At 72.5% G+C, this 57,671-nt stretch carries 24 protein-coding genes and 1 pseudogene (1 of these 25 only partly in view); 4 read left to right on the top strand and 21 right to left on the bottom strand.

The window, feature by feature from the left end; all coding sequences use genetic code 11:
• Nucleotides 1–511, top strand: partial view of a phosphatase PAP2 family protein gene (locus ABZZ79_RS07140; RefSeq protein ID WP_356687337.1) — the 3' portion only. The gene continues 11 nt to the left of window position 1, outside the view; only the last 511 of its 522 coding nucleotides appear in the window; its start codon lies beyond the left edge, outside the window; it ends in the stop codon at nt 509–511.
• A 44-nt stretch (nt 512–555) separates the two neighbouring features.
• Here the strand turns inward: ABZZ79_RS07140 and ABZZ79_RS07135 are convergent.
• The 21 genes and pseudogenes from ABZZ79_RS07135 to ABZZ79_RS07035 form a co-directional block, all read right to left on the bottom strand.
• A pseudogene (locus ABZZ79_RS07135) lies at nt 556–732 on the bottom strand (transposase family protein); the annotation flags it as partial.
• Between the two features lie 440 nt (nt 733–1,172).
• A complete protein-coding gene (locus tag ABZZ79_RS07130) occupies nt 1,173–1,802 on the bottom strand; it encodes an LUD domain-containing protein (RefSeq protein ID WP_356687335.1) in 630 nt (209 codons plus the stop codon).
• Nucleotides 1,799–3,337 carry a lactate utilization protein B gene (locus ABZZ79_RS07125; RefSeq protein WP_356687333.1) on the bottom strand — a complete coding sequence of 513 codons (1,539 nt, stop codon included), beginning with the start codon at nt 3,335–3,337 and terminating at the stop codon, nt 1,799–1,801. Before ABZZ79_RS07125 ends, ABZZ79_RS07130 begins: the two co-directional genes overlap by 4 nt.
• A complete protein-coding gene (locus ABZZ79_RS07120) occupies nt 3,334–4,101 on the bottom strand; it encodes a (Fe-S)-binding protein (RefSeq protein WP_356687331.1) in 768 nt (255 codons plus the stop codon). Before ABZZ79_RS07120 ends, ABZZ79_RS07125 begins: the two co-directional genes overlap by 4 nt.
• Before the next feature lie 116 nt (nt 4,102–4,217).
• Entirely contained in the window at nt 4,218–4,961 is a 744-nt protein-coding gene (locus ABZZ79_RS07115; protein WP_356687329.1) for an FCD domain-containing protein, read from the bottom strand.
• A gap of 310 nt (nt 4,962–5,271) precedes the next feature.
• The gene (locus tag ABZZ79_RS07110; RefSeq protein WP_356687687.1) at nt 5,272–5,970 is read right to left on the bottom strand and encodes a GntR family transcriptional regulator; all 699 of its coding nucleotides are present in this window, start codon (nt 5,968–5,970) and stop codon (nt 5,272–5,274) included.
• Nucleotides 5,971–6,158: 188 nt separating this feature from the next.
• Nucleotides 6,159–7,010, bottom strand: coding sequence for a fumarylacetoacetate hydrolase family protein (locus ABZZ79_RS07105; RefSeq protein ID WP_356687327.1), 852 nt, complete (start codon nt 7,008–7,010; stop codon nt 6,159–6,161).
• A 61-nt stretch (nt 7,011–7,071) separates the two neighbouring features.
• Complete coding sequence (locus ABZZ79_RS07100; protein WP_356687325.1) at nt 7,072–7,932, bottom strand: amidohydrolase family protein; 861 nt, start codon at nt 7,930–7,932, stop codon at nt 7,072–7,074.
• Nucleotides 7,929–8,975: an aldo/keto reductase gene (locus ABZZ79_RS07095; protein ID WP_356687323.1), complete on the bottom strand. Its 1,047-nt coding sequence runs from the start codon at nt 8,973–8,975 to the stop codon at nt 7,929–7,931. Before ABZZ79_RS07095 ends, ABZZ79_RS07100 begins: the two co-directional genes overlap by 4 nt.
• Nucleotides 8,972–9,730 (bottom strand): SDR family oxidoreductase, encoded by a 759-nt coding sequence (locus tag ABZZ79_RS07090; RefSeq protein ID WP_356687321.1) that lies wholly within the window; start codon nt 9,728–9,730, stop codon nt 8,972–8,974. The genes ABZZ79_RS07095 and ABZZ79_RS07090 overlap by 4 nt, the downstream gene beginning before the upstream one ends.
• Nucleotides 9,727–11,091, bottom strand: a complete 1,365-nt coding sequence (locus tag ABZZ79_RS07085) for an enolase C-terminal domain-like protein (protein WP_356687685.1) — start codon at nt 11,089–11,091, stop codon at nt 9,727–9,729. Before ABZZ79_RS07085 ends, ABZZ79_RS07090 begins: the two co-directional genes overlap by 4 nt.
• A 61-nt stretch (nt 11,092–11,152) precedes the next feature.
• Complete coding sequence (locus ABZZ79_RS07080) at nt 11,153–11,476, bottom strand: L-rhamnose mutarotase (protein WP_356687319.1); 324 nt, start codon at nt 11,474–11,476, stop codon at nt 11,153–11,155.
• Nucleotides 11,473–13,020 (bottom strand): sugar ABC transporter ATP-binding protein, encoded by a 1,548-nt coding sequence (locus ABZZ79_RS07075; protein ID WP_356687317.1) that lies wholly within the window; start codon nt 13,018–13,020, stop codon nt 11,473–11,475. The genes ABZZ79_RS07080 and ABZZ79_RS07075 overlap by 4 nt, the downstream gene beginning before the upstream one ends.
• Nucleotides 13,017–14,093 (bottom strand): ABC transporter permease, encoded by a 1,077-nt coding sequence (locus tag ABZZ79_RS07070; protein ID WP_356687315.1) that lies wholly within the window; start codon nt 14,091–14,093, stop codon nt 13,017–13,019. The genes ABZZ79_RS07075 and ABZZ79_RS07070 overlap by 4 nt, the downstream gene beginning before the upstream one ends.
• Nucleotides 14,090–15,172: an ABC transporter permease gene (locus ABZZ79_RS07065; RefSeq protein ID WP_356687313.1), complete on the bottom strand. Its 1,083-nt coding sequence runs from the start codon at nt 15,170–15,172 to the stop codon at nt 14,090–14,092. Before ABZZ79_RS07065 ends, ABZZ79_RS07070 begins: the two co-directional genes overlap by 4 nt.
• A complete protein-coding gene (locus ABZZ79_RS07060; protein ID WP_356687311.1) occupies nt 15,169–16,257 on the bottom strand; it encodes a mandelate racemase/muconate lactonizing enzyme family protein in 1,089 nt (362 codons plus the stop codon). Before ABZZ79_RS07060 ends, ABZZ79_RS07065 begins: the two co-directional genes overlap by 4 nt.
• A 38-nt stretch (nt 16,258–16,295) precedes the next feature.
• Complete coding sequence (locus ABZZ79_RS07055; RefSeq protein ID WP_356687309.1) at nt 16,296–17,390, bottom strand: substrate-binding domain-containing protein; 1,095 nt, start codon at nt 17,388–17,390, stop codon at nt 16,296–16,298.
• 249 nt (nt 17,391–17,639) lie between these two features.
• A complete protein-coding gene (locus ABZZ79_RS07050; RefSeq protein WP_356687307.1) occupies nt 17,640–18,023 on the bottom strand; it encodes a glycoside hydrolase N-terminal domain-containing protein in 384 nt (127 codons plus the stop codon).
• A gap of 121 nt (nt 18,024–18,144) precedes the next feature.
• Nucleotides 18,145–18,813, bottom strand: coding sequence for a 4'-phosphopantetheinyl transferase superfamily protein (locus ABZZ79_RS07045; protein WP_356687305.1), 669 nt, complete (start codon nt 18,811–18,813; stop codon nt 18,145–18,147).
• Nucleotides 18,810–19,736: a metallophosphoesterase gene (locus ABZZ79_RS07040; protein WP_356687303.1), complete on the bottom strand. Its 927-nt coding sequence runs from the start codon at nt 19,734–19,736 to the stop codon at nt 18,810–18,812. The genes ABZZ79_RS07045 and ABZZ79_RS07040 overlap by 4 nt, the downstream gene beginning before the upstream one ends.
• 9 nt (nt 19,737–19,745) lie before the next feature.
• On the bottom strand, nt 19,746–20,516 hold the full coding sequence (locus ABZZ79_RS07035) for an alpha/beta fold hydrolase (protein ID WP_356687301.1): 771 nt from the start codon (nt 20,514–20,516) through the stop codon (nt 19,746–19,748).
• Between the two features lie 338 nt (nt 20,517–20,854).
• On the opposite strand from ABZZ79_RS07035, the gene ABZZ79_RS07030 reads away from it, so the two are divergent.
• From ABZZ79_RS07030 to ABZZ79_RS07020, 3 genes are all read left to right on the top strand, one after another.
• Nucleotides 20,855–37,720 carry a type I polyketide synthase gene (locus tag ABZZ79_RS07030; RefSeq protein WP_356687299.1) on the top strand — a complete coding sequence of 5,622 codons (16,866 nt, stop codon included), beginning with the start codon at nt 20,855–20,857 and terminating at the stop codon, nt 37,718–37,720.
• 188 nt (nt 37,721–37,908) lie between these two features.
• Entirely contained in the window at nt 37,909–53,505 is a 15,597-nt protein-coding gene (locus ABZZ79_RS07025; RefSeq protein ID WP_356687297.1) for a type I polyketide synthase, read from the top strand.
• 278 nt (nt 53,506–53,783) lie between these two features.
• The coding region (locus tag ABZZ79_RS07020) for a type I polyketide synthase (RefSeq protein ID WP_356687295.1) at nt 53,784–57,671 on the top strand (3,888 nt) is incomplete at its 3' end.

Here is a 57,671-nt window from a genome sequence, read left to right as displayed (position 1 = left end):
GCTGACACAGCGTGCGGCCTCCCGCACTCCGCCCAACGTCGGCAAGCTGCTCTCCTGGGTGGAGGAAACCGCCGAGAGTGCAAAGCTGTGGTGCGGCGCCGCCGCCACCATGGCCTGGGCGGGCGGGTGGCGCGGCCGCAGGGCGGCGATGGCCGGCCTGTCCGCCCTGGCGGTTGCCCAGCTCATCTCGAACGGTATGGGCAAGCAACTGGCCCAGCGGCCCCGGCCCCCGAAGGAGTGGTTCCCCCACGACGAGGTCGACGACCGTCCCGATTCCTCCTCCTTCCCTTCAGGACATACCGCCGCCGCGGTGGCCTTCACCGCTGCCGTCGCACCCGCCTGGCCGGCCGTCGGCGCCGCGTGCGCACTACCCGCCGCCATGGTGGTGCTTGAGCGGGTGCAGAGCGGCGCTCACTATGCAAGCGATGTAGCCACCGGCGCCGCCATCGGTCTGGCCAGTGCCTGGCTCACCCGCCGCGCGCCGAGCCTGATCACGCGCCACTGGCCCTGATGGCGCGGGTGACAGTGCGCGCCGAGTCCCCCATCGTGTCGGCCGAGGGCGAAGGCCGGGTCGTTCTCGCGCAGCGTCTTCAGCAGACCCGGGGCCCGGTCGGCGAGCAGGTTCGTCACGGTGGTGACGTAGGCGTGCGCGGTGCCGACGCATATGCCGAAACCGGCCGCGATCCTCGTGAGGCTGTCGTGGCGGCGCAGGTGCACCAGAGCGACAAGTGAGGCGGCGCCGTCACCGTCCTTGCCCACGGTGACCCACAAGTGGCTGTTCGGGTACCAGGAGTTGAGGGCATCAGTGCAGGTGGCGTCCGCCACACAATGCCCCTCACCTGACATCGCGGCGGCGCGTCAGGTCCGCCGCCTGTGCTGGCTCTCCGAGTCCTGCCGGTCGGGCCGCACGTCCCCCGGCAGGGCTGCCGCCGGCACTCATCCCAGGATCGTGACGACACCAGAGGTTTCGTCGCAAAGCGTCAACCCATCGCGGTGAACGGCGAATTCTCGACCGAGTACACCTCGAACGTGGGTGTCCCGTCGATATTCGAGAGAGGAGAACCCTGTGCGATCGCTGGTGCCTCCGTGACCAGGAGCGGGGCGATGCGCCTGGTCCCCGGTTCACCGTTCCCCTCCGGGCTTCTCCCCGACGCACGGCGCGGTCGTCCTGGTCATACGTCCGTGCGCACGATCACCACCAGAGTGCGCGGGCCGTGTACGCCCTCCACACGCTCCAGTTCGATGTCCGATGTCGCCGACGGCCCGCTGATCAGCGTCGTCGGCCGTTCGGGGACGAGTCGGGTCAGCGCCTCGGGGACACCTACGGTTACCGAGGAGAGGTCGACCACGCAGAGGTGCACGTCGGGAACGAGGGACAGCGCGCGGCGGCCCTGGTCGGCCGAGCCGTCGAGGAAGATCGTCCCGGTCTCGGCGCAGCTCACCGCCGAGGCCGTCACCACCGCGTCGAGCGTGGCCAGGCTCTGCGCGGGCACGTCGGCGCGGTCCTCCACGACGGTGCCGGCCCAGCCTGCGAGCCAGGACCGGTCGAGGCCGGCGGGCACCCCGATCCGGCGGGCGCCGAGACCGTCGAGAACATCCGCGAGGACCCGCGCCGCATCGCCGGCCGTACAGGTCCTCACCTGCGCCTTGTAGTCGACCAGCCGGTCCGTGAACAGCTCGAGCCGCTCGGCGTCCGAGAGGCTGCGACCCCGCCGGTAGGCACGTTCCACCGTGACGGGCGGTCGCGGGGCGAGCGCCAGCGCGTCTCGTACGCGGCCGAGGACGATCTCGCGTGCGGTCATCGGTTCTCCTCGTGGACGTCGTCGCTGCCTCTTGGGGCGGCGTCGGCGAGGACGCGCCGACCTTCCTCGGAGGCGTACCAGTCGCGGAAGGTCTGCCGGGGCGGTGCGGGGGTGTCGCGGCTTTCGCTCCACCCTTGCAGGGGTGGCGGGAGGTGGGTGATCTTCCCGTCCCGCCCGGCGGCGATCCGGCCGAGCCGGGCGGCCTTCTGTGCGGCCGTGTACAGCTTCGGCCGGCCCATGACGGCGGCCGCGGCCTTCATGGCGAGCTGTTCGGCGCTCCGGCCGGTCTGCTCGGTGTTCTGGTGGCGCAGCTCCACCAGCAGCGACGGGATGTCGATCTTCACGGGGCAGGCGTCGTAGCAGGCACCGCAGAGGGTGGAGGCGTAGGGCAGTGAGGAGTTGGGGTCGTTCTTCGCGGCGTGCATGCCGGCGAGCTGCGGAGTGAGCACGGCGCCGATCGGGCCGGGGTAGGTCGAGCCGTAGGCATGGCCGCCGACCTGCTCGTACACCGGGCAGACATTCAGGCAGGCCGAGCAGCGGATGCAGCTCAGGGCCTCGCGGCCGACGGCGTCGGCGAGGGCGGCGGTGCGTCCGTTGTCCAGCAGCACCAGGTGGAACTCCTGAGGGCCGTCGCCGGGCGTCACGCCGGTCCACAGGGAGGTGTAGGGATTCATCCGCTCGCCGGTGGAGGAACGCGGCAGCAGCTGGAAGAAGACCTCCAGGTCGGCGTAGCGCGGCAGGACCTTCTCGATGCCCATGACGGTGATCAGGGTGCGCGGCAGCGTCAGACACATCCGGCCGTTCCCCTCGGACTCGACGACGGAGAGGGTGCCGGTCTCGGCGATGCCGAAGTTGGCCCCGGAGACGGCGACCGGGACGGTCATGAACTTCGCGCGCAGATAGGCGCGGGCGGCGGCGGCCAGTTCCGAGGGCACGGAGGTCAGGTCCGGGTCGACGCCCGGGATCGCCTTGAGGAAGATCCGTCGGATCTCCTCCCGGTTGCGGTGGATCGCCGGCACCAGGATGTGGGAGGGCCGGTCATCCGCGAGCTGCACGATCAGTTCGGCGAGATCGGTCTCGTGGGCGGTGACCCCGTGGCTCTCCAGGTGCTCGTTGAGGCCGATCTCCTGCGTCGCCATCGACTTGACCTTGATGACCTCGTCGCTGCCGGTGGCGGCGACGAGCCCGGCGACGATGGCGTTCGCCTCCGCCGCGTCCCGGGCCCAGTGCACCGTGCCGCCGGCCTCGGTGACCTTCGCCTCCAGTTGCTCGAGCAGTTCGGGCAGCCGGTTCATGGTGTCGGCCTTGATCGCGGCTCCGGCGGAACGCAACTCCTCCCAGTCGGGCACCTCCGTGGTGACGGCCAGGCGCTTGGCGCGGATGGTGCGCGTCGCCTTTCGGAGGTTGGAGCGGAGCTGACCGTTGTCCAGCGCGGTCGCGGCCGCCTCCGGGAACGCTCGCTCGCCTCTCAGGTTGCCCTCGCCGTGCGGGGAACGGGGCGGCGCGGCGGGCATGCCGAGGAAGGTGCTGTTCATCGAGCGGCCTCCGTCACAGGGTGCGGCGCGGTGCGGGTGGCGGCGAGGATCTGGGCGAGGTGGAGCGTGCGGGGCCCGGACCGGATGCGCGACAGGCCGCCGCCGATGTGCATCAGACACGAGGAGTCACCGGCGGTGCACACGGCGGCTCCCGTGGACGTCACATGCCTCAGCTTGTCGGCGAGCATGGCCGAGGAGGTACCGGCGTTCTTGACGGCGAAGGTGCCGCCGAAGCCGCAGCAGGTGTCCGCCTCCGGCAGCTCGACCAGGTCGATCCCCTCGACGGCCCGCAGCAGCCGCAGCGGTTTGTCGCCCACGTGGAGCATCCGCAGCGAGTGGCAGGTCGGGTGGTACGTGACACGGTGCGGGAAGTACGCGCCGACATCGACGGTCCCGACGACGTCGACCAAGAACTCGGAGAGCTCGTACGTCTTGACCTTCACCGCGGCGACACCAGCGCGCAGGGCGGGGTCGCCGTACCGCTCGGCGACGATCTCGTGCTGGTGACGCACGCATCCCGCGCACGAGCCGGACGGCATGACGACGGCATCGATGGCCCGGTCGCCGAACTGATCGACGAAGTTCCGCACGAGGGGCACCGGCTCGCGCTGGTAGCCGGTGTTCACATGCATCTGGCCGCAGCAGGTCTGGCCGGGCGGGAAGACCAGCTCGTGGCCGAGGCGGCTGAGCAGCAGCGCCGTCGCCTTCACCGCGTCGGGGAACAGGGTGTCTCCCAAACACGTGGCGAAGAGTCCGATGCGCATGAGGGACCTCCACGGTCGAAGTATGGTCCGACCTTAGTCGCGGCCGAACCGTGGACAAAGAACTGACCGCATTGTGGTCGGACCTTAAGTGCCCGACGCTGCGCCTGACGAGGCAGTCAGTCCGCGGATGCGTCGGCCTCCCGCTTGCCGACGACCGCGCCGTGGAACCCGCGGATGTGTCGCTCGACCAGGTCTGCCGCCGCGGCACCCTCACCGGCCCGCAGCAGGCGGAGCAACTCGCCATGTTCGGCGTTCAGCCCCTCCGCGGTCACAGCCCAGTCCTCGGCCGCTTCCTCCGCCTGAAGGATCAACGTGCGCACGGACTCCCGGACGGCGGAGGTCAGGGTCGAGACGAGGTGGTTGCCAGAGCTACGGGCGATCAGCACATGGAAGGCGGTGTCCAGGTCGTTGTACGCGACGACGTTCGGTCCCGCCTCCCGCATCCGGTCGAGCAACGCCTCCGCCTCGGCCAGGTCGTCCTCCGACGCCGACCGTGAGGCCGCCTCGAAACTGGACCGCTCCAACACGACACGGGCCTCAAGCACATCCTCAAGGTCGTAGCTGCCGAGGGCGAGGTGAAGTCGCAGCACCCGGCCGAGCGCATCGTCCGGATTACGCACGATCCGCGCACCCGCGTCAGGACCGCGCCCCACATTCGCCACCAGCGCACCGATGGTCTCAAGGACCCGCAGGGCCTCACGCAGCGCGGACCGGCTGACGCCCAACGCCAGGGCCAACTCACGCTCGGGCGGCAGGTGGTCACCCGCCTTCAGCTCGCCGGCGAACACCTGCTGCTCGATGCTCTCCAGCACGAGTTCATGCGTCCGCGACTGCCGCACGGGTCGCCACTGGGCCGTCACGGGCGCCTCCCTGTCGATCAGCGGGCACGAACAGACCGCGCCCCGATCCCGCCATCGTAACTATGGTCCGACCTCAGTCATCGGAGTGCGACATCTGGTGAGCTCCACCCCGAGTTGAGCTGTGCCGTAGAACGGTGGCCGACATCGGCATCGACCTCTCCGCACAGTGGTTGAGGCGAGGCGAGGCGAGGCGAGGCGAGGCGAGGCGGGGGCCGGTGGGCCCCTCCGGAACCGCGACCCGGATTCACCGCGCTGCCCGCGACACGGCAATGACCGTCCCGCGCGAGAACCGTGGCCGCTCGGCGGGCGGTCAGCCCTTCAGATCCTGGGTGAGCTGTCTCTGAAGACTGTGGGTCAGGTGGTCCGCCATGGCTTCGGCGGCGCGATCGGCCTTGCCCCGCAGGACCGCGCGGAGGATGCGGTCGTGCTCCTCAAGCGTCGGGTCCTCCGTGGCATTGGCGCTTGTCAGCCGGAAGATGTGCAGATGCGAGTGGAGCCGCTCCACCGCGTCGGCGAGCAGGGGACGGTGCGAGGCGAGCGCGATCGCGTCGTGGAACCGCTGGTCCAGCGCGGCGAAGTCCCGATAGTCCGCATAGCGTCCGGTGGGCCCGGGGTGCGCCCGCATCTCCTCCACTATGCGCTCGATGGCGTCGAGTTGGTCCTCGTTGGCATTGACCGCGGCAAGCGCCGCCGCCCTCGGCTCAAGGAGGAGGCGCATCTCGAAGAGCTCTTCGAGGCCCTTGCGGGTCAGCAACTCGGTCGCCCGGTATCCCGAGAGCGACCGCTTCACCACCAGGCCGTCGGCCTCCAGCCGGGCCAGCGCCTCGCGTACTGGCGTGGGCGATACGCCGAGGGTGCGCGACAGGGCCTCGATGCCGACCCGGGCACCCGGGGCGATGCCGTGGTCCATGACCATGGCCTTGATGTCCTCGTAGACACTGTCTGAGAGGGCCTGCCGTGCGGGGGGCGCTTCCTGCGGCTTCCCCTCCGGCTGCCCAGCCCCCTCCATGGCCCCCTCCGCGGCCCCGCTCGTGGCCGCGGAGTCGTTCTGCGGGGGCATCCGTTCTCCTGCAGCTCGGGCCTTTTCGGGACGTCGGTAGTTTAGCGAGACGGCACCGGGGCTGTGACTCCCCTCCGATGCCACGCGGTCCGCGACGCCGGGGGGCCGGGTCGGATCCCGCCGGACGCCCGACATCGTCAGGCCTGCCCGAACGTCTGGCGCTGCGAGCCGAGACCGTCGATCTCAAGTTCCACGACGTCCCCCGCGCGGAGGTACGGGGTGCCGGGGAGCCCCAGTGCGACCCCCGCCGGAGTGCCGGTGTTCACGACGTCACCGGGTTCGAGGACCATGTACTGGCTGAGGTACCAGACGATGTGGGCGACGCCGAAGATCATGTTCTTAGTGGTGCCGTCCTGGCGCCGAACGCCGTTGACGCTCAGACGCAGCCCCAGGCCCTGCGGGTCGTCGACCTGGTCGCGGGTGACCAGCCACGGGCCCATCGGGTTGAACGTCTCGCAGGACTTGCCCAGGTCCCACTGCGGGGAGAGCTCCAGCTGGAAGGCGCGTTCCGAGACGTCGTTGCTGATCGTGTAGCCCGCGACGGCGGCGAGGGCGTCGTCGGGACCGTCGAGGTATCGTGCCCGCTTGCCGATGACCACGGCCAGCTCCACCTCCCAGTCGGTCTTCTCCGATTCCCGCGGGACGAGGACGGTGTCGTACGGCCCCACGACGGTGTCGGGCGCCTTCATGAAGACGACGGGCCGTTCGGGGATCCTCGCGCCCGTCTCCTCGGCGTGGTCGCGGTAGTTGAGCCCGATGCAGACGACTTTGCCGGGCCGGGCGACCGGTGCGCCGACGCGCAGCCCCTCGCCGTCGAACGGCGGCAGCTCGCCGGCGGCCAGCGCGTGCGCGGCGCGCGCGAGTCCGTCGGAGGCCAGGAACGCGCCGTCGATGTCGGTGGTCAGCGGCGAGATGTCGTACAGTCGGCCGTCGTCCGCGAGGACCGCGGGGCGTTCGGCGCCGATGGGGCCGAGGCGCATGAGCTTCATGGGGTGGTTCCTTTCTCGGGTCGCGCTCCTGTCGAGCGCCCTGATGATGGGTGGAGGGCCGCTACGGCAGGGTCAGTCGATAGACGGTCAGGGCCGTGTCCCCGAGGACGCGGGCCTGTTCGTGAGGGTCGAGTCGGGTGGTCAGCCGGCGTGTGGTGTCCAGCACCGTGGCGTAGTCGGCGGCCAGGGTGCACACGGGCCAGTCCGATCCGAACATCACGCGTTCCGGGCCGAAGGCATCGAGGACCGTGTCGGCGTACGGGCGGAGGTCCTCGACAGACCAGTGCGGCCAGTCGGCCTCGGTCACCAGGCCCGACAACTTGCAGTAGACGTTCGGTTCGGCGGCGAGGTCGCGGAGGTCGGTGGCCCACGGTTCGAGTTCCGCCGTCGCGACGGCCGGCTTGCCGGCGTGGTCGAGGACGAAGGTGAGGCCGGGCAGACGGCGGGCCGCGGCGGTGGCCGACGGCAGTTGGTGCGGCAGGACGACCAAGTCGTAGGCGAGACCCGCGTCGGCGACGGCGGCCAGGCCCCGCAGGACGTCCTCACGGAGCAGCCATCGGGAATCGGACTCGGCCTGGACCTGGTGTCGCAGGCCCACGAGACGTTCGCCTCCGGGCATCCCGCGCAGTTCCGCGAGGGTGTCCGCGATGTCGGGGGCGGTCAGGTCGGTCCAGCCGACCACTCCGGCGACGAGTGGGTCCGACGCGGCCTGGGCCAGCATCTCCGGCGTCTCCTCGGGGACCGTCACGGTCTGCACGAGGACGCTCGCGCGGACTCCGGCCCGCTCGGCCAGCGGACGCAGATCCCGAAGCGAGAAGTCGCGGCGGAGCGGTGCGAGGGCGGGTCCTGTGATCCAGGTCTGGTCGCGTACGGCCAGGTCCCACACGTGGTGGTGCGCGTCGACGACGATCGGTGCGGTCATGCCCTGCCCCCTTCGCGCGGTGTGCCGCCGGTCCGGTCGGACGGCGGGGCCGACGGCACCGGGACGTCCGCGGGGAGCAGCCCGGCGGTGCGGAGATCGCTCCACAGTTCGTCCGGGACGGGTCGGTGGAACTGTGCGACCGCGTCCTCCACCTCCGCCGCGCTGCGCAGGCCGAGCAGTACGGAGGCGACCGCGGGGTGGCCGAGGGGGAAGCGTGCCGCCGCGGCCCGCAGCGGCACGCCGTGGTCCGCGCAGACCCGTTGTATCGCCAGCGCGCGCTCCAGCACGTCCGGGTCGGCCTGCCGGTACCCGTAGGTGGCACCGGGCCCCGGAGCCGCGAGGAGGCCCGAGTTGAAGACGCCGCCGGCCACCACCGAGACGCCTCGCTCGGCGGCGAGCGGCAGGAGCTCGTCGAGACCGCTCTGTTCGAGGAGGGTGTAGCAGCCGGCGAGCAGGACGACGTCGATGTCGGTGTCCCGCACGAAGCGCGCCGGCAGAGCCGGCTGGTTCATGCCCACTCCGATGGCCTTCACGACGCCTTCCGCGCGGAGGCGTTCGAGGGCGGGGTAGGCCTCGTCGAGAGCCTGCGGTCCGTGGTCGTCGGGGTCATGGAGGTAGACGATGTCGATGTGGTCCAGGCCGAGCCGGTGCAGGCTGTCGTCCAGGCTGCGGCGCACGCCGTCGGCGGTGAAGTCCCAGACACGCCGGTGGGTGGTGGGCACGGCGAAGCCGTTGGCGAGGTCGTCCCCGGAGCGGTCGGCGAGGGGTTGGAGGCGGCGGCCGACCTTGGTGGAGAGGGTGTACTCGCTCCGCGGGCGGGCGCGCAGCGAAGCGCCGAGGCGACGCTCGGAAAGCCCGAGGCCGTAGTGCGGGGCCGTGTCGAAGGAGCGAATGCCCTTGTCCCAGGCCGTGTCGAGGGCGGCGGCGGCCTGCTCCTCGGTCGTCTCGGTGAAGAGGTTGCCGAGGGCCGCGGCGCCGAAGGCGAGGGTCGATGTCCAGGTGGCGCCGCCGCCCAGCGGCGCTCTCCTCAGCGGCCCGTTCATGCGCCGACCGGCCTCAGTCGCAGCCCGGCCATCCCGCCGTCGACGGCGAGCGCGGTTCCGGTGACGGAGCCGGCCGCCGGCCCGGCGAGGTACACGATCGCCGCGGCGACCTCCTCGGCGGTGACGAGGCGTCCGTGCGGCTGGCGGGCGCCGAGCGCTGCCCGTTCCGCGGCCGGGTCCTCGGCTGCGTCGAGCAGCCTGCCCACCCAGGGGGTGTCGACCGTACCCGGGTTGACGCAGTTGACGCGTACGCCTTCCCGGACGTGGTCGGCGGCCATGGCCAGGGTGAGGGAGAGGACGGCTCCCTTGGTCGCGGAGTAGAGGGCGCGCTGGGGAAGCCCGGCCGTCGCCGCGATCGAGCAGGTGTTGACGATCGCGGCGTGTGACGAGCGGCGCAGGTGGGGGAGTGCGGCGCGGGTGACGCGTACGACGCCGAGGACGTTGATGTCGAACACCTTGCGCCACTGCTCGTCCGGGTTGTCCGCGACGGTGCCGGTGGCGCCGATGCCCGCATTGTTGACGAGGATGTCGATCCCGTTGAGGGCGGCCGCCGCCTCCTCCACCGCCGCCCTGACGGACGCGTCGTCTCCGACGTCGGCCTTCAGACCTGTCAGCGGCGGCAGGCAGCCGGACGGGTCGAGGTCGAGGGCGGCGACACGGGCCCCCCGCTCGGCAAGCAGCCGGGAGGTGGCAAGGCCGATGCCCGAGGCGCCGCCCGTGACGACGGCGCGCAGCCCGGTGAGTTCTGCCGTCATGCGGCCACCTCTTCCGCGGTCGGGTCGACGCCACCGGGCCGCGCTGCGAGGTCCGTGGCCCAGAACTCCCCGTGCGGGTAGGCGTACGTCGTGAGGGAGCGGGTGAGCATCGTGGCGCTGAACCCGGGTGCGGTCGGCGCGGTGTAGTGGCCGTTCCGGATGACGACGGGGTCGACGAAGTGCTCGTGGAGATGATCGACGTACTCGATGACGCGGTCCTCTGTGGTGCCGGACAGGGCCACGTAGTCGAACATCGACAGGTGCTGGACCAGTTCGCACAGTCCGACGCCGCCGGCGTGGGGGCACACGGGGACGCCGAACTTCGCCGCGAGCAGCAGGATCGCCAGGTTCTCGTTGACGCCGCCCACGCGGGCGGCGTCGAGCTGGAGTACGTCGATGGCGCCGGCCTGGAGCAGCTGCTTGAAGACGATGCGGTTCTGTACGTGCTCGCCGGTGGCGACCTTGACGGGTGCCACCGCGGTGCGGATGGCGGCGTGGCCGAGGATGTCGTCAGGGCTGGTGGGCTCCTCGATCCAGTACGGGTCGAACTCGGCGAGCGCGTTGGTCCATCGGACGGCCTCGTCGACGTTCCAGCGCTGGTTGGCGTCGATGGCCATGCGGACCCCGGGTCCGATCGCCGCCCGGGCGGCGCGGCAGCGCCGGATGTCTTCGTCCAGGTCGGCGCCGACCTTCAGCTTGATCTGTGCGAAGCCGTCGGCGACCGCTGACTTGGCGAGCCGGGTGAGTTTCTCCTCCGAGTAGCCCAGCCAGCCGGGGGAGGTCGTGTAGGCCGGGTATCCGGTGGCGAAGAGCTGTCGCCGGCGTGCCTGTCGTCCGTCCCGGCCGTGCCGCAGCAGGGCGAGCGCGTCCTGCTCGCTGAGGGCGTCGGCGATGTACCGGAAGTCGACCTGGCCGACGAGCCATTCGGGTTCCGCGTCGGCGAGCAGCTGCCACAGCGGCTTGCCCTGTCGCTTGGCCGCCAGGTCCCAGACGGCGTTGACGACGGCCCCGACGGCCATGTGCATGACGCCCTTCTCGGGGCCGAGCCAGCGCAGTTGGCTGTCACCTGTCAGGTCGCGGCTGACGGCGCCGGGGTCGGCGCACAGCTCGTCGACGGTACGGCCGACGATGTGCGGGCGGAGCGCTTCGATCGCCGTGACCTGCACCTCGTTGCCACGACCGATGGTGAAGACGAAGCCGTGGCCTGCCAGGTCGTCGGCGGCGTCGGTGCGCAGGATCAGATACGCGGCGGAGTAGTCGGGGTCGGGGTTCATCGCGTCGGAACCGTCCAGCTCCCGGGAGGTCGGGAAGCGGATGTCGTAGGTGTCCAGGGCGACGACCCGCGCGGCGGTGGTGTCGATGGGCAAGGGGGTTCCTTGTCGGTAGGGCGTACGTGGGGCGAGGCAGACCGGGCCCTGGTGGTCACTCCATGAGGAACACCTGCTCCAGCGATGCCCACCTGTCCTCCGGGCCCGCCTCCTTGACGCGTTCCTGGCAAGAGTCGGTGAGGTGCCACCAGGCCTGCGTCGCCTCGTCATCGGCAAGTCGTGCAAGGTCGGCGACCAGATCGTCGCCGTGGTACTCGAAGTAGGCGAACAGCAGGTCGCCGTAGAGGTGGATCGAGTAGTTCGCGATGTGGCGGGACCGCAGTCGGTCGAGCACCGGCCGCGGGACGTCGCGGTGCAGCTCGCGGTACTCGTCGGCTTTGTCCGGGCGGACCCGGATCACCTGGGCCACGCGCCTCATCGGGCGCTCTCCCGGGGGGTCACGGCCGAGCTCGCCCGGTGGTGGATGACGCGGATGATGCGGCCGCTCATCCGGTCGTAGTCGCGGTCGTTGTCGACCTCGCCGCGGATGCGGTGGTCGGCCATCACGAGGACCCGGTCGGCCAGGGTGATCATCTCGGCGAGGTCGCTGGTGATGAGGAGGATGGGCAGGCCCTGTCGGGCCAGTTCCCACAGGAGTTCGTGGAAGGCGTGCTTGGTGCGGACGTCGACGCCCACGGTCGGTTCGTCGACGATGAGCAGGCGGGTGTCGGTGGCGAGCCACTTCGCCAGGCTCACCTTCTGCTGGTTTCCGCCGGAGAGTTCTCCGGCGTTCTGCCCGAGCCCGGAGACGCGGATACCGAGGCGGTCGACGAGGTCCTGCGCCGTGTCCCGTTCTTGGCGGGCGGAGACGAATCCGAGGACCTTGGCGAGCTTCCGCCACACCGTCACGGTGATGTTCCGGTGGATGGGCTGTTCGAGGAAGACGCCTTCCTCCTTGCGGTTCTCGGTCAGGTAGCCGATGCCGTACTCGTGGAGTGCCTGGCGCGGCGAACTGATCCGGGCCGGCCTTCCGTGTACCCGGATCTCGCCTCCGGTCACCCGGTCGAGACCGAGCACCGCCTTGACGAGTTCGCTGCGCCCGGCGCCGACCAGACCGTACAGACCGACGATCTCGCCGGGGCGCACGTCGAGGGAGATGTTCTCGTGTCCGTCGGCCGTGGAGAGCCGGTCGAGTGACAGCACCGGCGCGGCGGTGGTGTCGACGGGGCGGGGCTCCATGGCGGTCGCGGCGTGGGCACGGCCCACCATCAGGGAGACGACGTCGTCGTGGCTGTGGTCGGCCAGGGGCGAGGATTCGAGCACGGACTTCCCGTCGCGGAGCACGGTGACGGTGTCGCAGATGGCGAAGACCTCTTCGAGCTTGTGGCTGACGAAGACGACGCAGGTGCCTCGGGCCTTCAGCCGTCGGACGACCTCGAAGAGCCTCTCCGCTTCTTCGGGGGACAGGGACGCGGTCGGCTCGTCGAGGAGCAGTACCTTGCTCTCGGTGTAGAGGGCCTTGGCGATCTCGACCAACTGCTGCTGTGCCACCGACAGTTCACGGACCGGCCGGTGGGGATCGATGTCCAGGCCCAGCTCCGCGAGGCAGGCGCGCGCGGGAGCCGTCATGGCGTCCCGGTCGACGAGACCGCGGCGGGCGGGGGGAGCCTGGAGTGTGATGTTCTCCGCCACCGAGAAGGCGGGGATGAGGTTGCGTTCCTGATGGACGACGCCGATCCCGGTCCGGGCGGCCTCCAGCGGAGAGCGCAGGTGCACCTCGTCGCCGAGCCAGGTCAGGCGCCCGCCGTCGGGCGTGTGCACGCCGGTCAGAACCTTGATCAGGGTGGACTTGCCGGCGCCGTTCTCGCCGAGCAGGGCGTGCACGGAGCCCGCCGTGAGGCGCAGTCCGACGCAGTCCAGGGCCCGTATGCCGGGGAAGACCTTGACGATCTCCGTGCAGTCGAGAAGGACGGTGCTGCTCATCGGGCGCCTCCCGCGTTCGGCAGGGCGGTGTCCGTCGGCCGGCCGGCGTCCACCGGGGCGGTCAGCGGACGTCCCTGCGCCTTGCCCTTCTTCTCCAGGCGGCTCTGGTGCACGCGGCCGCCGACCACGGTGCCCAGGACGACCACCCCGATAAGGAAGTTGACCCAGCTGGGGTCGAGTGAGAACTGGGCGCGGGCCGCGTCGATGAGCCGCATCACGAAGGCCGCGAGGACCGTGCCGAAGACGGCCACGGCACCTCCGGTGAGGGCGACGCCACCGATGATCGGTGCCGCGAAGCTCGGCAGCAGCCAGTCGCCGCCGACGCTGCGGTTGACGCCCGGCAGCGAGGCTGTCGCGACCACGGCGGCCACGCCGACGAGGAGGCCCGAGACGGTGTGGGCGAGCACGATCTGGCGGTTGGTGGAGATGCCGGAAAGGCGGGCTGCGAGCGGGTTGCCACCTGCCGCCAGCAGACGGCGGCCCGCGGTGGTGCGGTACATGAACGCGGCGAGCAGGGCGGCCGTGGCGAGCGCGACGAGGAACACCAGGGGGATGTTCAGCGGGGCCGCCCGGCCGAGGTCCCGGAGGGTCTCGGAGTAGCCGTCGATGGTGCGGGTGCCCGAGAGACGGTGCTGCGCCCCGAGCAGGATCGTCATCGTGCCGAGGGTGACGATGAAGCCGTTGATCTGGGTCGCCACGATGAACAGGCCCGTCACCAGGCCGACCAGGGTCGCCGTGGCCACGCCCGCCAGCACGGCGAGCGGCGCAGGAACGCCGCTGTCGGCCATCAGGACGCCCATCAGACAGGCGCTGAAGCCGCCGAGGGCGCCGACCGCGAGATTGAGCTGCCCGACGCAGAGGGCGACCATCTGGGCGAGGCCGATGAGGATGGGTGTGGCCAGGTACTGGAGGAAGGTGCGCACGGAGGGACCGCTGAAGAACGTGCCCGACGAGGTGACGCCCAGGGCGATGTACCCGACCAGGGCGACGACGAGGAGCGTCATCGTCGTCGAGCGGGTGAATGTGCGCAGCACCGAGCCGGCCCTCGCGCTCCGGTCGTTGAGCGTGATCATGTGGAGCGCACCACCTTGCGATAGGACACGACGGTACGGACGCGGTCGGCCGACAGGGCGAACAGCAGCACGCAGCCGAGGTAGATGTTCAGGCTCTCGAGGCCGACGCCCAGCAGGTCGAGACCCTTGCGGATGACGCCGACGAGGGACGTGCCGAGCAGGGCGCCGATCACGGAGACGACACCGCCGGTGAGCAGGGTCCCGCCGAGCACCGCGCCGAGGAACGAGGGGAGCATGAAGTCGTCGCCGATGGACGCGCGGAACGTTCCGGTGCCGACGGCGGCCATGAATCCGGCGAGCGCGGCAAGCAGGCCCGACAGGGCGTGCGCGAGGATGACGCGGCGGCCCGTGGGGATGCCGGACAGTTCGGCCGCCGCCTGGTTCGCGCCGGTGAGGAGCAGTTCCCGTCCGACCCGGGTGCAGGTGTAAAGGAAGCCCAGGGCGAGCAGCGCCAGCAGGGTGAACTGGATCATCTGCGGTACGGCGGCCGATCCGCATACGGGGCCGAGGCAGATGTCGGCCAGCGAGGAGGACCGCAGTTCGGCGAGGCCGGCCGGCCGGGTGGTGAAGGCGGCGTTCTCGGTGAGCGCCGAGTACAGCAGGGACACCAGTCCGAGGAGCGCGAAGTCCATGGCCAGGGTCACCACGAACGAACTCACGCCGGTACGGGCGATGATCCAGCCGGTCACCCCGCCGATCGCCGCGCCGGCGCACAGGCAGAGTAGGAGCCCGAGCGGCAGCGGCAGGCCCAGCCGGTCGTAGCCGAATCCCGCGAACATCGCGCCGAAGGCGGCCATCCGGCCGACGGCCAGGTTCATGTGCCCGATGGACAGGACCACCATCTGCGCGAGAGCCACGACGGTGAGGGTCGCGATGTCGCGGAGCAGCGGGAACAGCACGAGCCGCTCGTCGAAGAAGGCGGGGCGCAGGAAGCCGAAGACGGCGCACAGGGCGACGATGAGCACGAGCAGTCCGAGCCGCTGGTTCACCCAGAACGGCGTCTTGTGCGTCTTGCGGGGGGTGGTCGGCGGTGCGGCGGTTTCCGAGGGGGCCTCGGGGGGTGAGACGGGTGCGGTCACGACACCCTCCGGTCGTCGATGGCGTCCATGTCCCAGTCGATGCCGATGCCTGGCTCGTCGGGGGCGACGGCCATGCCGTCGCGTACCGTCATCTCGCTCCGGGTCACCGCGCGCAGCTGCGGGATGTGCTCGACGAACTTCCCGTTGGGGACGGCGGCGACGAGGCTGACGTGGAGTTCCATCAGGAAGTGCGGGCAGACCATCACGTTGTGGGCCTCCGCCAGGTGGGCGACCTTCAGCCAGGGGGTGATGCCGCCGACGCGTGCGGCGTCCACCTGCACGATGGACGCGGCGCCCGCCTCCAGGTAGTTGCGGAACTGCGTGATCGAGTACATCGACTCGCCGACGGCCACGGGGATGTTCGTCGCCCTGGCCAGCCGGGCGTGGCCGCTGAGGTCGTCGGCCGGCATGGGCTCCTCGAGCCAGTACGGGTCGTAGGGCTCCAGGGCGGCCGCCAGTTGGAGAGCCGAGGAGATCGTCTGCGACTGGTTGGCGTCGGTCATGATATGGAGCGACGGACCGACGGCCTCGCGGACGGCGCGCAGCCGCTCGGCGTCCTCGTTCAGGTGCGGCTTGCCCACCTTGATCTTGACGCCGGCCCAGCCGGCCTCCTTCGCCACGAGCGCCGACTTGACCAGTTCGTCGGTGCCGAGGTGGAGCCAGCCGCCCTCGGTGTCGTACACCGGGACCTCGCGACGGTGACCGCCGGCCAGCCGCCACAGCGGTTCGCCCGCACGCTTGCAGCGCAGGTCCCACAGGGCGGTGTCCACAGCGGCGAGGGCGAGGGAGGTGATGGCGCCGGTGGTGGTCGCCCGGGTGGTGGCGAACAGGCGCTGCCACAGCGCCTCGATGTTGCGTGCGTCCTCGCCGACGAGGAGGGGCAGCAGATGGTCCTGGAGCAGGGAGAGGACGGAGGTTCCCCCGGTACCGATCGTGTAGGCGTAGCCGGTTCCCCGGAGGCCGTCCGTCGTGGCGAGCTCGACCAAAATCGTCTCCTGCTTGACGAAGGCCTGCACCGCGTCGGTGCGGTCCGTCTCCACCGCGATGCCGGCCAGCAGGGCCGTGGCGGTCGTGATGATGCTCATCGTGCGAGGTCCGATTTCTGTAGTGCCGGACGGCCGTGTCAGTTGCAGGCGAGGAGCTCGTCGGCGAACTGCTTCTTGAGCTGTTCGGTCTTCGCCTTCCGGTCGGCGTCGTAGGTGGCCACGTCGGCCTTGGTGACGACGAAGGAGCCGGAGTCCACGATCACGCCGGGCTCGCGCATGGTGCACTGCTTCGACTGCAGGAGCGCGAGCACCCACGCGCCCACCTCGGCCTGGCCCACGGGGTTCTGCACGACGGTCGCGGCGACCGAGCCCTTGGTGATGGAGTCGAGGATCTTGGCGTCGTCGTCGATGGCGACGACCTTCGCCGACGAACCGGTGCTCGTGACCGCGTCGGCGGCGGCGACCGCAGGGTTGTAGGCGGTGGCGACGATGCCCTGGATCTGGTCGCCCTTCGCGGCGAGCAGGTCGGAGACGGCCTTCTGGGCGGTCTGGAGGTCCTTGTCGATGTCGGTGATGTTCTGGAGCAGCTTGACTTTGCCGCCGCTCTCGCTCACGGCCTTGTCGACGCCCTGGATCCGCAGCTGGGTGTTCGCGTCGACGTTGTTCCCGGTGAGGTGTACCAGGGTGCCCTTGCCGCCCATGGCCTCGATGGCGGCCTTGGTCGCCTTGTACGCGGCGACCTCGACGTTCGTCGACAGACAGAAGTCCGCCTCGTTGTTGCCGCCGGCCGGACAGGACGCCAGCGAGGCCACGGCGAACCCCTGGGACTTCAGGTCCGCGAACGTGGTGTTGATGTCGGTCGGAGACACCCCGAAGACGCCGAACGCGTTGTAGCCCCTCGCGGCGAGGGTGGAGATCAGGTTGTTCTGCTTCTGCTGGTCCCACTCCGCGGTCTCGTCGAACGTCACGTCGCCGAGGCCGTGCGCCTTCTTGGCCGCGGCTCCGGCCGTCTTCCAGGGCTGGAAGTACGGGTGGGCGCCACCGGGCACGAGCGCCACCTTGGTCCCGGATCCGTCGGCCAGGTCCGCCGTTCCGTCACCGGTCTTGGCCGATGCCTTGGTGGCGTTGCCCGCCGGCTCGTCGGAGGACTTCACGGTGCAGGCCGAGGAACCTGCCATCAGCACGGCCACGGTGAAGATCCCCGACAGAGCGGCTCTGGTCCGGATGCGCATCTCGACCACTTTCTGAAGAATCAGATAGGAAATTGATGAGGTGATCGTTGATTCGAGGAAGGGGTCTCGTCAAGAGGCGTGCACGGCTATTTCGGCTTCACCTACGTCGCCCCACCCCGCTCGGCGCCGACCTTGGCATCTGAACAGGCAAAACATGGGCTGCGACGTGCACCCGAAGCGTCGTACGCCTAACCGGGAGTTGGTGGTGCACTCTTGTCCGGCCGAAGAAGATCATATAGGAAACTGACGTCAGGTCATTGACACCAGTGCCCCGGGCCCGTGCACTTCTGCACTGATCGCCGTCGTGGCGCGGGCCGGAAGGCCGAGGTACGCCTTGGCCGGCATGCCGAAGGTGCCGAAGTCGGAGGCAGGGTACGGGAACTGTCCGTCGGACTGGAGGGTCGCGTGGGCGTGCCCGGTCCACAGGGTCGCGTCCGCGAGGACCGTGGCGTCGTGGGAGGGGTCGCCGGTGATCAGGGCGCCGACCCGGCCGTTCCCGATCGGCAGACCCTCCTGATGACAGTGGCGAGCGGCTCCTTGCGAGGGCGGTCCCAGGGTGCAGGCGGCCCGTAGGGTTGCGGGCCGGCCGGGGATGAAGCTCTCAGCGACAATGGTGTCCGGCCCTGCCCCCACCGGGGCGAACTCCGGACATTGAGGGCTACGGCCGTGATCTGTCGGTGTCGCGGGGGCCATCGCCCGGACCGGTGACAGCCGTACGTCCGCTGAAGGCCGGCCGCGGCGCCGGGGACGCCTCTCAGGCGTCGTGGGTCACGGCGATCGCGGTGAGGATCAGCCCGTCCTGGACCAGCCAGCGGCCGCTGAACCCCCGAAGGCGGGAGCCCGACACCACGGGACCCGGAACGAGCAGCCGCGCGGTGAACGTGCCGGCGTCCGGATCGACGTCGACCACGGCATCCTCGAACTCCAGCCAGCGGCCGGTGATCGGGAACCAGGCCTTGTAGACGCTCTCCTTGGCACTGAACAGCAGCCGGTCCCAGCAGATTCCTGGCCGCTGGGCGGCCAACTCCGTGAGCCGGGAACGTTCCTCGGGGACCGTCACCAGTCGGCGCACTCCGTCGTTCTTCAGCGGCAGGTTGACCTCCGCGTCGATGCCGATGGTGAGCAGGTCCGTGCCGCGGGCCACGGCGGCTGCCCGATAACCGACGCAGTGCGTCATGCTGCCCACGACCGAGGCGGGCCAGCGCGGCGCTCCGCGCTCCCCGGGGAGTATCGGACCGGCGGGGACGCCGAGCCGGGCGAGCGCGGAGCGGGCGCAGGCCCGGACGGTGGCGAACTCCAGGCGGCGCGTTTCCACCGAGCGCGCCACCACTTGTGCCTCCTCGGGGAACAGCGGCGGCGGGTCGGCCGGGTCGTGGAAGGCTTCGGCGGCCGCGATCGGCCGGTGCAGTAGCTTCTCGATCACCGGGCCTCCTCGCCGGCATGCGCGGCCGGGAGGATCTGCACCGGCCGGCCCGGCCTGGCCGGGCGCCGCCGCCACTCTCTCGGGTAGCCCAGGGAGACCTCCTGGTGCGGTACGCCGTCCTGATGGATCAGCCGGGGAATGTGCAGATGGCCGTACACGACCGCGGCGGCGCGGAACCGCCGGTGCCAGTCCGCGGTGGCCTCGGTGCCGCACCACAGCGCGAACTCCGGGTGCCACAGCACGCGGGTCGGTTCGCGTACCAGCGGGAAGTGGTTGACCAGGACGGTCGGCAGCTCGTCGGGTACCTCGGTGAGCCGTTTCTCGGTGATCTCCAGCCGGGCCCGGCACCAGGCCTCCCGGCTGGGGTACGGGTCGGGGTGGAGCAGGAACTCGTCCGTGCACACCACGCCCGCCCGCTCCGCCATGTCCAGCGCATGTCGCCGGGAAGCGGCGCCCGCGGGCCGGAAGGTGTAGTCGTACAGCACGAACAGCGGGGCGATCACCGCCGGTCCGCCCTGGCCCTCCCAGACCGGGTAGGGGTCCTCGGGGGTGTGGACGCCGAGCCGCCGGCACAGGTCCACCAGGTGCCGGTACCGCTGTTCGCCGCGCAGTTGGACCGGGTCGTCGGGCGGAGTCCACAACTCGTGGTTGCCGGGCGCCCACACCACGGTCGCGAACCGGTTCGCCAGGACGCCCAGCGCCCATTCGATCTCCGCCACGGTCTCGCTGACGTCGCCGGCGACCAGCAGCCAGTCCTGGTCCGACTCGGGCCGGAGTGCCTCGACGATCCGCCGGTTCTCGGCGTGGCGGACGTGCAGATCGCTGATGGCGACGAGCTTCCCCGGCCGGGTGCCGCCGGGCGGCGCGGGGCGGCGCGGGGACGCTCCGCGCACCTCGTACGCCGCTGCGGTGCTGGCGCTCATGGCGGTCCTTCAGTGCTGGGCGAGACGGCCGCTGCCCGCGAGTTGCTCGCGGATGCGGGCGATGACCGCGGCGGCGTGGTCGTTGAGGTAGAAGTGCCCACCGCTGTACTCGTGCAGGGAGAACGGTTCCTTCGTGTGCTCCGCCCAGGCGAGGGCCTCCTCCGTGGTGACCTCCGAGTCGCGGTCCCCGGTCAGCACGGTGACCGGGCAGGCGAGTTGGGGTCCGGGCTGGTAGCGGTAGGTCTCGGCGGCCTTGTAGTCGCTGCGGACCGCGGGGAGCACCATCCGGAGCAGCTCCTCGTCCCGCAGTATCTGCGGATCGGTTCCGCTCATCCGCTTGATGGAGTCGATCAGTCGCGCGTCGTCGCCGAGGTGCAGGCGCTCGTCACGATGCCGTGACGGCGCCCGGCGGCCGGAGGCGAACAGGACCACCGGGACGATCCCGTCGGCCTGGAGTCTCAGGGCCACCTCGAACGCTATGGTGGCGCCCAGGCTGTGCCCGAACAGCGCGAGCGGCCGGTCGGTCCACGGCCTCAGCGCGGCGGTCACGAGGTCCGCGAACTCCCGTACGTCGTCTATGCAGCGTTCGGTGCGCCGGTCCTGGCGGCCGGGGTACTGGACGGCCAGCACGTCGACGGTGGGCGACAGGGCCCGGGAGACCGGGAAGTAGTAGGACGCCGAGCCGCCTGCGTGCGGGAAGCAGACCAGTCGCGTCGCCGCCGCGTCCGAAGGGTGGAACCGCCGTACCCAACTGTCCGTCGCCGCAGACACGTTCGTCATGGTCTCCCCGTTCCCTTCTGAGGCGTCTGCCGGACCCACGGTCGGCCCGCGGGCGGCGGCCAGGTCCCGGCCCATTGAATCCGCAGCGCGGTCGTCGGGGCCCCGGGAGCACCCCCTGAATCGCCGGGCCGTACCCCTATGCCGGGGTCCGGCCCCCGAGGGTGAGCCGCGTCCGCACCTGGCCGCCCCCGGTGGACGCGCGGGTCCACGGGCCGTGTGGGGGCCGGGGGAACACCCGGGTCCGTAGGGGTGCCGCCACGGTTTTTCCCGGTCGTAGCGTGCGAGCCGAGCTGTGGGCGGCTGCCCCGCACGAGCGACGCCGAACTTGGAGTGTGCAGATGGCCAGGTCCCAAGGCTTCGTCCCTGACGCGGATCAGGCGCGCGGTGCGGGTGAGGAGCCGGCCCTCCGGCAGCGGCTCGCGGGCCTGCCGTCCTCCGAGCAGACCCGGTTGCTGCTCGACCTGGTGTGCGGTCACACCCTCCAGGTGGTGCGGAAGGTCCAGCCCGAGACGACGGCCATCACCGGCGTCCGGCGGCCCTTCAGGGAGCTGGGACTGGACTCCATGGGCCTGGTCGAGCTGCACGCCAGGCTCGGCGCTCTGACCGGACTGGCACTGCCGGTCACCGTCGCCTTCGACCATCCGACCCCGGAGCTTCTGGCCGCCGCCCTGCGGGCCGAGCTGCTCGGCCTGACCGAGGAACCCGAGGAGGCCGTACGGCACGAGGGTGCCGACGACGATCCGGTCGCCATCGTCGGTTTCTCGGGCCGCTTCCCCGGCGGCGTGCGCACGGCGCGGGACCTGTGGGACGTCGTGTCCCAGGGCCGCACCACCGTGGGCCCGTTCCCCACCGACCGGGACTGGGATCTGGACGCCCTCTTCGGCACGGGCTCGGGCTCGGCCGGTGCCAGCACCACCAGGATCGGCGGATTCATCGACGACGTCGCCGGCTTCGACGCCGAGTTCTTCGGCATCAGCCCGCGCGAGGCGCTGGCGATGGACCCTCAGCAGCGGCTGTTGCTGGAGACCGCCTGGGAGGCCCTGGAGGACACCGGGATCGATCCCCTCTCCCTGCGCGGCAGCCGAACCGGCGTGTTCGTGGCCGCGGGCGCCACCGAGTACGGCGTGCGGATGCACGAGGCACCGGAGAACCTGGCCGGCTACCTCGTCACCGGTGGCGCGCTCAGCGTCGCCTCCGGCCGGGTCGCCTACACCCTGGGACTGGAGGGCCCCGCGCTGACGATCGACACGGCGTGTTCCGGCTCGCTGGTCTCGCTGCACCTGGCCGCCCAGTCGCTGCGCCGAGGCGAGTGCTCCCTGGCGCTGGCCGGCGGTGTCACGGTGCTGGGCAGCCCGGGTCTGTTCATGGAGTTCAGCCGACAGCGCGGGCTCGCCCCGGACGGACTGGTGAAGGCGTTCGCCGCCGCGGCCGACGGCACCGGATTCGCCGAAGGCGCCGGCCTGCTGGTGATCGAACGGCTCTCCGACGCGCGGCGAAGGGGCCACCCGGTGCTGGCCGTGCTGCGCGGCTCGTCGATCAACCAGGACGGCGCGAGCAACGGCCTGACGGCCCCGAGCGGCCTCGCGCAGCAGCGGGTGATCCGGCAGGCGCTGGCGACCGCCGGGCTCGGCGCCGCCGACGTGGACGCGGTCGAGGCGCACGGCACGGGCACCACACTCGGCGATCCGATCGAGGCACAGGCCCTCATCGCCACCTACGGCCGGGACCGCTCGGCGCGGCGGCCGCTGTGGCTGGGCTCGGTCAAGTCCAACCTCGGCCACACGCAGGCCGCGGCCGGTGTGGCCGCCATCATGAAGATGATCATGGCGATGCGGCATGGCGTGCTGCCCAGGACGCTGCACGTGGACGCGCCCTCGCCGAACGTGGACTGGTCGGGTGGCACCGTCCGGCTGCTGACCGAGCAGGTGCCCTGGGAGACTGACGGGCAGCCGCGGCGGGCGGGTGTCTCCGGCTTCGGCATCAGCGGCACCAACGCGCACATCATCCTGGAGGAGCCACCGCACGAGGACCGCGCGCCCGGCACGGGGCACACGGCGCCGGCAGCGGGCGAGTCGGCCCCCGGGGCCCCGGCCCTGCTGATGGTCTCCGGGCGCACCGAGGCCGGGCTGCGCGGCCAGGCCGAACGGCTGCTGTCCTACGTCGAGTCGATCGATTCCGTCGATTCCGTCGAGTTCGCCGATGCGGTCGGGTCCGCCGAGTCCGACGAGTGCGCCCGTTCAGTCGGGTTCGGCGAGTGTGCCGATGCGGTCGGGTCCGCCGAGTCCGCCGAATCCGTCGCGTCCGCCGAGTTCGCCGAATCCGTCGAGTTCGCGGAGTCCGTCGAGTCCGTCGAGTCCGTCGAGTCCGTCGAGTTCGCGGAGTCCGCCGAGGACCCAGACGTGTCCCTCGCCGACCTCGGCTATTCCCTGGCGACCACCCGCGCCTCGCTGGAGCACCGCGCCGTCGTACTCGCCGGCGACCGCGCCGAGCTGCTGCGGGGACTGCGTGCCGTCGCCGCCGGCGAGAGCGCCCCGGGCCTGCACACCGGGAACACCGACGGCGGCCGGCTCGCGTTCCTGTTCACCGGCCAGGGCAGCCAACGCCTGGCGATGGGACGCGAACTCTACGACGAGTTCCCGGTCTTCGCCGCCGCGCTGGAGGCGGCCATCGGCCACCTCGATCTGCAACTGGACGTCTCCCTGTGGGACGTCCTGTTCGCCGAGGAGGGCTCCGCCGAGGCGGCCCTGCTCGACCGGACGATGTACGCCCAGACCGCGCTTTTCGCGGTCGAGGTGGCGTTGTTCCGGCTGGTGGAGTCCTGGGGCCTGATCCCGGACTTCCTGGCCGGGCACTCGATCGGCGAGCTGGCCGCCGCGCATGTCGCCGGGGTGTTCACCCTGGAGGACGCCGCCATCCTGGTCGCCGCCCGCGGCAGGCTGATGCAGGAGCTGCCCGCCGACGGCGCCATGGTCGCCGTAGAGGCAACCGAGGCGGAGGTGCTGTCTCTCCTCACCGACGAGGTGGGCATCGCCGCGGTCAACGGACCCGGCTCGGTGGTGGTCTCCGGCGTGCTGGAGCCCACCCTGGCGCTCGCCGAGCACTTCGCGGCGCGGGGCCGCAGAACCCGGCGACTGCGGGTGAGCCACGCCTTCCACTCGCCGCTGATGGAGCCGATGCTCGACGGCTTCCACCGGGTCGCCCGGGTCCTGGCCTACTCCCCGCCCCTGATCCCCGTGGTGTCGAACGTGACCGGGCGCCTGGCCACCACCGAGGAGCTGTGCTCCCCGGAGTACTGGGTCCGCCACGTCCGCGACGCCGTGCGATTCGCCGACGGCGTCAACGCGCTGGCCGGGCACGGCGTAGGCACATTCCTGGAGCTGGGGCCGGACCCGGTGCTCAGCACGATGGGTCCGGACTGCCTCCCGGAGACGGTCGCCGACGCCGTGTTCGCGCCGCTGCTGCGCTCCGGGCGGGCGGAGGCCGCCGAGACGCTGTCCGCGGTCGCGCTGGCCGCCGCGCGCGGGGCCGACCTGGACTGGGAGGCGCTGTACGCCGGTCGCGGGGCACGCCGGGTCCCGCTGCCTCCCTACGCCTTCCAGCGGCGCCGGTACTGGCTGAACGCCCCGCAGGCCGGCGGTGACCCGTCCGGTCTCGGCCAGCTCACCGCCGGGCACCCCCTGCTGGGAGCGGTGGTGGGTCTGGCGGGCTCCGACGGGACGCTGCTGACCGGACGGGTGTCGCTGCGCTCCCATCCGTGGCTGGCTGACCATGTGATCTCCGGTACGACGTTGCTGCCCGGTACGGCGTTCGTCGAGATGGCCGTACGGGCCGGCGACCAGGTCGGCTGCCCCCGGGTGGAGGAACTCACCCTGGAGGAGCCGCTGGTGCTGCCGTCGGCGGCCGGTGCCGCTCTCCAGGTCGTGGTCGGTCCGGCGGACGGCTCCGGCCGCCGCACGGTCGAGTTCTACGGGCGCCCCGACGACGCCCCGGAGGAGGACGCCTGGGTGCGGCATGCCGGCGGCGTGCTGGCACCAGGTGACGCGCTCTCGCCCGCCGCCCGGGAGGCGCTGTCCTCGCTGGGCGGCGCCTGGCCGCCCGCCGGTGCCGAACCGATCGACGTCAGCGGTCTCTACCCGGACATGGAGGCCGACGGATACGGCTACGGACCCGCTTTCCGCGGCGTGCGAGCGGCCTGGCGGCGCGGCACCGAGGTCTTCGCCGAGGTCGCGCTGCCCGACGGCGCCGGGGCCGACGCCGCCGGCTTCGGTCTGCACCCGGCGCTGCTGGACGCCGCGCTGCACACCTCGGACCACGCCGAGGAGCGGTCCGCGGCGGGCGGGGCACGGGTCCCGTTCTCCTGGAACGGGTTCACACTGCACTCCACGGGCGCCGCCGCGGCGCGCGTGCGCCTGGTGATGGCCGGTCGGGACGAGATCTCGCTGGCCCTGGCCGACGCCACGGGCGCCCCGGTGGCCTCGGTGGACTCCCTCGTGGTGCGCGCCGTCCCGGCCGGGCGGCTGAGGGCGGCGCGACACCGGTCCCTGTTCCGCGTGCGCTGGCAACCCCTGTCCGTGCCCGCCCCGACGCCGGATGACGTCGCGGTAGTGCCCCGACAGGCAACGTTCGCCCCGTCGCAAACGCTGCCTGCCGGGACACTGGTCGTCCACCGGGTGCCTCGGGGTTCCGGCGCCGACGTGCCGGCCGACGTCCGTACGGTCGCGGACGATGTGCTCACCGCCGTGCGGTCCTGGCTCGCCGACGAGCGGTTCTCCGCCTCGCGGCTGGTCGTGGTGACCGAAGGCGCGGTGGCCACCGAGGACGGTGCCCGCGCCGATCTGGCCCAGGCGCCGGTGTGGGGCCTGGTGCGGTCCGCCCAGGCCGAGAACCCGGGGCGTTTCCTGCTGCTCGATCTCGACGGCACGCCCGCCTCCGAGGACGCGCTCGCCTCGGCCGCGTCCGCGGCCGTCGCCGCCGACCAGCCGGAACTGGCCCTGCGGGACGGGCGGGTGTACGTGCCCCTGATGGCGCCGGTGCCGCTGTCCGAGGCGGAGCGGCCCTCGCCGTGGGACGCCACCGGTACCGTACTGATCACCGGCGGCACCGGCGGCCTGGGCGCCGCGCTGGCCCGTCATCTGGTCACCGAACACGGCGTACGTCACCTTCTGCTCACCAGCCGGAGCGGCGCCGCCGCCCCCGGCGCGTCGGAACTCCGCGCCGAACTGACCGCACTGGGCGCCCGGGTGACGGTGGCGGCCTGTGACGTGGCCGATCGGGCGGAGCTGGCCGCCCTGCTCGCCCGGATTCCGGCCGAGCACCCGCTGACCGGCCTGGTGCACACCGCAGGAGTGATCGACGACGGCCTGGTCGGCTCGCTGACGCCGGACCGGCTGGACCGCGTGATGCGGCCCAAGGTGGACGCCGCGTGGGCCCTGCACGAACTCACCCGCGAACTGGATCTCTCCGCGTTCGTCATGTACTCGTCGGCCGCGACCCTCATCGACGGCGCGGGCCAGGGCAACTACGCCGCCGCCAACCTCTTCCTGGACGCGCTCGCCACGCACCGCGCGGCCGCGGGCCAGGTGGTGACCTCGCTGGCCTGGGGCCTGTGGGCCGGTGGCGCCGGTATGGGGCAGCGTCTGGACGACGCCGCCCTCCAGCGGATCCGGCGCCTGGGACTGGAACCGCTGTCGTTCGAGGAGAACCTGCGGCTCCTGGACGACGCGCTGGCCAGTGACGAGCCGGCGGTACTGCCGCTGCGGGTGAACGGGCGGGCCCTGCTGGACCGCCCCGACGGAGTGCCCGCCCTCATGCGCGGCCTGGTACGCCGGACCGCACGCCCCGCGGCGGCGGGCGGCCAGGCGCAGACCGCGCTTGCCCCGACGGGGCGACTCGCCCAGCTCGGCGAGGCGGAACGGGCGGAGGCCCTGCTCGACCTGGTCCGCACCCACGCGGCCGAGATCCTTGGCCATGACAGCGCCGACCAGGTCGGCGCCGCCAGGGCGTTCAACGAGATCGGCTTCGACTCCCTGGCGGCCGTCGAACTGCGCAACCGCCTCAGCACCGCCACCGGGACGCGCCTGAGCGCGACCCTCACGTTCGACTACCCGACCCCCGCCGCGCTCGCCGGACACCTGGCGGACAAGCTGACCGCCACCGCCCCCGCGCCGCAGGCCACCACCGTCCCGGCACGGGTCGCGGCCGACGAACCGATCGCCATCGTCGGCATGGCCTGCCGCTACCCGGGAGACGTCGGCTCGCCGGAGGACCTGTGGCGGCTGGTGTCCGAGGGCGCCGACGTGATCTCCGCCTTCCCCACCGACCGGGGCTGGGCCGACGACCTGTACGACCCGGAGATCGGCAAGCCGGGCAGGACGTACTCCACCGAGGGCGGCTTCCTGTACGACGCCGCCCAGTTCGACCCCGACTTCTTCGGCATCAGCCCGCGCGAGGCCCACGCCATGGACCCGCAGCAGCGACTGCTGCTGGAGGTCGCCTGGGAGGCCCTGGAACGGGCCGGGATCGATCCGGTCTCCCTCAAGGGCAGCCGCACCGGCGTCTTCGCCGGAGTCATGTACCACGACTGGGGGCTGAAGCTCGGGCCGCTGCCGCAGGACGTGGCGGCGTACCACGGCACCGGCAGCCTGGCGAGCATGGCGTCCGGCCGGGTCGCCTACACACTGGGCCTGGAGGGCCCCGCCGTCACGGTGGACACCGCCTGTTCGTCGTCACTCGTCGCGATGCACTGGGCGAGCCAGGCCCTGCGCCGCGGCGAGTGCACGCTGGCGCTGGCCGGCGGCGCGACCGTGATGTCCACTCCGGACACGTTCCTGGACATGAGCAGGCAGCGCGGGCTGGCCGCCGACGGGCGCTGCAAGTCCTTCGGCGCGGGCGCCGACGGCACCGGCTGGAGCGAGGGCGCCGGTCTGCTCCTGCTGGAGCGGCTGTCCGACGCGCGGCGCAACGGGCACCGGGTGCTGGCGGTGCTGCGCGGCTCGGCGGTCAACTCCGACGGCGCGTCCAACGGCCTGACCGCTCCCAACGGCCCCGCGCAGCAGCGGGTGATCCGCCAGGCCCTGGCCGACGCGCGACTCACCCCGGCGGACATCGACGCGGTCGAGGGGCACGGCACCGGGACCCGGCTGGGCGACCCGATCGAGGCGCAGGCCCTGCTGGAGACCTACGGCCAGGACCGCCCGGACGGCGGTGAGCCGCTGCTGCTGGGCTCGGTCAAGTCCAACATGGGCCACACCCAGGCAGCCTCCGGTGTGGCCGGAGTGATCAAGATGGTGCAGGCGATGCGGCACGGCCTGCTGCCCGCCACCCTGCACGCCGAGCAGCCCTCCGACCAGGTGGACTGGTCGGCCGGCGCGGTGCGGCTGCTCACCGAGGCGGTGTCCTGGCCGGACAGCGGGCATCCGCGCCGCGCGGGCGTCTCCTCGTTCGGCATCAGCGGCACCAACGCCCATGTGATCATCGAGCAGGCGCCGCGGACGCCGGAGGAGCCGACCCCGACGGAGCCCGGTGCGCCTCGGCCCGTCGGCGCGGTGGTGCCCTGGATGATCTCCGCCCGGACACCGCAGGCGCTGCGAGCCCAGGCGGACCGGCTCGGCGCCTTCGCGCGGGCCCTGGGTGACGACCGACTCCCCGACGCCGCACGGGCCCTGGCCACCACGCGGGCGTCACTGGAGCACCGCGCGGTGGTGCTCGGCTCCGACACCGAGGAGCTGGCCGCCGCCCTGGACGGCCCGCTCGCCGCCGGGCAGGTCCGGGAGGGCAAGCTGGCCCTCCTGTTCACCGGGCAGGGCGCCCAGCGCCTGGGCATGGGCCGTGAACTGCACGCTGCTTTCCCCGTCTTCGCCGAGGCGTTCGACACGGTCGTCGCGGAAGTGGACGCCCACCTGGACCGCCCGCTGCGCGAGGTGATGTGGGGTCAGGACCGGCGGCTGCTCGACCGCACCGAGTTCGCGCAGCCCGCGCTGTTCGCGGTGGAGGTGGCGCTGTTCCGCCTGGTGGAGTCCTGGGGGCTGCGCCCCGACCTTCTCGCCGGGCACTCCATCGGCGAGATCGCCGCGGCACAGGTGGCCGGCGTGCTGACCCTGGCCGACGCCGCCCGGCTGGTCGCCGCCCGCGGACGCCTGATGCAGGCGCTGCCCTCCGACGGCGCCATGGTCGCCGTAGAGGCGAACGAGGACGAGGTGCGTCCGCTGCTCTCCGGTGAGGTGGGCATCGCCGCGGTCAACGGCCCGCGGGCGGTCGTCGTCTCCGGAGCCGAGGACGCGGTGGCCGAGGTGGCGGCACACTTCGAGGCGCGGGGACGCAGGACCACCCGGCTGAAGGTGTCCCACGCCTTCCACTCACCGCTCATGGAGCCGATGCTCGCCGCCTTCCGCGCGGTCGCCGAGCAGCTCGAATACCGGCCGCCGACGCTGCCGATCGTCTCCACCGTGACCGGCGCCCCCGCGGACGGCGACGACCTCGTCTCAGCGGAGTACTGGGTGCGACACGTGCGCGAGACGGTGCGCTTCGCCGACGCGGTACGGGCCGCCGAGAGCGCCGGAGCGGTCACCTTCGCGGAGATCGGGCCCGACGCCGTGCTCAGCGCGCTCACCCGGGATTGCGTCGACGCCGACGGGGACGCGGCCTGCGTGCCGCTGCTGCGCCGCGACCGCGACGAGGAGCGCGGGGTGCTCGCCGCCGTCGGCGCGCTGTGGGCCCGTGGGGCGGATGTGGCCTGGGAGTCCTTCCTCGGCGACCGCGGTCGCGGCCACGTGGACCTGCCCACCTACGCCTTCCAGCGGCAGCGCTACTGGCTGCCCCAGGCCGCCGGCGCGGGCGATGTCGGTTCCGCCGGCCTGGATCCGGTCGACCACCCGATCCTCAGCGCCGCCGCCTCCTCCCCGGAGTCCGGCGCAGTCGTCCTGTCCGGCCGCCTCTCCACGGCCCGGCAGCCCTGGGTCGCCGACCACGACGTGCTCGGCTCCGTCCTGCTCCCCGGCACCGGATTCGTCGAACTCGCGGTGCGCGTCGGCGAACAGGTCGGCTGCCAGCTGCTAGAGGAACTCACCCTGGAAGCACCGCTGGTTCTGCCCGGGCAGGGCGGCGTCGCGCTGCGCGCGGTGGCCGGGCCGCCGGACGAGTCCGGGCGCCGCACCCTGCACATCCACTCGCGCCACGACGGCGCTCCGGACGAGGCGTGGACCCGCCACGCCACCGGCTTCCTGGCCCCCGGACCGTCCCCGGCACTGTCGGTGGACCTCACCCAGTGGCCGCCGCCCGGCGCCACCGCCGTCGACGTGAGTGGCGCCTACGACCGTCTGCGCCACCGCGGATACCACTACGGCCCCGCCTTCCAGGGCATGAAGGCCGTCTGGCGGCGCGGCGACGAACTGTTCGCCGAGGTCGCGCTGCCCGACGGCGAGCAGGCCGGCGCGGTGCGCGGCGAGGCCGCCCGCTACGGCCTGCACCCGGCGCTGCTCGACACCGCCATGCACGCGGACGTCCTGGTGGACCAGCAGGAGGGCGGCGACGCGGCCCTGCTGCCGTTCGCGTGGAGCGGTGTCACCCTGCACGCCACCGGCGCCGCCGCCCTGCGCGTATGGGTCCGCCGCATCCGCGGCGCCGAGGAGTCGGCGATGATCGTGGCCGACGAGACCGGACAGCCGGTCATGACCGTCGAGTCGCTGGTCTCCCGGCCGGTCTCCGAGGAGCAACTGCACGCGGCGCAGGGCACACTCTCCGAGGCGCTGCTGCGGATCGAGTGGACCCCGGCCGCCCATACCCAGGCCGCGCCGGGGCGGCACGCCGTGGTGGGCGCCGACCGGCTGGGCCTGGACGCGGCGGAGGCCTTCGCCGACCTGGGGGCGCTCGCCGCCACCGGTGTGCCGCTGCCCGACGTCGTCCTCGCGGCCTGCCCCGAGCCGGTCGCGGACCATCTGCCCGACGCGGTGCGCGAGACCGCAGCCCAGGTGCTGGCCCTCGTCCAGCAGTGGCTGGCCGACGAGCGGTTCGCCGACGCCAGGCTGGCCGTCGTCACCCGGGGCGCGGTCGCGGCCACCGGCGACGCCGATCTCACTCACCTCGCCCAGGCGCCCGTGTGGGGTCTGGTCCGCGCCGCCCAGGCGGAGCATCCCGGCCGCCTCGTACTGATCGACACCGACGGCACCGAGGAGTCCCGTCGGCTCCTGCCCGGCGCGGCGCTCCTCGGGGAGCCCGAACTGGCCCTGCGCGCGGGGCAGTACCTGCTGCCCCGGCTCACCAGGACGGTCGTACCCCCCGCCGACGTGCCCTGGGACACCGGCGGGACCGTGCTGATCACCGGTGGCACCGGTGGCCTCGGTGCGCTGACCGCCCGCCATCTGGTCACCGAACACGGCGTACGCTCCCTGCTGCTGACCAGCCGACGCGGCATGGACGCCCCCACGGCGCACGAGGTCCGCGCCGAACTGCGCGCCCTCGGCGCCGACGTCACTGTCGCCGCCTGCGACGCCGCCGACCGCGACGCACTGGCCGCCGTGCTGGCCGCCGTCCCCGGCGACCGGCCGCTGACCGCGGTGGTGCACGCCGCGGGGGTCGTCGACCCCGGACTGATCGGCACCATGTCTCCCGAGCGGCTGGACGCCGTACTGCGTCCCAAACTGGACGCCGCCTGGAACCTGCATGAGCTGACGCAGGACCAGAACCTCGCCGCCTTCGTGCTGTTCTCCTCGGCGGGCGGCCTGGTCCTGCCCGCCGGGCAGGCCAACTACGCCGCCGCCAACGTCAGTCTCGACGCGCTCGCCCACCACCGCAGGGCCGGCGGACTGCCCGCGACCGCGCTCGCCTTCGGCCTGTGGGCCGTGGCCACCGGCCTGGGCGGCGAACTCGGCGACAGCGACCTGGAGCGGATGGCCCGGCTCGGCATGCCCGCGCTGCCCGCCGCCGAGGCCCTCGCCCTCCTCGACGACGCCCTGCGCACCCCTCACGCGCTGCTGGCTCCGCTGAAGGTCGACCCCGCCGCCCTGCACGAGCGCGGCGAGGACGTCCCGGCCCTGCTGCGCGCCGTCGCCCGCCCCGCGGCCCGCCGCACCGCGCGCACCACGCCCGCACCCGCCGCGGGCGGCGACCTCGAACGCCGGCTCGCCACGATGACCGGGACCGAGCGTGAACGCGCCCTGCTGGAGATGGTCGGCACCCATGTCGCCGCCGTCCTCGGCCACTCCGGCGCGGGCGCGATCGGTCCCGACCGTGCCTTCAAGGAACTGGGCTTCGACTCACTGGCCGCGGTGGAGCTGCGCAACGCGCTCAACGCGGCGACCGGGCTGCGGCTGCCGGCCACCCTCGTCTTCGACCACCCGACCGCGCGCTCCGTGGCCGCCTTCCTCGGCACCCGGCTCGGAGCCGCTCCGGCCGCCGGGAAACCGGCACCCGCGCCGGAGCCGGTGGCCGTCGCCCATGACGAGCCGATCGCGATCATCGGCATCAGCTGCCGCTTCCCCGGCGGCGTACGCAGCGCCGAGGACCTGTGGGGCCTGGTCGCCGACGGCCGCGACGCCGTGGCTGGCTTCCCCACCGACCGAGGCTGGGACACCGAGGGCGTCTACGACCCGGAGCCCGGCCTGCCCGGACGCACCTACGCCCGCGACGGCGGATTCCTCTACGACGCCGCCGACTTCGACCCGGCGTTCTTCGGCATCTCGCCGCGCGAGGCGGTGGCCATGGACCCGCAGCAGCGCCTGCTGCTGGAGACCTCCTGGGAGGTCTTCGAACGCGCCGGAATCGACCCGTCGAGCATGCGCGGCACCCAGACCGGCGTCTACGCGGGCGTCATGTACCACGACTACGGCACCCGTCTGCGCGAGATCCCCGACGACGTCGCCGGCTACCTCGGCAACGGCACCGCGGCCAGCATCCTCACCGGCCGGATCGCCTACACCCTCGGCCTCGAAGGCCCCGCGGTGAGCGTCGACACGGCCTGCTCGTCCTCGCTGGTCGCCCTGCACACCGCCTGCCAGGCGCTGCGCGCGGGCGAGGTCGGCATGGCCCTGGCCGGCGGCGTGACCGTGATGTCGACCCCGGAGATCTTCGTCGAGTTCAGCCAGCAGCGCGGACTGTCCGCCGACGGCCGCTGCAAGGCGTTCGCCGCCTCCGCGGACGGCACCGGATGGTCCGAGGGCATCGGTGTGCTGCTGTTGGAGAGGCTGTCCGAGGCCCGGCGCCACGGGCACGAGGTGCTCGCCGTCATCCGCGGCTCCGCCGTCAACCAGGACGGCGCGAGCAACGGCCTCACCGCGCCCAACGGCCCCTCCCAGCAGCGGGTGATCCACCGCGCCCTCGCCTCCGCCGGCCTCGGTGCCGCCGACGTCGACCTGGTGGAGGGCCACGGCACCGGCACCCGGCTCGGAGACCCCATCGAGGCCCAGGCCCTGCTCGCCACCTACGGCCAGGGCCGCCCCGCCGACGACCCGGTGTGGCTCGGCTCGATCAAGTCGAACATGGGCCACGCCCAGGCCGCGGCCGGCGTCAGCGGCGTCATCAAGGCGGTGATGGCGATCCGCAACGGCGTCATGCCGAAGACGCTCCACGTCGACGAGCCCTCGCCCGAGGTGGACTGGACGTCCGGCGCGGTCGAACTGCTGACCCGGGCCCGACCCTGGCCCGAACGGACCCGGCCGCGCCGCGCGGCGGTGTCGTCGTTCGGACTGAGCGGCACCAACGCCCACGTGATCGTCGAGCAGGCCCCCGACGCGCCGGCCTCCGCCGCCCCGGCCCTCCCGGTGGTCTCCTCCGCCCCGGCCGTCCCAGTCTCCGCCGCCCCGGCCGTCCCGGTCTCCGGCACCCCGGCCGCGCCGTCCTCGGCCTCCGCCGCCGGGTCCTCCGGCGCCCCGGCCGCGCCGTCCGCCCCGGCCGCGCCGTCCGCGGCCGACGACGCCGGGTCCTCCGGCGCCCCGGATGCCACCGAACCGGCGCGGCAGGACCCCGGTGGCGCGGCCGTCACCGGACCGGCCCGCTCCACGCCACCCGTGGTGCCGCTGGTGCTGTCCGCCGCCGCGGAGGCCGCGCTGCCCGCCCAGGCCGAGCGGCTACGGGAGTACCTCGCCGCCCGTCCCGGACTGGACCTGACCGACGTGGGCTTCTCGCTGGCGACCACCCGCGCGGTACTGGAGCACCGGGCGGTCGTCCTCGCCAAGGACCGTGACAGCGCCCTGCGGGAGCTCGCGGTCCTCGCCTCCGGCGAACCGTCCCCGGCCGTCCTGCGCGGCGCAGCCGTCCCCGGCGGACAGACCGCGTTCCTCTTCTCCGGACAGGGCGCCCAGCGTCCCGGCATGGGCCGTCGGCTCTACGACGCCTTCCCCGCGTTCGCCGCCGCGCTCGACGACGTGTGCGCCCACCTCGACCCCAGGCTGGACCGCCCGTTGCGCGAGCTGATGTTCGCCCGGCCCGACACTCCCGAAGCGGCCCTGCTGGACCAGACGCAGTTCACCCAGAGCGCCCTGTTCGCCTTCGAGGTGGCGCTGTTCAGACTGCTGGAATCGTGGGGGCTGCGCCCCGACTGGGTCATGGGCCACTCGATCGGCGAACTCGCCGCCGCACATGCCGCCGGGGTGCTCACCCTGCCGGACGCCGCCGAACTGGTGGCCGCCCGCGGCCGGCTGATGCAGGCCCTGCCCGCCGGCGGCGCCATGGTCGCGGTGCAGGCCACGGAGGAGGAGGTCCTGCCGCTGCTCACCGGCCAGGTGGGCATCGCCGCCGTCAACGCCCCCGGCTCGGTGGTCGTCTCCGGGCCCGAGGACGCGGTCCTCGGCATCGCCGAGGCGCTGCGCGCCCAGGGACGCAGGACCAACCGGCTGCGCGTCTCGCACGCCTTCCACTCACCGCTCATGGAGCCGATGCTCGCCGACTTCCGCAAGGTCGCCGAGAGCCTCGACTACGCCGAGCCGACCCTCAGAGTGGTCTCCAACGTCACGGGCACGGCCGTCACCGCCGCGGAACTCGGTTCGCCCGACCACTGGGTGCGCCATGTGCGCGAGGCGGTGCGCTTCGCCGACGGCGTGCGCTTCCTGGAGGCCGAGGGCACCACCCGGTTCGTGGAACTGGGCCCCGACAGCGTCCTCTGCGCGCTCACCGAGGCGTCCCTCACCGAGGCGGCGGACGGCAAGGTCGTGGTGCCCGTACAGCGGCGGGACCGCGACGACAGCGAGTCGCCGGCGGCGGCGCTGGCCCGGCTGCACCTGTCGGACATGCGCCCGGACTGGGCCGCGTACTTCGCCCCCCAGGGCGCACGCCGTGTCGATCTGCCCACGTACGCCTTCCACCGACGCAGGTACTGGCTGGACGCACCCGCCGCCGTGAGCGACGCCGCGGGCCTCGGCCAGGTCGCGGCCGGGCACCCGCTGCTGAGCGCCGTGGTGGTGTCACCCGAGACCAATGCCCCGATGCTGACCGGCCGCCTGTCCCTGGACACCCACCCGTGGCTGGCCGACCACGCCGTCCTCGGTACCGTCCTGCTCCCCGGCACCGCCTTCGTCGAGATGGCGCTGCGCGCCGGCCGGGAAGCCGGGTGCGAGGTGCTGGAGGAGCTGACCCAGGAGGCACCGCTGCCCCTGCCCGACCGCGGCGGCGTCGCCGTGCAGGTCGTGGTCGGCCCCGAGGGAGAGATCCCGGGGCCGGACGGTACGCCGGGCAGGCGCGCCGTCGCCGTCTACTCGCGGCCCGAGGACCCGCGCGGCGACGCGCCTTGGACCCGTCACGTCCGCGGCGTTCTCGCCCCCTCGGCCGCACCCGTCGCCGTGGAGCCCGCGCTCTGGCCCCCGGCGGACGCCCACCCGGTGGACGTCGCCGGCCTGTACGCCGACCTCGCCGACCTGGGCTACGGCTACGGTCCCGTCTTCCAGGGCCTCAAGGCGGCCTGGCGGCGCGGGGACGAACTGTTCGCCGAGATCACCCTGCCCGAGAGCAACCGCCCCGACGCGGCCCCGTACGGCCTGCACCCCGCCCTGCTGGACGCGGCCCTGCACGTGGAGCGCGTCCTCGACGAGGGCAGGGCCGACGCCGACCGCACCGCGCTGCCCTTCGCCTGGACCGGCGTGGCGCTGCACTCCACCGGAGCGGCGATGCTGCGTGTACGGCTCACCAAGCCCGGCCCGGACGCGGTGGCGCTGCACATCACCGACCCGACCGGCGCCCCCGTCGCCACCGTCGAGTCGCTGGTCGTCCGGGAGGTCACCGCGGCGCAGCTGACCGCGGGCGCCGCACCGCACGAGTCGCTGTTCCGGATCGACTGGCAGCATGTCGAGCAGGCGGCACCGCAGCCCGGACACGGGCTCGCCGGGCTCGCCGTCATCGGCGCGGTCCCCGCCGGACTGGCCGACGACGACGGCACGTATCCCTCGTACGCCTCCGTCGCGGCCCTGCGTACCGCCCTCGACGAGGGTGCCGCGCTGCCGCGCACCGTCCTGCTCACCTGCGCCGGCCTGCCCGGTCCGGACGGCCCGCTGCCCACCCGGGTCCGCGAGGCGACGGAGCGGCTCCTCGCCGTCCTCGGCGAGTGGCTGGCCGACGACCGGTTCAGCGCGGTCAGGCTCGCGGTACTCACCGGCGACGCCGTGGTGGTGGACCGCTCCGAGGACTCCGTGGACCTCGTCCAGGCCCCGTTGTGGGGCGTGGTGCGCGCCGCGCAGGCCGAGAATCCCGGTCGTCTCGTGGTGATCGACATCGACGCCGCCGCCGAGTCCGCACGCGCCCTGCCGACGGCCCTCGCCTCGGACGAACCCGAACTCGCCGTCCGCCGCGGCACGGTACGAGCCCCCCGCCTGCGCCCGCTGCCCCCGGCAGGCACGGACACCGCCCCCGCCTGGGACGCCGAGGGCACGGTGCTCATCACCGGCGGCACCGGACTGCTCGGCGCCCTCGCCGCCCGCCACCTCGTGACCGAGCACGGCGTACGCCACCTCGTCCTGGCCGGCCGCCGGGGCCCCGAGGCCCCCGGGGCACAGGCCCTGAGCGAGGAACTGGCCGCACTCGGCGCCCAGGTGCACCTCCCGGCCGTCGACGTGGCCGACCGCGAGGCGCTGGCCGACCTCGTCGCCCGGATTCCCGCCGAGCACCCGCTGACCGGTGTCGTCCACGCCGCCGGTGTCATGGACAACGGCCTCGTCGGCTCGCTGACGCCCGATCAGGTGGCGCGTGTTCTGCGACCGAAGGTGGACGCCGCGTGGCATCTGCACGAGCTGACCCGGGACCTCGGCCTGACCGCGTTCGTCCTGTACTCGTCCGCCGGCGGCCTGGTCCTGGCCGCCGGGCAGGCCAACTACGCCGCCGCCAACGTCTTCCTCGACGCCCTAGCCGAGCACCGCGCGGCCCAGGGACTGCCCGCGCACTCCCTGGCCTGGGGCCTGTGGGAGGGCACCGTCGACGCGGGCGAGGAACTGGACGCGGCCGACCTGGCACGGATCAACCGCTCCGGCGTCGCCGAACTGTCCTTCACCGACGGCATCGCCCTGCTCGACGCGGCCGTACGGGCACCGCATCCGGTGCTGGCACCGATCCGCCTGGACCGCCCGGTGCTGGGCCGTCGAACCGACGAACTCCCGGCGCTGCTGCGAGGGCTGGCACCGCGGGCCCGTACCGGGCCCGGTGCGCGGACGGGCGGCGAGGCGGTCGACACGGCCGCGACGCAACGCAGGCTCGCGGCCCTGAGCGAAGCCGAACGCGACCGCTACCTGCTGGACCTCGTACGCGGCCACGTGGCCGCCGTCCTCGGCGACGACCCCCAGGCGATCCCGCCCGGACAGGGTTTCACCGAGCTGGGGCTCGATTCCCTCGGCGCGATCGAGCTGCGCAACCGCCTCCAGGGGGCAACCGGACTGCGGCTCCCGGCGACCCTGATGTTCGACCACCCCAACTCCGACGCACTGGCCCGATTCCTCCGCGGCGAACTGCTTCCCGACCCCGCCACGGGCGCGGCGGACGACCTGAACGACGACGCGATCCGGCGCGCCCTGGGGTCGATCCCGCTCGCCCGGCTCCGCGACGTCGGACTGCTGGACACGCTGCTGGAACTCGCCCGGTCGGACGGCGGCCGCACCGACGACGGCGGCGGCTCGTCGGAGAACGGCGCCGTTGCCGGTGCGGCCGGCAGCGAGACCGAGGACCGGACCGAAGAGATCAAGAACATGGACATCGAGGACCTGATACGCGCGGCCATGGAGGCCGACGACTCCGACTGACGGCCTTCGACGGCCTGCCTGGGCCGTCGGCGACCGGCACAGGGCCGGGACGCGTGCGGCACGCATGGAACGGCACTACGCGCGGGACCTGAGGGGACGTCGTGCGGGATCGAACCGGATCCCACCACGACGATCGCGGCCGATCCCGTGCTGGATCTCGTGGTGGATCGAGCGGATTCGAGGGTGAAGTGAACACATCTGTTGAGCAGGTCGCCGAAGCACTGCGCCGGTCCCTGCTGGAGAACCAGCGGCTGCGCAAGGAGAACAGCAGCCTGACCGCCGCCGCCACCGAGCCGATCGCCGTCGTCGCCATGGGATGCCGGTTCCCCGGCGGGGTGGCCGCTCCCGAGGACCTGTGGCGGCTCGTCGCCGACGGCGTCGACGTGGTGTCCGGCTTCCCCGACGACCGCGGCTGGGACCCGGGCGTGTACGACCCGGAACCCGGCAGGCCCGGCAAGAGCTACGCCCGCGAGGGCGGCTTCCTCCACGACGCCGCCGACTTCGACGCCGCGTTCTTCGGGATCTCGCCGCGCGAGGCACTGGTGATGGACCCGCAGCAGCGCCTGCTGCTGGAGGTCTGCTGGGAGGCCCTGGAGCGGGCCGGGATCGTCCCCGGCACGCTGCGCGGCAGCCGCACCGGGGTCTACGCCGGTGTGATGTACCACGACTACGACGGCGGCAGCGCCGGCAGCTTCGTCTCCGGCCGCGTCGCCTACACCCTGGGCCTGGAAGGCCCGGCCGTCAGCGTGGACACCGCCTGCTCGTCCTCCCTCGTCTCCCTGCATCTGGCCGCGCAGGCACTGCGGGCGGGGGAGTGCGAACTCGCACTCGCGGGCGGTGTGACCGTCATGGCCACGCCGGAGATGCTGCTCTACTTCAGCGAGCAGCGGGGCCTCGCCCCCGACGGGCGCTGCAAGTCCTTCGCCGCTGCCGCGGACGGCACCGGCTGGGCCGAGGGCGCGGGCGTCCTGGTCCTGGAACGACTGTCGGACGCCCGGCGCAACGGGCACCCGGTGCTCGCCGTGATCCGCGGCTCCGCGGTCAACCAGGACGGCGCCTCCAGTGGCATGACCGCCCCCAACGGCCCGGCCCAGCAGCGCGTCATCCGGCAGGCGCTGTCCTCGGCGGGCCTGACCGCCACCGACGTCGACGTGGTGGAGGCCCACGGCACGGGCACGCGGCTGGGCGACCCGATCGAGGCGCAGGCGCTCCTGGCCACCTACGGCAAGGACCGCCCGGAGGACCGGCCCCTGTGGCTCGGCTCCGTCAAGTCGAACATGGGCCACGCTCAGGCCGCCGCCGGTGTGGCCGGCGTCATCAAGATGGTGATGGCGATGCGGCACGGGGTGCTGCCGCGTACCCTCCACGTGGACGAGCCCACCCCGCAGGTCGACTGGTCGGCCGGGAACGTACGCCTCCTCACCCGCAACCGCGACTGGGAGCGGCCGGCCGGCGACAAACCCCGTCGGGCCGCGGTCTCCTCGTTCGGCCTCAGCGGCACGAACGCCCACGTGATCGTGGAACAGGCGCCGGAGGCCGGCGAATCCGGGGCCCCGGCGACCGAGGTGCGGCTGCCGATCGTTCCGTGGGTGCTGTCGGGCAGGACGGCGGCCGCGCTGACCGCTCAGGCGGAGCGTCTGCTGCCGGTTTCCGGTGAGCACCGCGCGCTGGATATGGCGTACTCGCTGGCCGCGTCGCGGGCGCGCTTCGAGCAGCGCGCGGTGGTGGTGGGAGCCGACGCGGACGCCCTGCGACGTGGGCTGGCCGCCCTGGCGGAGGGTGCCACCGACCCGGCCGTGGTGCTGGGTACGGCGCGTGGGGCGGGTCGCTCGGCGTTCCTGTTCACGGGGCAGGGGGCGCAGCGTCTGGGCATGGGGCGTGAACTGCACGCGGCTTTCCCGGTCTTCGCTGGGGCGTTCGACGCGGTGGTGGCGGAGTTGGACGCGCATCTGGACCGTCCGTTGCGGGAGGTCGTGTGGGGTGAGGACGAGGAGCTGCTGAACCGGACGGGCTATGCGCAACCGGCGCTTTTTGCGCATGAGGTGGCGTTGTTCCGGTTGGTGGAGTCGTGGGGTGTGCGGCCGGACTTCGTGGCCGGGCACTCCATCGGGGAGCTGGCCGCCGCGCATGTCGCCGGGGTGCTGTCGCTGGGTGATGCGGCGAGGTTGGTGGCGGCGCGGGGCCGGCTGATGCAGGCGCTGCCCGCCGGTGGTGCGATGGTGGCGGTGCAGGCGGGCGAGGACGAGGTACGGCCGCTGCTCACCGACGGGGTGGGTGTCGCCGCGGTCAACGGCCCGCAGGCGGTGGTGATCTCCGGTGCCGAGGACGCGGTGGCGGGTATAGCCGCGCAGTTCGAGGCCCGGGGCCGGAAGACGACGCGGCTGGCGGTGTCGCACGCCTTCCACTCGCCTTTGATGGAGCCGATGCTGGCGGAGTTCCGCGAGGTCGCCGGCCGGCTCACCTACGACCAGCCGCGGATTCCGGTGGTGTCGACGGTGACGGGCGCCCCGGCCACGGAACTGACGGAGCCGGGGTACTGGGTGCGCCAGGTCCGTGAGGCGGTCCGGTTCGCGGACGCGGTGCGCGCGCTGGAGGCCGAAGGGGTCAGCGGCTTCCTGGAGTTGGGCCCCGATGGGGTACTGACGGCCATGGGACGACAGAGCGTCGGGTCCGAGGACGCGGTGCTGGTGGCGGCGTGCCGTCGTCACCACCCGGAGACCGAGACGCTGGTGACCGCGGTGGCTCAACTGCACGCCTGTGGCGTGCCGGTGGACTGGGAGGCGTTCTTCGCCGGGACCGGGGCCCGCCGGGTCGGCCTGCCGACGTACGCCTTCCAGCGTGAACGCTTCTGGCTCGACGTCCCGCAGGCCACCGGGGACGTGGCCTCGGCGGGGCTCGTGCCGACGGGCCACCCCTTGCTCGCCGCCACCGTGATGCTCGCGGACTCTGACGGTGTGGTGCTCACCGGCCGCCTGTCCCCGTCCGTTCAGCCGTGGCTGGTCGACCACCGGGTGGGCGAATCGATCCTCTTCCCCGGCACCGGCTTTGTGGAGCTGGCGAGCAGAGCCGGCGACCAGGTCGGCTGTGGGGTGCTGGAGGAACTGGCCATGCACGCTCCCCTGGTCCTGGCCGAGTCGGGTGGTGCGCAGGTCCAGGTGGTGGTGGGTGCCGCGGACGGGTCGGGTCGGCGGACGGTGAGCGTGCATGCGCGTGCGGAGGACCGGTCGGACGGTCTGTGGGTGTTGCACGCGGAGGGTGTGCTGGCGCCGGGCGGGTCGGTGGCGTCGTTCGAGTTGTCGCAGTGGCCGCCGGCGGGTGCGGACGTACTCGACCTTGAGGGTGCGTACGAGGGCTTGTCGGAGCTGGGTTACCGCTATGGGCCGGTGTTCCGGGGGCTTGAGCGGGCGTGGCGGCGTGGGGATGAGCTGTTCGCCGAGGTCGCGCTTCCGGAGCAGGCGGCTGGTGACGCGGCGCGGTTCGGGGTTCATCCGGCGCTGTTGGACGCGGCGATGCATGTGGCGCTGGTCGGTGGCACTGAGGGCGGTGAGCCGGTGCTGCCGTTCGTGTGGAACGACGTGCGGCTGCATGCGGTGGGGGCTTACAGGGTGCGGGTGCGGTTGACGCGTCCGACGTCGGAGAGTCTGACGCTGGAGGTGGCGGATGCGGTGGGTCGGCCGGTGGTGTCGGTCGGCTCGGTCGTGGGGCGTCCGGTGTCGGCCGGGCAGCTGAACGCGCCGGGTGAGGAGTCGCTGTACCGCGTCGGGTGGAATGCGTTGCCGGGTGGTGTCTCCGCCGGGGCGGAGTGGAGGGCCTGGGATCAACTGCCCGCCGAGGGGCCGGTGTCGGGGACAGTGGTCCTTGAGTGGGCCGTCCCGGGTGGCGAGGTGCTGTCCGCCGTTCGCGAGGCGACCCTGCGCGTGCTGAGAGTCGTACAGGAGTGGCTGGCCGATGAGCGGTTCGCGGGTGCGACGCTGGTGGTGGTGACGCGGGGCGCGGTGGCCGTGTCGGACGGTGCGCCGGTGGATGTGGTGCAGGCTCCGGTGTGGGGTCTGGTGCGGGCGGCGCAGGCGGAGAATCCGGGCCGTTTGGTGCTGCTGGACTGCGACGGTCCGGTGGGGTCGTTCACCGGTCTGGGTGTGGCGCTGGCGTCCGGTGAGCCCGAGCTGGCGGTCCGTGCCGGGCAGGTTTTCGTGCCCCGGCTGACGCGGGTCTCGGCGGAGGAGTCCTCGTCGCAGCTTTGGGACACCGACGGCACCGTGCTGATCACCGGCGGCACGGGTGGTCTGGGCGCCCTGGTGGCCCGGCACCTGGTGACGGAGCAAGGAGTGCGGCATCTGGTGCTGGCCAGCCGTCGCGGCCTGGATGCTCCGGGAGCGGCGGAACTGCGTGCCGAGCTGGCCGAGTTGGGCGCGAAGGTGGCGGTGGTGGCGTGTGACGTCGCTGATCGTGAGGCGCTGGCGGGGCTGCTTGCGGGTGTCTCGTCCGTGCATCCGTTGCGGGGTGTGGTGCATGCGGCTGGTGTGCTGCGGGATGGTCTGGTGTCGTCGCTGGGTTCTGATGAGATGGATGCGGTGCTGGCGCCGAAGGCGGATGCGGCGTGGCATCTGCACGAGCTGACGCGTGACCTCGATCTGGGTACTTTCGTGCTGTTCTCGTCGCTGGCGGGGACGTTGGGGTCGACGGGGCAGGCGAACTATGCGGCGGCGAACGCGTTCCTGGACGCGTTGGCGCTTGAGCGTCAGGCGCTGGGGTTGCCTGCGACGTCGATGGCGTTCGGGTTGTGGGCGGTGGATGCGGGGCTTGGTGCGGGGTTGTCCGCTGTGGACGGTGAGCGGATGCGGCGGGCGGGGATGCCTGCGTTGTCGGCTTCGGAGGGTCTGGGTCTGTTCGATGCCGGGGTGGGGTCCGGTCTTGCGGCGGTGGTGCCGGTGCGGGTGGATGTGTCGGTGCTGGGCGAGCGTGGTGAGGGGGTCCCGGCGCTGTTGCGGGGGCTGGTGCCCGGCCGACGCCTCGCGCGAGCCGGGGCAGTGAATGCGCCGGTGTTGCGGGCTCGACTGGCCGGGTTGTCGGAGGGCGAGCGCGGCCGAGCGGTGCTGGAGTTGGTGCGGGGCCAAGTGGCCGCGGTGCTCGGACACGCCTCCGCCGATGCCATCGAGCCGGATCGGGCGTTCGAGGAGCTGGGGTTCGACTCGCTGGCCGCGGTGGAGTTGCGGAACGCGTTGAACACGGCGACCGGGCTGCGCCTGCCGGCGACGCTGATATTCGATCAGCCGACGGCCCAGGCGGTCACCGACCACATCCTCGCCCTTCTCGACGGCGCCGAGGACACCAGCGCCGCACCCGCCGACCGACGAGCCGACGTCGACGCCGACCCCATCGTCATCGTCTCGATGGCCTGCCGCTTCCCGGGCGGGGTGGCCACGCCGGAGGACCTGTGGCGGCTGGTCGCCGACGGCGTCGACGCCGTTACGGAGCTTCCCGGAAACCGGGGCTGGGACCCCGGCATCTACGACCCCCAGCCCGGCACGCCGGGCAAGAGCTACAGCCGTGAGGGCGGTTTCCTCCACGACGCCGACGAGTTCGACAACGACTTCTTCGCGATCTCGCCACGTGAGGCGCTGGTGATGGACCCGCAGCAGCGGCTGCTGCTGGAGACGTCGTGGGAGGCCCTGGAGCGGGCCGGGATCGATCCCGCCTCGCTGAAGGGCAGCTCGACGGGTGTCTTCGCGGGCGTGATGTACCACGACTACGGCGGTGGCAGCGCGGGCAGCTTCGTCTCCGGCCGGGTGGCCTACACGCTGGGCCTGGAAGGTCCCGCCCTGACGGTGGACACCGCGTGCTCGTCGTCGCTCGTCTCGCTCCACCTTGCGGCGCAGGCGCTGCGTTCGGGAGAGTGCTCGCTCGCCCTGGCCGGTGGCGTGACCGTGATGGGAACCCCCGACACCCTCGTGTACTTCAGCGAGCAGCGCGGACTCGCCGCCGACGGCCGCTGCAAGTCGTTCGCGGATGCCGCGGACGGGGTTGCGTGGGGCGAGGGTGCTGGTGTGCTGTTGCTGGAGCGTTTGTCGGATGCGCGGCGTCATGGGCATCCGGTGCTTGCGGTGGTGCGGGGCAGCGCGGTGAATCAGGACGGTGCGTCGAATGGTCTGACGGCTCCGAACGGTCCGTCGCAGCGTCGGGTGATCCGGCAGGCGTTGGCGAACGCGGGTCTGTCGAGTGCCGATGTGGACGCGGTCGAGGCGCACGGTACGGGTACGCGGCTGGGTGATCCGATCGAGGCGCAGGCGCTGCTCGCGACGTACGGCCAGGACCGGCCCGAGGACGAGCCGCTGTGGCTGGGGTCGATCAAGTCGAACATGGGTCACACCCAGGCGGCGGCCGGTGCGGCGGGGATCATCAAGATGGTGATGGCGATGCGGCACGGTGTGCTGCCGCGGACGCTGCATGTCGACGAGCCGAGCGCGCAGGTGGACTGGAGCGAGGGCAATGTAGCGCTGCTGACCGAGGCTGTCGTCTGGCCGGAGCGTGACCGTCCGCGCCGGGCGGGCATCTCCTCGTTCGGCCTGAGCGGCACCAACGCCCATGTGATCGTCGAGGCGGTCCTGGCGGAGGCTGAGGCCGTGGCCGAGGAACCGGTGCCGGTGTCGGTGCCGGTCGTTCCCTGGGTGCTTTCGGGCAGGACACCGGCCGCGCTGACCGCTCAGGCCCGGAGCCTGCTTCCGGTCACTGCTGAGCACGATGTGCTGGACGTGGCCTACTCGCTGGCGACCTCCCGCGCGGGCTTCGAGAACCGCGCGGTGGTCGTCGGCAGGGACCTTGACGATTTGCGGCGTGGGTTGACGGCACTCTCGTCCGGTGAGTCGGACCCGGGTGTGGTGCTGGGTACGGCGCGTCGTACGGGCAGGTCGGCGTTCCTGTTCACCGGACAGGGGGCGCAGCGACTGGGGATGGGGCGTGAACTGCACGCCGCGTACCCGGCGTTCGCCGCCGCCTACGACGCCGTGGCCGGGGAACTGGACAGACACCTGGACCGTCCGCTGTCCGAGGTGGTCTGGGGCGAGGACGAGGAACTGCTGAACCGGACCGGGTACGCGCAGCCCGCGTTGTTCGCGTTCGAGGTGGCGTTGTTCCGGTTGGTGGAGTCGTGGGGTGTGCGGCCGGACTTCGTGGCCGGGCACTCCATCGGTGAACTCGCCGCCGCGCACGTGGCCGGGGTGCTGTCCCTGTCTGACGCGGCGATGCTGGTGGCGGCGCGGGGCCGGCTGATGCAGGCGCTGCCCGCCGGCGGTGCGATGGTCGCGGTGCAGGCGAGTGAGGAGGAGGTACGGCCGCTGCTCACCGACGAGGTGGGTGTCGCGGCGGTCAACGGCCCTCAGGCGGTGGTGATCTCCGGAGCCGAGGACGCGGTCATGCGGATCGCGGCCCATCTGGAGGCCGAGGGACGGAAGGCGACGCGACTCGCGGTCTCGCACGCCTTCCACTCGCCTCTGATGGAGCCGATGCTCGCGGAGTTCCGTGAGGTGGCCGGGCAACTCGCCTACGAGCAGCCGCGCATACCGGTTGTGTCCACGGTGACTGGCGTCGCGGCCACGGAGTGGGCGGACCCGGAGTACTGGGTGCGCCAGGTCCGGGAGGCGGTCCGGTTCGCGGACGCGGTGCGCACGCTGGAGGCCGAAGGAGTCAGCCAGTTCCTGGAGTTGGGCCCGGACGGGGTGCTGACCGGGATGGCCCGCCAGAGCGTGAAGTCCGAGGACGCGGTGCTGTTCGCGGCGTCGCGGCGTAACCGTTCGGAGCCGGACACCCTCCTCACCGCGCTGGCGGGCCTGTACGCGCAGGGTGCGGCAGTGGACTGGGAGGCGTTCTTCGCCGGGACCGGGGCCCGCCGCGTCGAACTGCCGACCTATGCCTTCCAGCGGCAGCGTTTCTGGATGAACGCGCCCTCTGCCGGGGGCGAAGCGGAGGGCGTCGGCCTGGTGTCTGCCGGGCATCCGTTGTTGGGTGCTGTGGTGCCCTCGCCGGATTCGGACGGTGTGACGTTCACGGGCCGGGTGGCGGTGGGCGCGCAGGGGTGGATCGCCGATCACGCGGTGCTGGGGCGTGTGCTGCTGCCGGGTACGGGATTTGTGGAGCTGGCGGCCTGGGCGGGAGACCGGGTGGGCTGTGGGGTGCTGGAGGAGCTGGCGCTGCGGGCTCCCTTGCTGCTGCCGGAGTCGGGTGGTGTGCAGGTCCAGGTGGTGGTGGGTGCCGCGGACGGGTCGGGTCGGCGGACGGTGAGCGTGCATGCGCGTGCGGAGGACCGGTCGGACGGTCTGTGGGTGTTGCACGCGGAGGGTGTGCTGGCGCCGGGCGGGTCGGTGGCGTCGTTCGAGTTGTCGCAGTGGCCGCCGGTGGGTGCGGAGCCGGTGGTTGTGGAGGGGGCCTACGAGGGTCTGGCCGGACTGGGTTACCGCTATGGGCCGGTGTTCCAGGGGCTTGAGCGGGCGTGGCGGCGTGGGGATGAGCTGTTCGCCGAGGTCGCGCTTCCGGAGTCGGAGCACGGGGAGGCGCAGGGGTTCGGCATTCATCCGGCGCTGTTGGACGCGGCGATGCATGTGGCGCTGGTCGGTGGCACGGAGGGCGGTGAACCCGTACTGCCGTTCGCCTGGAACAGAGTGGTGATGCACGCGACAGGGGCTTCGGCCTTGCGGGTGCGTGTCTCGCCTGGCGCGCAGCAAGGCAGTCTGACACTGGAAGCGGCGGACGGTATGGGTCGGCCGGTGGTGTCGGTCGGCTCGGTGGTCGGCCGTCCGGTGTCGGCCGGGCAGCTGAACGCGCCGGGTGAGGAGTCGTTGTTCCGTATCGCGTGGAATGCGTTGCCGGGCGAGGATTCTGGCGCGGCGGAGTGGAGCGGGTGGGATCAACTGCCTGCCCAGGGAGCGGCGTCGGGGACGGTGGTCTTTGAGTGCAACCCCGGTGCGGTGGAGGACGTTCCGGCTGCGGTACGCGGCATGACGCATCGGGTCCTGGGAGTGGTGCGGGAGTGGCTGGCTGACGAGCGGTTCGCGGGTGCGACGCTGGTGGTGGTGACGCGGGGCGCGGTGGCTGTGTCGGACGGTGCGCCGGTGGATGTGGTGCAGGCTCCGGTGTGGGGTCTGGTGCGGGCGGCGCAGGCGGAGAATCCGGGCCGTTTCGTGCTGCTGGACAGCGACGGACCGGCGGGGTCGTTCACCGGTCTGGGTGCGGCGCTGGCGTCCGGTGAGCCCGAGCTGGCGGTCCGTGAGGGGCGGGTGTTCGTGCCCCGGCTGGTGCGCGTCGGGGCTGCGGCACCGGAGACGGAGCTGTGGGACACCGACGGCACCGTGCTGATCACCGGCGGCACGGGTGGTCTGGGCGCGCTGGTGGCCCGGCACCTGGTGACGGAGCACGGAGTGCGGCACCTGGTGCTGACCAGCCGTCGCGGTCCGGACGCTCCGGGCGCAGCCGAACTACGGGCCGAACTTGCCGAGTTGGGTGCCGAGGTCACGGTCGCGGCGTGTGACGTCGCCGATCGTGAGGCGCTGGCCGGGCTGCTTGCGGGTGTCTCGTCCGTGCATCCGTTGCGGGGTGTGGTGCATGCGGCTGGTGTGCTGCGGGATGGTCTGGTGTCGTCGCTGGGTTCTGATGAGATGGATGCGGTGCTGACGCCGAAGGCGGATGCGGCGTGGCATCTGCATGAGCTGACGCGTGATCTCGATCTGGGTGCTTTCGTGCTGTTCTCTTCGCTGGCGGGGACGTTGGGGTCGACGGGGCAGGCGAACTATGCGGCGGCGAACGCGTTCCTGGACGCGTTGGCGCTTGAGCGTCAGGCGCTGGGGTTGCCTGCGACGTCGATGGCGTTCGGGTTGTGGGCGGTTGATGCGGGGCTTGGTGCGGGGTTGTCCGTGGTGGACGGGGAGCGGATGCGGCGGGCGGGGATGCCTGCGTTGTCGGCTTCGGAGGGTCTGGGTCTGTTCGATGCCGGGGTGGGGTCCGGTCTTGCGGCGGTGGTGCCGGTGCGGGTGGATGTGTCGGTGCTGGGTGAGCGTGGTGGGGAGGTCCCGGCGCTGTTGCGGGGGCTGGTGCCCGGCCGACGCCTCGCGCGAGCCGCGGCGAGTGGGGGAGGGAGCGGGCTGGGCCGGGAGCTGGCAGGCCTGGACATGGCCGAACGCGGCCGCCTCGTGCTCGATCTCGTACGCCGCCAAGTGGCCGCGGTGCTCGGACACGCCTCCGCCGATGCCATCGAGCCGGATCGGGCGTTCGAGGAGCTGGGGTTCGACTCGCTGGCCGCGGTGGAGTTGCGGAACGCGTTGAACACGGCGACCGGGCTGCGCCTGCCAGCGACGCTCGTGTTCGATCAGCCCACGGCCCAGGCTGTCGCCGACCACGTTCTTGTACTCCTGGACGGCGCCGAGGACATCATCGCCGCACCCGTCGCACGGAACGCGGTACGAGATGACTGGGAGGCCGACCCGATCGCGATCGTCGCCATGGCGTGCCGCTATCCCGGTGGGGTGGCCACGCCTGAGGACCTGTGGCGGCTGGTCGCCGACGGCGTCGACGCGATCTCGGACCTCCCCGCCGACCGCGGCTGGGACGAGAACGTGTACGACCCGGAGTTCGGCAAGCCCGGCAAGACGTACACCCGGGCGGGCGGCTTCCTCCACGACGCCGCTGAGTTCGACAGCGACTTCTTCGGGATCGCACCGCGTGAGGCGCTGGTGATGGACCCGCAGCAGCGGCTGCTGCTGGAGACGTCCTGGGAGGCGTTCGAGCGGGCCGGTATCGATCTGGCCTCGCTGAAGGGCAGCTCGACGGGTGTTTTCGCGGGCGTGATGTACCACGACTACGGCGGTGGCGGCAGCGCGGGCAGCTTCGTCTCCGGCCGCGTCGCCTACACCCTGGGCCTGGAAGGACCAGCGCTCACGGTCGATACGGCGTGCTCGTCGTCGCTCGTCTCGCTCCACCTTGCGGCGCAGGCGCTGCGGTCGGGCGAGTGCTCGCTCGCCCTGGCCGGTGGCGTGACCGTGATGGGAACCCCCGACACCCTGGTGTACTTCAGCGAGCAGCGGGGCCTTGCCCCCGATGGCCGCTGCAGGTCGTTCGCCACGTCCGCGAGTGGCACCGGCTGGGGCGAGGGTGCCGGTGTGCTGCTGCTGGAGCGGCTGTCCGACGCCCGGCGCAACGGGCACCCGGTGCTGGCGGTCGTACCGGGCAGCGCCGTGAACCAGGACGGCGCGTCGAACGGCCTCACGGCCCCGAACGGCCCCGCCCAGCGACGGGTGATCCGGCAGGCGCTGGCCAACGCGGGTCTCTCCAGCGCCGACGTGGACGCGGTCGAGGCGCATGGCACCGGGACGGTCCTGGGCGATCCGATCGAGGCGCAGGCGCTGCTCGCGACGTACGGCCAGGACCGGCCGGACGATCAGCCGCTGTGGCTGGGGTCGATCAAGTCGAACATGGGTCACACCCAGGCGGCGGCCGGTGTGGCGGGGATCATCAAGATGGTGATGGCGATGCGGCATGGTGTGTTGCCGCGGACGCTGCACGTCGACGAGCCGAGCGCGCAGGTGGACTGGAGTGAGGGCAATGTCGCGCTGCTGACGGAGGCGGTCGTCTGGCCGGAGCGTGACCGTCCGCGCCGGGCGGGCATCTCCTCGTTCGGTCTGAGCGGCACCAACGCGCATGTGATCGTCGAGGCGGTCCCGGCCGAGGTCGAGGCCCCGGCAGCCGAAGTCCGGCTGCCCGTGATTCCCTGGGTGCTGTCGGGCAGGACGCCGGCCGCGCTGGCGGATCAGGCCCGGAAGCTGCTGCTCCAGTCCGAGCACGACATGCTGGACGTGGCGTACTCGCTGGCGACCTCCCGCGCGGGCTTCGAGTATCGCGCCGCGGTCGTCGGCACCGACCTGGACGAACTGCGGCGTGGGTTGGACGCGTTGGCGGCCGGTGAGTCGAACCGGGGGTTGGTGCTGGGCACGGCGCGTCGTACGGGCCGGTCGGCGTTCCTGTTCACGGGGCAGGGGGCGCAGCGACTGGGGATGGGGCGTGAACTGCACGCGGCCTTCCCGGTCTTCGCTGCGGCTTTCGATGCCGTGGTGGCGGAGCTGGACGCCCACCTCGACCGTCCGCTGCGGGATGTCGTGTGGGGTGAGGACCAGGAGCTGCTGAACCGGACCGGGTACGCGCAGCCTGCGTTGTTCGCGTTCGAGGTGGCGTTGTTCCGGCTGGTGGAGTCGTGGGGTGTGCGGCCGGACTTCGTGACCGGGCACTCCATCGGGGAGCTGGCTGCCGCGCATGTCGCCGGGGTGCTGTCCCTGTCTGACGCCGCGATGCTGGTGGCGGCGCGGTGCCGGCTGATGCAGGCGCTGCCCGCCGGTGGTGCGATGGTGGCGGTGCAGGCGACCGAGGACGAGGTGCGTCCCCTGCTCACCGACGGGGTGGGTGTCGCGGCGGTCAACGGCCCCCGGGCGGTGGTGGTCTCAGGGGCCGAGGACGCGGTCATGCGGATCGCTGCCCGCCTCGATGGCGAGGGGCGGAGGACGACCCGACTCGCGGTCTCCCACGCCTTCCACTCGCCTCTGATGGAGCCGATGCTCGCGGACTTCCGCAAGGTGGCCGGGCAACTCGCCTACGAGCAGCCGCGCATACCGGTCGTGTCGACGGTGACGGGCGCCCCGGCCACGGAGTTGACGGACCCGGAGTACTGGGTGCGCCAGGTCCGGGACGCTGTTCGCTTCTCGGACGCGGTCAGCTCCCTGGAGGCCGAAGGAGTCAGCAGGTTCCTGGAGTTGGGCCCGGACGCCGTGCTGACGGGACTGGCTCAGCAGTCGGTCACCGGCGAGCAGGCGATGCTGGCGGCGGCGTCGCGCCGTAGCCGACCGGAGCCGGAATCCCTGGTCACCGCTCTGGCTCAGCTGCACTCGCACGGCGTGGCCGTCGACTGGGCGGCGTTCTTCGCCGGAACCGGCGCCCGCCGCGTCGAACTGCCCACGTACGCCTTCCAGCGGGAGCGCTATTGGGTGGAGCCGGTCAAGCCGATTACGGACGCCTCGGCGGTCGGCCAGATGGCCCTGGATCACCCGGTGCTGGCCGCTGCGGTGCCGGTGATGGACTCGGATGCGGTGACGTTCACCGCGCGACTGTCGCTGGCAGGGCACGCCTGGATCGGTGATCATGAAGTGCTGGGCAGTGTGCTGCTCCCCGGGACGGGCTTTGTGGAGCTGGCGGTCCATGCGGGGGACCAGGTGGGGTGTGACGTACTGGAGGAGCTGACCCTGCGGGCCCCGCTGGTGCTGGCCCGGCACGGCGGCGCGCAGGTGCAGGTCGTCGTCGGGGCCGCGGACGAGTCCGGGCGCCGCACGGTGACGGTGCACTCGCGAGCGGAGGGTCAGCCGGACAGCGCCTGGACGCTGCATGCGGAGGGCGTGCTCACATCGGGGCCGCGGACCCCCGCCACGGCGACCGCCGATGTCGGTGAGTGGCCGCCGGCGGGTGCGGATGTGGTGGATGTGGAAGGTGCCTACGAGCGGCTGGCCGGGCTGGGGTACGTGTACGGGCCCGTCTTCCAGGGTCTGCAGCGGGTCTGGCGGCGCGGCGACGAGCTCTTCGCCGAGGTCGCGCTACCGGAGTCGGCGCATGAGGAGGCGGGCCGGTTCGGGATGCACCCTGCTCTGCTCGACGCCGCCCTGCACGCCGTTCTGCTGGGCGTTCCCGAGCGGGACAGCGGCGGCAAGACGATGCTGCCGTTCGCGTGGAACGGAGTCGAACTGCACGCCTCAGGCGCCTCGGCGGTACGGGTCCATATCGCTCCGGCGGCCCAGTCGGACGGAATCGCGCTGCTCGTCTCCGACCGGAACGGCGACCCGGTGCTGTCCGTGGAGACCCTGGTCTCGCGTCCGGTGTCCGCGGAGCAGTTGAGTCGGGACGCGGATGACTCGCTGTTCCGCGTCGAGTGGAATGTTCCGCAGGTGAGCGGCGCGGCGACGGAGTGGACCGCGTGGGATCAACTGCCCGCCGAGGGAGCGGTGTCGGGGACCGTGGTCTTCGAGTGTGCCGATGATTCCGGCGGCACGAACGACGTCCCGGTTACGGTTCGCGAGACCATCCGGCGTGTGCTCGATGCGGTGCAGGACTGGCTGGCCGATGAGCGGTTCGCGGACGCGACGCTCGCGGTGGTGACGCGGGCCGCCGTGGCCGTCGCGGACGGGGAGTCGGTGGACGTGGCACAGGCTCCGGTGTGGGGTCTGGTGCGGGCGGCGCAGGCGGAGAACCCGGGCCGGTTCGTCCTGGTGGACAGTGACGAGCCGACGGCCACCTGCACCGGTCTCGGCGCGGCGCTGGCGTCGGGTGAGCCCGAGTTGGCGGTCCGTGCCGGGCAGGTGTTCGTGCCGCGGCTGGTGCGCGTCGGCGCTGCGGCACCGGAGACGGAGCTGTGGGACGCCGGCGGCACGGTGCTGGTCACGGGCGGTACCGGTGGTCTCGGCGCGCTGGTGGCCCGGCATCTGGTGGCGGAGCACGGAGTGCGTCATCTGGTGCTGACCAGCCGTCGTGGCCCGGACGCGCCGGGCGCCGCGGAACTGCGGGACGAACTGGCCGCGCTGGGCGCCGAGGTCACGGTCGCGGCGTGCGACGTGTCGGACCGTGTGGCTCTGGAAGCTGTGCTGGCCAGGGTCCCGGCGGAGCATCCTCTGCGGGGTGTGGTGCATGTGGCGGGTGTGGCGGACAACGGCCTGGTGGGGGCGCTGACGCCGGAGCGGTTCGGTGCCGTGCTGGCACCGAAGGCGGACGCGGCGTGGCATCTTCACGAGCTGACGCGCGATCTCGATCTGACGGCTTTCGTGATGTTCTCCTCGGCCGGTGGTCTGGTGATGGCGGCGGGCCAGGGCAGTTACGCCGCGGCGAACGTCTTCCTGGACGCGCTGGCGCAGCAACGCCGGGCCTCGGGGTTGCCCGCGACGTCGATGGCGTACGGCCTGTGGGACGTGAACACCGGCCTGGCCGCTGAACTGGGCGAGGCCGACCTGGAACGTCTGCGGCGTTCGGGCACCCCGGCGCTCTCGGAGCAGGAGGCCCTGCGCTTGTTCGACACCTCCCTCTCGGCGGGGCCGGCGGCTCTCGTTCCCTTGCGGGTGGACACCGCGGCCCTGCGTGACCGTACCGACGAAGTGCCCGCCCTGTTGCGGGGGTTGGTGCCCGCGATGCGGAGAAGGGCGGCGGACACCGGGCGGGCGGAGGCCGAGGCGTTGCGGCAGCGGCTCGCCGGGCTCGGAGACGACGAGCGCGCCCGAGTCGTGCTGGACACCGTCCGTGCACACGTCGCGGGCGTCCTGGGGCATGCGTCCGGGGACGACGTCGAACCCGACCGCGCCTTCGGCGAGTTGGGCTTCGACTCGCTGTCGGCCATCGAACTGCGCAATCAGCTCAACCAGGTCACCGGGCTGCGGCTGCCCGCGACACTCGTGTTCGACTATCCGTTCGCCGGTGCCGTCGCCGACCATATTCACGGGTTGCTGGGTCCGGCCGACAGTACGTCGATCTCTCTCACGGCGGTCGATACCGAACTTGCCGCACTGGAGTCGCTGCTGACGAGAGCGAACCCCGACGCAAAGGAGCGCGACCGGATCGCGAACAGACTGCGGGCGTTGACGGCGACCTGGGTCAGCAGTCACCGTGAGCCGGACGGCATCGCCGACGGGATCGCGGAAAATGCCACCGGAACCGACCTGAGCGAGATGACGGCGGACGAACTGTTCGACGTCCTGGACGGTGAACTGGAGACCCCCGCCCAGTGAGCGGGCGGCGAGCCCGCCGGTGCCGGACACATCGCTTTTGACCAGCTGTTTCTCCGGACCCCAGCAGTCCGACTAGGGGTGACTGGGGTCCGATAAGGGTTGGCCCTCCCAGGGGTGGTCAGTAGCCTCCTGAAAGGGCTGAGGTCTCTGCCCTCCGGGCGCCGGTCCAGTGAAACTTCGACTGGAGGGGCTCGACGCCGAGAAATCCATTCCCGAACTCTCCGACCTTCCGCGGCCGCCGGCCGTCACAGATCCTTGACCGTGAGGAGTGGACCTCGGTGAACAACGAGCAGAGGCTTCTCGAATACCTGAAAAGAGCCACTGCCGATTTGCGTGACGCTCGGAAACGGCTCGCCGAGCATGAGCGGCAGGCCGGCGAACCGATTGCCGTCATCGGAATGGCATGCCGGTATCCGGGCGGTGTGAATTCACCGGAGGATCTGTGGCGTCTCGTCGCGGACGGCGTGGACGCCATCTCGGAGTTCCCGTCCGACCGCGGCTGGGACGAGGGCGTGTACGACCCGGAGCCGGGCAAGCCCGGCAGGACATACGCGCGTCAGGGCGGCTTCCTCCAGGGCGCCGCGGACTTCGACGGCGACTTCTTCGGCATCGCCCCGAACGAATCGCTGGGGATGGACCCGCAGCAGAGGCTCCTCCTGGAGGTCTCCTGGGAGGCGTTCGAGCGGGCCGGGATCGATCCGGCGTCGCTGAAGGGCAGCCCGACCGGTGTCTTCGCCGGAGTGATGTACCACGATTACGCGATGGGCCGTGCCGCCGCAAGCTCCAGCGGCGGCAGCCTCGTCTCCGGCAGAGTCGCGTACACGCTGGGTCTGGAGGGCCCGGCCGTCAGCGTCGACACGGCCTGCTCGTCGTCACTCGTGGCGCTTCACTGGGCCGCCCAGGCACTGCGTCGCGGCGACTGCGGCCTCGCGCTCGCCGGCGGTGTGACGGTCATGTCCACCCCCGACATGTTCGTGTACTTCAGCGAGCAGCGCGGGCTCGCCTCCGACGGCAGGTCGAGGTCGTTCGCGGCGGCCGCGGACGGAGTCGCGTGCTCCGAGGGCTCCGCGATGCTGCTGCTGGAGCGGCTGTCGGACGCCCGGCGCAACGGGCACCGGGTGCTCGCCGTGATCCGCGGCTCCGCCGTGAACCAGGACGGCGCGTCCAGCAGTCTCACGGCCCCCAACGGACCGTCACAGCAGCGGGTCATCCGCCAGGCGCTGGCCGACGCGGGTCTGTCCACCGCCGAGGTGGACGCGGTGGAGGCGCACGGTACGGGAACGCGGCTGGGTGACCCGATCGAGGCGCAGGCCCTGCTCGCCACCTACGGCCAGGACCGCCCCGAGGGCCATCCGCTGTGGCTCGGCTCGGTCAAGTCCAACATCGGCCACGCGCAGGCCGCGGCGGGCACCGCGGGCATCATCAAGATGGTCAAGGCCATCGAGCACGGCCGGCTGCCCAAGACACTGCACATCGACGAGCCCTCACCGCACGTCGACTGGTCGGAGGGCGCCGTCGAGCTGCTCACCGAACCGGTCGCCTGGCCGGACCGGGGGCGTCCGCGCCGGGCGGGCGTCTCCTCGTTCGGCATGAGCGGGACCAACGCGCATGTGATCGTGGAGGAGGCTCCGGCGGGCGATCAGGGCGATCGGAGCGACCAGGACGGGGCAGCCGACGACGAGCCGGTCTCGCTGCCGGTCGTTCCGTGGGTGCTGTCCGGGAAGACGCCGACAGCGCTGACCGCTCAGGCCCGGAACCTGTTCCCGCTCGCCGCCGAGCACGAGGTGCTGGACGTGGCCTACTCGCTGGCGACCTCCCGGGCGGGATTCGAGCACCGTGCCGTGGTCGTCGGCGCCGACCTGGCTGAACTGCGGCGTGGGCTGACCGCGCTGGCCGAGGGCGCCTCCGACCCGTCCGTCGTGCTGGGCACCGCGCGTCGTACCGGCCGCTCGGCGTTCCTGTTCACCGGCCAGGGTGCCCAGCTTCTGGGGATGGGACGTGAACTGCACGCCGCGTACCCGGCGTTCGCCGCCGCGTTCGACGCGGTGGCCGCGGAGCTGGACGCCCACCTGGACCGTCCACTGCGGGATGTCATGTGGGGCGAGGACCAGGAGCTGCTGAACCGGACCGGGTACGCGCAGCCCGCGTTGTTCGCGTACGAGGTGGCGCTGTTCCGGCTGGTGGAGTCCTGGGGGCTCAGCCCTGACTTCCTGGCCGGCCACTCCGTGGGCGAACTCGCCGCTGCCCACGTCGGCGGGGTGCTGTCCCTGCCCGATGCCGCCCAACTCGTCGCGGCAAGAGGCCGGTTGATGCAATGCCTGCCCGCCGGTGGTGCGATGGTCGCGGTGCGGGCGAGCGAGGACGAGGTACGTCCGCTGCTCTCCGACGAGGTGGGCATCGCCTCGGTCAACGGCCCGCAGGCGGTGGTGATCTCCGGGGCCGAGGACGCGGTCATGCCGATCGCGGCCCGTCTGGACGCCGAGGGCCGCAGGACGACGCGACTGGCTGTGTCCCACGCCTTCCACTCGCCGCTGATGGAGCCGATGCTCGCGGACTTCCGCAAGATCGCCGAGCAGCTCACCTACGAACAGCCGCGTCTCGCGGTCGTTTCCACGGTGACCGGTGAACCGGCCACGGAGTGGACGGACCCGGAGTACTGGGTGCGCCAGGTCCGCGAAGCCGTCCGGTTCGCCGACGCCGTGCGGTTCCTGGACACGCAGGGCGTCACCCGATACCTGGAGCTGGGCCCGGACGCGGTGCTGACCGGGGCCGCGCGGCAGAGCGTCGACGCCGAGCACGTCGTACTCGCGGCGGCCGGACGCCGCAACCGCCCCGAGCCGGTCACCGTGGTCACCGCCGTCGCCCAACTGCACGCCAGCGGTGCGGCCGTGGACTGGGCGGCCTTCTACGCCGGTACGGGCGCATGCCGCGTCGACCTGCCCACGTACGCCTTCCAGCGGCGGCGCTACTGGCTGAACGCGCCCACGTCCGACGGAGTGGTGTCCGGTGCCGGGCTGGACACGGTCGCCCACCCGTTCCTGCGCGCGTCCGTACCGAGCCCCGACAGCGCGGAGATCCTGCTCACCGGACGGCTGTCCCGCGAGCTGCGGCCCTGGCTGGGGGAGCACGAGCTGCTCGACAGCACGGTGTTCCCCGGTGCCGGTCTCGTCGAGCTGGCGCTCGCGGCGGGCGAGCAGGCGGGCTGCCCGCTCCTGCTCGACCTGTCGGCCCAGGAGCCGCTGGTTCTACCCGGACAAGGAGGGCTCGCCCTCCGGCTGCGGCTGGGCGCACCGGACGACGACGGGCGGCGGACGCTGACGATCCACTCCCGGCCCGACGACCCCGAGCAGCCGTGGACCAGCCACGCGACGGGGGTGCTCGCCGCCGGCCCCGTCGAACCGCCGGCTGAGACGGGCGCCTGGCCGCCGCCGGGTGCGCAGCCCCTCGACATCGAGGAGGGGTACGACCGCCTGCTGAGCCGTGGTCACGGCTACGGTCCCCTCCACCAGGGCGTCACGGCCGCCTGGCGCCGCGGTGAGGAGCTGTTCGCCGAGGTGGCCCTGGACGAGGCCACCGCGGGCGAGGGCGAGGAGTTCGTGCTCCATCCGGCGCTGTTGGACGCCGCCCTGCACCTGGACCTGATGGAACGGCCCGGACAGGAGCCGATGCTGCCCGCGGCCTGGAAGGGTGTGTGCGCCCACACCACCGGTGCCCGCGCGGTGCGGGTGCGGATCGCGCCCGCACCGGGAAACGGCTCGACGCTGATCCTCGCGGACGCGGACGGCCTGCCGGTGCTCTCCGTGGACGCCGTCACCTGGGAGCGGGTCCCCGCCGACCGCCTCGCCGCGAGCCGGGGCCGCGACGGGCTGTTGCGGCTCGACTGGGTGCCGGGACCGGCTCCGGCCGCCGCACCCGGTCAACTGGCCGTGCTCGGCCGGGACCTGCTCGGCCTCGGTGACGACGTCCCGGCCTACGTAAGGCCCGCGGACGGCCTCGCAATCCCGGCCCACCCCAAGTCCGTGGACGGCGCCGGTATCCCGGCCCACCCCAAGTCCGCGGACGGCACCGGCATCCCGGCCCACCCCAAGTCCGTGGACGGCGCCGGTATCCCGGCCCACCCCAAGTCCGCGGACGGCACCGGCATCCCGGCCCACCCCAAGTCCGTG

Source organism: Streptomyces sp. NPDC006458 (assembly GCF_040612135.1).
Classification (GTDB): Bacteria; Actinomycetota; Actinomycetes; order Streptomycetales; family Streptomycetaceae; genus Streptomyces.
This window is presented reverse-complemented; position numbering and strand designations above follow the sequence as displayed.

Bases quoted from the DNA above. Each gene is read 5' to 3' on its own strand.
- ABZZ79_RS07095 (WP_356687323.1), bottom strand. From the start codon at position 8,975: ATGAACGGGCCGCTGAGGAGAGCGCCGCTGGGCGGCGGCGCCACCTGG.
- ABZZ79_RS07110 (WP_356687687.1), bottom strand. From the start codon at position 5,970: ATGGAGGGGGCTGGGCAGCCGGAGGGGAAGCCGCAGGAAGCGCCCCCC.
- ABZZ79_RS07075 (WP_356687317.1), bottom strand. From the start codon at position 13,020: ATGAGCAGCACCGTCCTTCTCGACTGCACGGAGATCGTCAAGGTCTTC.
- ABZZ79_RS07035 (WP_356687301.1), bottom strand. From the start codon at position 20,516: ATGACGAACGTGTCTGCGGCGACGGACAGTTGGGTACGGCGGTTCCAC.
- ABZZ79_RS07060 (WP_356687311.1), bottom strand. From the start codon at position 16,257: ATGAGCATCATCACGACCGCCACGGCCCTGCTGGCCGGCATCGCGGTG.
- ABZZ79_RS07105 (WP_356687327.1), bottom strand. From the start codon at position 7,010: ATGAAGCTCATGCGCCTCGGCCCCATCGGCGCCGAACGCCCCGCGGTC.
- ABZZ79_RS07090 (WP_356687321.1), bottom strand. From the start codon at position 9,730: ATGACGGCAGAACTCACCGGGCTGCGCGCCGTCGTCACGGGCGGCGCC.
- ABZZ79_RS07055 (WP_356687309.1), bottom strand. From the start codon at position 17,390: ATGCGCATCCGGACCAGAGCCGCTCTGTCGGGGATCTTCACCGTGGCC.
- ABZZ79_RS07100 (WP_356687325.1), bottom strand. From the start codon at position 7,932: ATGACCGCACCGATCGTCGTCGACGCGCACCACCACGTGTGGGACCTG.
- ABZZ79_RS07080 (WP_356687319.1), bottom strand. From the start codon at position 11,476: ATGAGGCGCGTGGCCCAGGTGATCCGGGTCCGCCCGGACAAAGCCGAC.
- ABZZ79_RS07125 (WP_356687333.1), bottom strand. From the start codon at position 3,337: ATGAACAGCACCTTCCTCGGCATGCCCGCCGCGCCGCCCCGTTCCCCG.
- ABZZ79_RS07130 (WP_356687335.1), bottom strand. From the start codon at position 1,802: ATGACCGCACGCGAGATCGTCCTCGGCCGCGTACGAGACGCGCTGGCG.
- ABZZ79_RS07040 (WP_356687303.1), bottom strand. From the start codon at position 19,736: ATGAGCGCCAGCACCGCAGCGGCGTACGAGGTGCGCGGAGCGTCCCCG.
- ABZZ79_RS07070 (WP_356687315.1), bottom strand. From the start codon at position 14,093: ATGATCACGCTCAACGACCGGAGCGCGAGGGCCGGCTCGGTGCTGCGC.
- ABZZ79_RS07120 (WP_356687331.1), bottom strand. From the start codon at position 4,101: ATGCGCATCGGACTCTTCGCCACGTGTTTGGGAGACACCCTGTTCCCC.
- ABZZ79_RS07030 (WP_356687299.1), top strand. From the start codon at position 20,855: ATGGCCAGGTCCCAAGGCTTCGTCCCTGACGCGGATCAGGCGCGCGGT.